Annotated in this window: 40 protein-coding genes; 33 read left to right on the top strand and 7 right to left on the bottom strand. The window is 70.5% G+C overall.

Annotated features, from left to right (window positions below; genetic code table 11):
* The first annotated feature begins 545 nt into the window (after positions 1-545).
* The 10 genes from gatC to ACWDA7_RS24160 all read left to right on the top strand — a co-directional run bounded on the left by gatC (position 546) and on the right by ACWDA7_RS24160 (position 12,237).
* Positions 546-842, top strand: coding sequence for an Asp-tRNA(Asn)/Glu-tRNA(Gln) amidotransferase subunit GatC (gene gatC / locus ACWDA7_RS24115; RefSeq protein WP_359394993.1), 297 nt, complete (start codon positions 546-548; stop codon positions 840-842).
* A gap of 6 nt (positions 843-848) precedes the next feature.
* Positions 849-2,351 carry an Asp-tRNA(Asn)/Glu-tRNA(Gln) amidotransferase subunit GatA gene (gene gatA, locus ACWDA7_RS24120; protein ID WP_359394990.1) on the top strand — a complete coding sequence of 501 codons (1,503 nt, stop codon included), beginning with the start codon at positions 849-851 and terminating at the stop codon, positions 2,349-2,351.
* Complete coding sequence (locus tag ACWDA7_RS24125) at positions 2,348-2,590, top strand: hypothetical protein (protein ID WP_359394987.1); 243 nt, start codon at positions 2,348-2,350, stop codon at positions 2,588-2,590. Before gatA ends, ACWDA7_RS24125 begins: the two co-directional genes overlap by 4 nt.
* A 15-nt stretch (positions 2,591-2,605) precedes the next feature.
* The gene (gene gatB, locus ACWDA7_RS24130; RefSeq protein WP_450606284.1) at positions 2,606-4,120 is read left to right on the top strand and encodes an Asp-tRNA(Asn)/Glu-tRNA(Gln) amidotransferase subunit GatB; all 1,515 of its coding nucleotides are present in this window, start codon (positions 2,606-2,608) and stop codon (positions 4,118-4,120) included.
* A gap of 289 nt (positions 4,121-4,409) precedes the next feature.
* Positions 4,410-6,650, top strand: a complete 2,241-nt coding sequence (locus ACWDA7_RS24135; RefSeq protein WP_450606285.1) for an MMPL family transporter — start codon at positions 4,410-4,412, stop codon at positions 6,648-6,650.
* Positions 6,628-7,203, top strand: coding sequence for a GNAT family N-acetyltransferase (locus ACWDA7_RS24140; protein ID WP_450606286.1), 576 nt, complete (start codon positions 6,628-6,630; stop codon positions 7,201-7,203). Before ACWDA7_RS24135 ends, ACWDA7_RS24140 begins: the two co-directional genes overlap by 23 nt.
* Before the next feature lie 35 nt (positions 7,204-7,238).
* Entirely contained in the window at positions 7,239-7,793 is a 555-nt protein-coding gene (locus ACWDA7_RS24145) for a hypothetical protein (protein ID WP_450606287.1), read from the top strand.
* 217 nt (positions 7,794-8,010) lie between these two features.
* Positions 8,011-8,196 (top strand): hypothetical protein, encoded by a 186-nt coding sequence (locus ACWDA7_RS24150; RefSeq protein ID WP_450606288.1) that lies wholly within the window; start codon positions 8,011-8,013, stop codon positions 8,194-8,196.
* 773 nt (positions 8,197-8,969) lie between these two features.
* The gene (locus ACWDA7_RS24155) at positions 8,970-12,014 is read left to right on the top strand and encodes a helix-turn-helix transcriptional regulator (protein WP_450606317.1); all 3,045 of its coding nucleotides are present in this window, start codon (positions 8,970-8,972) and stop codon (positions 12,012-12,014) included.
* 46 nt (positions 12,015-12,060) lie between these two features.
* Positions 12,061-12,237: a DUF6191 domain-containing protein gene (locus ACWDA7_RS24160; protein WP_450606289.1), complete on the top strand. Its 177-nt coding sequence runs from the start codon at positions 12,061-12,063 to the stop codon at positions 12,235-12,237.
* Between the two features lie 15 nt (positions 12,238-12,252).
* Here the strand turns inward: ACWDA7_RS24160 and ACWDA7_RS24165 are convergent, their stop codons facing one another.
* Positions 12,253-13,437, bottom strand: coding sequence for a PQQ-dependent sugar dehydrogenase (locus ACWDA7_RS24165; protein WP_450606290.1), 1,185 nt, complete (start codon positions 13,435-13,437; stop codon positions 12,253-12,255).
* 115 nt (positions 13,438-13,552) lie between these two features.
* The gene (locus ACWDA7_RS24170) at positions 13,553-14,551 is read right to left on the bottom strand and encodes an aldo/keto reductase (RefSeq protein ID WP_450606291.1); all 999 of its coding nucleotides are present in this window, start codon (positions 14,549-14,551) and stop codon (positions 13,553-13,555) included.
* Between the two features lie 75 nt (positions 14,552-14,626).
* Between ACWDA7_RS24170 and ACWDA7_RS24175 the strand changes: the two genes are divergently transcribed.
* From ACWDA7_RS24175 to serA, 6 genes are all read left to right on the top strand, one after another.
* A complete protein-coding gene (locus ACWDA7_RS24175; RefSeq protein WP_450606292.1) occupies positions 14,627-15,568 on the top strand; it encodes a 2-hydroxyacid dehydrogenase in 942 nt (313 codons plus the stop codon).
* A gap of 519 nt (positions 15,569-16,087) precedes the next feature.
* Positions 16,088-19,153 (top strand): putative bifunctional diguanylate cyclase/phosphodiesterase, encoded by a 3,066-nt coding sequence (locus ACWDA7_RS24180; protein ID WP_450606293.1) that lies wholly within the window; start codon positions 16,088-16,090, stop codon positions 19,151-19,153.
* 226 nt (positions 19,154-19,379) lie between these two features.
* Complete coding sequence (locus tag ACWDA7_RS24185) at positions 19,380-21,260, top strand: acetolactate synthase large subunit (protein WP_450606294.1); 1,881 nt, start codon at positions 19,380-19,382, stop codon at positions 21,258-21,260.
* Between the two features lie 18 nt (positions 21,261-21,278).
* Positions 21,279-21,803, top strand: a complete 525-nt coding sequence (gene ilvN / locus ACWDA7_RS24190; protein ID WP_059128941.1) for an acetolactate synthase small subunit — start codon at positions 21,279-21,281, stop codon at positions 21,801-21,803.
* Positions 21,804-21,945: 142 nt separating this feature from the next.
* Positions 21,946-22,944 (top strand): ketol-acid reductoisomerase, encoded by a 999-nt coding sequence (gene ilvC, locus ACWDA7_RS24195; RefSeq protein WP_450606295.1) that lies wholly within the window; start codon positions 21,946-21,948, stop codon positions 22,942-22,944.
* 267 nt (positions 22,945-23,211) lie between these two features.
* Entirely contained in the window at positions 23,212-24,813 is a 1,602-nt protein-coding gene (gene serA / locus ACWDA7_RS24200; protein WP_450606296.1) for a phosphoglycerate dehydrogenase, read from the top strand.
* Positions 24,814-24,882: 69 nt separating this feature from the next.
* On the opposite strand, the gene ACWDA7_RS24205 is transcribed toward serA, so the two are convergent.
* Positions 24,883-26,421 (bottom strand): MFS transporter, encoded by a 1,539-nt coding sequence (locus tag ACWDA7_RS24205; RefSeq protein WP_450606297.1) that lies wholly within the window; start codon positions 26,419-26,421, stop codon positions 24,883-24,885.
* A 95-nt stretch (positions 26,422-26,516) separates the two neighbouring features.
* Here ACWDA7_RS24205 and ACWDA7_RS24210 point away from each other — a divergent pair, with 95 nt between their 5' ends.
* Complete coding sequence (locus ACWDA7_RS24210) at positions 26,517-27,125, top strand: TetR/AcrR family transcriptional regulator (protein WP_359394955.1); 609 nt, start codon at positions 26,517-26,519, stop codon at positions 27,123-27,125.
* Here ACWDA7_RS24210 and ACWDA7_RS24215 read toward each other — a convergent pair.
* On the bottom strand, positions 27,122-28,330 hold the full coding sequence (locus ACWDA7_RS24215) for a PucR family transcriptional regulator (protein WP_450606298.1): 1,209 nt from the start codon (positions 28,328-28,330) through the stop codon (positions 27,122-27,124). The two genes, ACWDA7_RS24210 and ACWDA7_RS24215, sit on opposite strands and share 4 nt — an antisense overlap.
* Positions 28,331-28,491: 161 nt before the next feature.
* Here ACWDA7_RS24215 and ACWDA7_RS24220 point away from each other — a divergent pair, with 161 nt between their 5' ends.
* From ACWDA7_RS24220 to cimA, 12 genes are all read left to right on the top strand, one after another.
* On the top strand, positions 28,492-29,418 hold the full coding sequence (locus ACWDA7_RS24220; RefSeq protein ID WP_450606299.1) for a proline dehydrogenase family protein: 927 nt from the start codon (positions 28,492-28,494) through the stop codon (positions 29,416-29,418).
* A 38-nt stretch (positions 29,419-29,456) separates the two neighbouring features.
* The gene (gene pruA / locus ACWDA7_RS24225) at positions 29,457-31,088 is read left to right on the top strand and encodes an L-glutamate gamma-semialdehyde dehydrogenase (protein WP_450606300.1); all 1,632 of its coding nucleotides are present in this window, start codon (positions 29,457-29,459) and stop codon (positions 31,086-31,088) included.
* 573 nt (positions 31,089-31,661) lie between these two features.
* Positions 31,662-31,793, top strand: coding sequence for a hypothetical protein (locus ACWDA7_RS24230; RefSeq protein ID WP_359394943.1), 132 nt, complete (start codon positions 31,662-31,664; stop codon positions 31,791-31,793).
* Positions 31,794-32,065: 272 nt separating this feature from the next.
* On the top strand, positions 32,066-33,109 hold the full coding sequence (locus ACWDA7_RS24235) for a 3-isopropylmalate dehydrogenase (protein ID WP_450606301.1): 1,044 nt from the start codon (positions 32,066-32,068) through the stop codon (positions 33,107-33,109).
* A 267-nt stretch (positions 33,110-33,376) separates the two neighbouring features.
* The gene (locus ACWDA7_RS24240; protein ID WP_450606302.1) at positions 33,377-34,465 is read left to right on the top strand and encodes a branched-chain amino acid aminotransferase; all 1,089 of its coding nucleotides are present in this window, start codon (positions 33,377-33,379) and stop codon (positions 34,463-34,465) included.
* 383 nt (positions 34,466-34,848) lie between these two features.
* A complete protein-coding gene (gene ureA / locus ACWDA7_RS24245; protein ID WP_450606303.1) occupies positions 34,849-35,529 on the top strand; it encodes an urease subunit gamma in 681 nt (226 codons plus the stop codon).
* A complete protein-coding gene (locus ACWDA7_RS24250) occupies positions 35,526-37,208 on the top strand; it encodes an urease subunit alpha (RefSeq protein ID WP_450606304.1) in 1,683 nt (560 codons plus the stop codon). The genes ureA and ACWDA7_RS24250 overlap by 4 nt, the downstream gene beginning before the upstream one ends.
* A gap of 11 nt (positions 37,209-37,219) precedes the next feature.
* Positions 37,220-38,269, top strand: coding sequence for an agmatine deiminase family protein (locus ACWDA7_RS24255; protein WP_450606305.1), 1,050 nt, complete (start codon positions 37,220-37,222; stop codon positions 38,267-38,269).
* 9 nt (positions 38,270-38,278) lie between these two features.
* Positions 38,279-38,563, top strand: coding sequence for a hypothetical protein (locus ACWDA7_RS24260; protein WP_450606306.1), 285 nt, complete (start codon positions 38,279-38,281; stop codon positions 38,561-38,563).
* Complete coding sequence (locus tag ACWDA7_RS24265) at positions 38,560-39,171, top strand: TetR/AcrR family transcriptional regulator (protein ID WP_450606307.1); 612 nt, start codon at positions 38,560-38,562, stop codon at positions 39,169-39,171. The genes ACWDA7_RS24260 and ACWDA7_RS24265 overlap by 4 nt, the downstream gene beginning before the upstream one ends.
* Positions 39,172-39,309: 138 nt before the next feature.
* Positions 39,310-40,611 (top strand): MFS transporter, encoded by a 1,302-nt coding sequence (locus ACWDA7_RS24270; protein ID WP_450606308.1) that lies wholly within the window; start codon positions 39,310-39,312, stop codon positions 40,609-40,611.
* A gap of 280 nt (positions 40,612-40,891) precedes the next feature.
* The gene (gene cimA, locus ACWDA7_RS24275) at positions 40,892-42,496 is read left to right on the top strand and encodes a citramalate synthase (RefSeq protein WP_450606309.1); all 1,605 of its coding nucleotides are present in this window, start codon (positions 40,892-40,894) and stop codon (positions 42,494-42,496) included.
* A 195-nt stretch (positions 42,497-42,691) separates the two neighbouring features.
* Here the strand turns inward: cimA and ACWDA7_RS24280 are convergent, their stop codons facing one another.
* Complete coding sequence (locus ACWDA7_RS24280; RefSeq protein ID WP_450606310.1) at positions 42,692-44,560, bottom strand: ricin-type beta-trefoil lectin domain protein; 1,869 nt, start codon at positions 44,558-44,560, stop codon at positions 42,692-42,694.
* Positions 44,561-44,809: 249 nt separating this feature from the next.
* Between ACWDA7_RS24280 and ACWDA7_RS24285 the strand changes: the two genes are divergently transcribed.
* Positions 44,810-47,830, top strand: a complete 3,021-nt coding sequence (locus ACWDA7_RS24285) for a glycoside hydrolase family 3 protein (protein WP_450606311.1) — start codon at positions 44,810-44,812, stop codon at positions 47,828-47,830.
* A 192-nt stretch (positions 47,831-48,022) separates the two neighbouring features.
* On the top strand, positions 48,023-49,381 hold the full coding sequence (locus ACWDA7_RS24290; protein WP_450606312.1) for a hypothetical protein: 1,359 nt from the start codon (positions 48,023-48,025) through the stop codon (positions 49,379-49,381).
* A 368-nt stretch (positions 49,382-49,749) separates the two neighbouring features.
* Here the strand turns inward: ACWDA7_RS24290 and ACWDA7_RS24295 are convergent, their stop codons facing one another.
* Positions 49,750-50,343, bottom strand: a complete 594-nt coding sequence (locus ACWDA7_RS24295) for a YceI family protein (protein WP_450606313.1) — start codon at positions 50,341-50,343, stop codon at positions 49,750-49,752.
* A gap of 481 nt (positions 50,344-50,824) precedes the next feature.
* Here ACWDA7_RS24295 and ACWDA7_RS24300 point away from each other — a divergent pair, with 481 nt between their 5' ends.
* On the top strand, positions 50,825-52,417 hold the full coding sequence (locus ACWDA7_RS24300) for an acyl-CoA carboxylase subunit beta (protein WP_450606314.1): 1,593 nt from the start codon (positions 50,825-50,827) through the stop codon (positions 52,415-52,417).
* A 57-nt stretch (positions 52,418-52,474) separates the two neighbouring features.
* Positions 52,475-52,672, top strand: coding sequence for an acyl-CoA carboxylase subunit epsilon (locus ACWDA7_RS24305; protein ID WP_450606315.1), 198 nt, complete (start codon positions 52,475-52,477; stop codon positions 52,670-52,672).
* A 199-nt stretch (positions 52,673-52,871) separates the two neighbouring features.
* Here ACWDA7_RS24305 and ACWDA7_RS24310 read toward each other — a convergent pair.
* Positions 52,872-53,221, bottom strand: a 350-nt coding sequence (locus ACWDA7_RS24310) for a GTP-binding protein (RefSeq protein ID WP_450606316.1), incomplete at its 5' end; no start/stop codon positions are given.

Consider the following 53,221-nt stretch of genomic DNA (forward strand, 5'->3'; position numbering starts at 1 on the left):
GCGACCGCGAGGCCGTCTGTCCCCGTGCCTGCGGGCACGGGGCGCGTCCGTCTGTGGGCCTGCGGGCACGAGGTGCCGTCTGTCTGTGTGCCTGTGCGACCGCGAGGCCGTCTGTCCCCGTGCCTGCGGGCACGGGGCGCGTCCGTCTGTGGGCCTGCGGGCACGAGGTGCCGTCTGTCTGTGTGCCTGTACGACCGCGAGGCCGTCTGTCCCCGTGCCTGCGGGCACGTGGCGCGTCCGTCGCGGCCCGAGGTACCGAACGGCCCCCGAACACAAGCCCGCCCGCTCACCCCGTCCACAGGCCCGCAAGCCCGCCCTTCAGCCCCGGCCACAGGCCCGCAAGCCCGCGCAGCCACCCCGCCCACAGGCCCACACGACCGCGCCGTCACCCCGGCTGGCGGCCGTGTGCCCGAGGGCTCACCGGCCCGTACGTCCACTCGCCCGGCCGTGGGGCGCCGGGCCCGGGCAAACCCATGCGCGGGCATCGGGGCTCGCGCCATAGGATTGGGCCCAAACCACACACACTCACCCCAGAGGATCGCTGCATGCCTGGCATCACGCGCGAGGAGGTCGCCCACCTCGCCCGGCTGGCGCGTCTGGAGCTGAAGCCCGAAGAGCTCGACCACTTCGCAGGCCAGCTCGGCGACATCATCGGCGCGGTCGCCCGCGTCGCCGAGGTCGCCGACCAAGACGTACCGCCGACCTCCCACCCGCTGCCGCTGACCAATGTCATGCGAGCGGACGAGGTCCGTCCGTCGCTCACCCCCGAGCAGGCGCTGTCCGGTGCCCCGGCCCAGGAACAGCAGCGTTTCAAGGTGCCGCAGATCCTGGGGGAGGAGTAGCCCGTCATGACGGACAAGAACAGCATCATCCGGCTCACGGCAGCCGAGACCGCCGAGAAGATCGCCTCCGGTGAGCTCACCGCCGTAGAGGTCACCGAGGCCCACCTGGCCCGTATCGACGCCGTGGACGAGAAGGTGCACGCCTTCCTGCACGTCGACCGCGAGGGTGCGCTGGCGCAGGCCCGCGCCGTCGACGAGAAGCGGGAGCGCGGTGAGAAGCTCGGCCCGCTCGCGGGTGTGCCGCTCGCGCTCAAGGACATCTTCACCACCAAGGGCGTGCCCACTACCGTCGGATCCAAGATCCTCGAGGGCTGGATCCCGCCGTACGACGCGACGCTCACCAAGCGCCTCAAGGACGCCGACGTCGTCATCCTCGGCAAGACCAACATGGACGAGTTCGCCATGGGGTCGTCGACGGAGAACAGCGCCTACGGGCCCACCGGCAACCCGTGGGACCTCACGCGTATCCCCGGCGGCTCCGGCGGCGGGTCGAGCGCCGCGCTCGCCTCCTTCCAGGCCCCGCTCGCCATCGGCACGGACACTGGCGGCTCCATCCGCCAGCCCGCCTCCGTCACCGGCACGGTCGGCGTCAAGCCGACCTACGGCGGGGTGTCCCGTTACGGCATGGTCGCTTTCTCCAGCTCCCTCGACCAGGGCGGGCCCTGTGCCCGTACGGTCCTGGACGCGGCGCTGCTGCACGAGGTGATCGCCGGGCACGACCCGCTCGACTCCACGTCGATCGACGCGCCCGTCCCGCCGGTGGTCGAGGCCGCCCGCAACGGCAGCGTCGCCGGCATGCGCGTCGGCGTCGTCAAGCAGTTCCGCGGCGAGGGCTACCAGGCCGGTGTCATCCAGCGGTTCGACGAGTCCGTCGAGCTGCTGAAGGAGCTGGGCGCCGAGATCGTCGAGCTGGACTGCCCGTCCTTCGACCTCGCCCTGTCGGCGTACTACCTGATCGCGCCGTCCGAGTGCTCGTCCAACCTCGCCCGCTTCGACGGCCTGCGCTACGGCCTGCGGACCGGCGACGACGGCACGCGCTCCGCCGAGGACGTCACCTCCCTCACCCGTGAGGCGGGCTTCGGCGCCGAGGTGAAGCGTCGCGTCATGCTCGGCACGTACGCCCTGTCGAGCGGCTACTACGACGCGTACTACGGCTCCGCCCAGAAGGTCCGCACGCTCATCACCCGGGACTTCGAGAAGGCTTTCGAGCAGGTCGACGTGATCGTCTCCCCGACGACCCCGACGACCGCCTTCGCGATCGGTGAGCGCGCCGACGACCCGATGGCGATGTACCTGGCCGACCTGTGCACCATCCCGACCAACCTGGCGGGCAACGCCGCCATGTCGCTGCCCTGCGGTCTCGCGCCAGAGGACAACCTCCCGGTGGGTCTGCAGATCATCGCCCCGGCGATGAAGGACGAACGCCTCTACAAGGTCGGCGCCGCCGTCGAGGCCGCCTTCGTGGAAAAGTGGGGGCACCCGCTTCTCGAGGAGGCTCCGTCGCTGTGAGTAAGGCGCTGTCCAAGGCCAAGGGCTTCAAGAAGTCCAAGTCCGGTATGTACCTGTCCATGGCCACCACCGCGTTCGGCGCGTTCGGTGTCGCGAAGCAGGCCAAGAAGGCCCGCCTCGAGCACGACACGCTGCGCCTGATCGACGCGGCCGTGTCCGCCGCCGCCATCGTCACCGGCCTCGCGATCCTCTACCGCGAGCTGAAGCGGCTGGGCGACGACGACGTCCTGCTGGGCTGAGAGGGAAGTTTCACCGTGACCACCACGACCGACCTGGTGTCGTACGAGGACGCGTTGGCGTCGTACGACCCCGTCATGGGCCTCGAGGTCCATGTCGAACTCGGCACCAAGACCAAGATGTTCTGCGGCTGCTCCACGGCGCTCGGCGCCGAGCCGAACTCGCAGACCTGCCCCACCTGCCTCGGCCTGCCCGGCGCGCTCCCCGTCGTCAACACGATCGGCGTGGAGTCCGCGATCCGGATCGGTCTCGCGCTGAACTGCGAGATCGCCGAGTGGTGTCGCTTCGCCCGGAAGAACTACTTCTATCCGGATATGCCGAAGAACTTCCAGACCTCCCAGTACGACGAGCCCATCGCCTTCAACGGCTACCTCGACGTGCAGCTGGAGGACGGCGAGACCTTCCGCGTGGAGATCGAGCGCGCCCACATGGAGGAGGACACCGGCAAGTCGACTCACGTCGGCGGTGCCACCGGCCGCATCCACGGCGCGTCCCACTCCCTGCTGGACTACAACCGGGCCGGCATCCCGCTGATCGAGATCGTCACCAAGCCGATCGTCGGCGCCGGCGAGCGCGCCCCCGAAGTGGCGAAGGCGTACGTCCGCGAGCTGCGCGAACTCATCCGGGCGCTCGGCGTGTCCGAGGCCCGTATGGAGATGGGCCAGATGCGTTGCGACGTGAACCTGTCGCTGATGCCCAAGGACGCCGACAAGTTCGGCACCCGCTCGGAGACGAAGAATGTCAACTCGCTGCGGTCCGTGGAGCGCGCGGCCCGCTTCGAGATCCAGCGCCACGCCGCCGTCCTCAACAGTGGCGGCACGGTGATCCAGGAGACCCGCCACTTCCACGAGGACACCGGTTCGACGACCTCGGGCCGCACCAAGGAAGAGGCCGAGGACTACCGCTACTTCCCCGAGCCGGATCTGGTGCCCGTCGCACCTCCGCGCGAGTGGGTGGAGGAGCTGCGCGCCGCGCTGCCGGAGCTGCCCCTGGTGCGCCGCACCCGGCTGCTCGAGGAGTGGGGGATCTCCGCCACCGACATGCAGGCGATCCTGAACGCGGGTGCGCTGGACCCGATCGTCGCCACCATCGAGGCGGGCGCCGACTCGGCCTCCGCCCGCAAGTGGTGGATGGGCGAGCTCGCCCGGCACGCCAACGAGTCGGGCAAGGGCCTGGACGAGCTGTCCATCACACCGGAGCAGGTGGCCCGCGTCACCAAGCTCGTCTCCTCCGGTGACCTCAACGACAAGCTGGCCCGCCAGGTCATCGAGGGCGTCCTCGCGGGCGAGGGCACGCCGGACGAGGTCGTCGACAAGCGCGGTCTGAAGGTCGTCTCCGACGAGGGCGCCCTGACCACCGCCGTCGAGGAGGCCATCGCAGGCAACCCGGCCATCGCGGACAAGATCCGCGGCGGCAAGGTGGCCGCGGCCGGCGCGCTGGTCGGCGCCGTGATGAAGGCCACCCGTGGCCAGGCCGACGCCGCTCGCGTCAAGGAGCTGATCCTCGAGAAGCTGGGTGTCAGCGAGGGCTGAGAAACTGCCGCAGAACAATTGTCAGGGGCGGTCCATCGGGAGATGGGCCGCCTCTGTGCTGTTCAGCGAAATAAGCCGTTTAGCAAAACCTTATATAGCAACAGAATGGAAGAGTTTGTTCCTGTGAATTGGGTCGCATCCCTGTGACTAAACCCACGAAACCGGCAAACGATCTCTTCCGGCTGCGACAGTGGGGGTGTTGGTCATCGTTCTTTGCGGGCTGTTCAGTTCCCTTGGCGGCTGTTCCCGATCAAAGATCCACGAAACACCCCTCTCAGGGAGCTTGTCTGTGGCAGCCCTTGCCCGCTGGTGTGTGCGCAACCGTCTCGTCACCGTTCTGCTCTGGCTGATCGCCTTCTGCGGTGTCACCGCGGCCGCCGCCGCCACGGGTTCCGCGTACTCGAACGACTACGGCGTCCCCGGCACCGAGTCCAATCGCGCTGCCCGGCTGCTCGACCAGGGCTTCCCCGGTCTCAGCGGCGACAGCGACACCGTGGTCTGGCAGACCGGCCCCGGCGGCGTACGCGCCGCCGACGTCGAGCAGACGATGACCCGCACTCTGGACAAGATCGCCGACCTCCCCGGAGTCGTGGCCGTGACCAGCCCCTACCAGGGCGGCCACGACGGCCAGATCAGCCGCGACGGCCGCGTCGCCTACGCCGGCATCACCTTCGACAAGGCGGCCGAGGACATCGGCAAGGGCGAGGCCAAGGCCGTGGTGGACACGGCGCAATCCGCCGAGACCGACGGCCTGAAGGTCGCGCTCGGCGGCACGGCCGTCGGGTCCGCCGAGTCGCAGGGCGGGCACCTCGCCGAGATCGTCGGCGTGGCCGTCGCCGCCGTGGTCCTGTTCCTCGCCTTCGGTTCGCTGGCCGCGTCCCTGCTGCCCATCGCGACCGCGCTGATCGGCGTCGGTACCGCGTACTCCGGCATCGGACTGCTCGGGCACGCGATGACCGTCGCCGACTTCGCACCCATGCTCGGCATGCTCATCGGGCTCGGTGTCGGCATCGACTACGCGCTGTTCATCGTCACCCGGCACCGCCGCAGCCTGAAACGCGGCATCCCGGTGGCCGAGGCCGCCGAGGGCGCCGTCGCCACCACCGGAAGGGCAGTGGTCTTCGCGGGCGCGACCGTGTGCATCGCGCTGCTCGGCATGCTGATCCTGCGGCTCGGCTTCCTCAACGGCGTCGCCGTCGCCGCCTGTCTGACCGTCCTGCTCACCGTGGCCGCGTCGGTCACCCTGCTGCCCGCCCTGCTCTCCTTCATCGGCCCGCGCGCACTCAGCAGGCGCGAGCGGCGCAGGCTGTCCGAGCACGGGCCGGAACCCGAGGTGCCAACCGGGCTCTCCGCTCGCTGGTCCGCGTTCGTCGAACGCCACCCCAAGAAGCTCGGTGCCATCGCCCTGGCCGTGATGGCCCTGCTCGCGATACCCACGCTCTCCCTCCACCTGGGCACCTCCGACCAGGGCAACGACCCGAAGACGTCGACCACCCGGCAGGCGTACGACCTCATGGCCGAGGGCTTCGGGCCCGGCGTCAACGGTCCGCTCACCCTGGTGACACACGTGAACGGCGGCGAGGACAGACTCGCGCTCGACAACCTCGGCAGCACGCTCGCCTCCACCCGCGGCGTCGCCTCGGTGACCCCGGTGACCTACAACACAGGTGGGGACACGGCCTACCTCACCGTCGTACCGGACTCCGCCCCGCAGTCGCAGCAGACCAGTGACCTGGTGGAGCGGCTCCGCTCCGACGTGCTGCCGCGTGCGGAGCAGGGCACGACGCTCGATGTGCACGTCGGCGGGATCACGGCCGCCTACGACGACTTCGCGAAGGTGATCGTCGGCAAGCTGCCGCTGTTCGTGGGCGTGGTGATCGGCCTGGGCTGTGTGCTGCTCCTGCTGGCCTTCCGCTCCTTCGCCATCCCGCTGAAGGCCGCTGCGATGAACCTGGCCGCCGTCGCCGCCGCGTTCGGCGTGGTCGTCGCGATGTTCCAGTGGGGCTGGGGGAGCGAACTGATCGGCCTCGGCCGGGCCGGACCGATCGAGCCCTTCCTTCCCGTGATCATGGTTTCCGTGCTCTTCGGGCTCTCCATGGACTACCAGGTGTTCCTGGTCAGCCGCATGCACGAGGAGTGGCTGGAGACCGGCGACAACCGCCGGGCGGTGCGCGTCGGCCTCGCCGAGACCAGCCGGGTGATCAACTCGGCGGCCGTCATCATGATCTCCGTCTTCCTCGCCTTCGTGCTCAGCGGCGACCGCGTGATCGCGATGTTCGGCATCGCGCTCGCCTCTGCCGTCGCCCTCGACGCCTTCGTCCTGCGCACGCTCCTCGTCCCCGCCCTGATGCACCTCCTGGGCAGCGCCAACTGGTGGCTGCCGTCCTGGCTGGAGCGCAGGCTGCCGCGCATCTGCATCGAGCCGGCGCAGTGCCGTGAAACGATCCCGGGGCAGCGTGGCGACGAGGACGCGCTGGTGGACGTACTGGTGAAGGAGCGGCAGCGGGATGTACGCGATATCCCTGGATGACGACGGCGCCGAACTGCGGCCGCTGGAGCCGTGGCACGCCGAGGAGTTCCTGGCGCACCTGGACCGGGGGCGGGACTTCATCACCGAGCACATCCCGTTCGGGGCGAACGCCACGGACGTCGGCTCCGCCCGGGAGATCCTGCAGACGTACGCCGACAAGCGTGCCGCGGACAACGGAAGCCTGCACGGGCTGTGGCTGGACGGAAAGCTGGTCGGCGGCGTGCTCTTCCGCGTCTTCGACGCGGCGGGCGGGAACTGCGAGATCGGCTGCTGGCTGGAGCCCGCCGGGACCGGGCGGGGACTGATCACGCGCGCGGTGCGGGTGCTCATCGACTGGGCGGTTGACGAGCGTGGCATCCACCGTGTGGAGTGGTACGCGTCGTCCGCCAACACACCGAGCATCAATGTGGCGCGGCGGCTGGGCATGAGCCGCGACGGCGTGCTGCGGGAGAGCTACCTCTACCGGGGCGTACGTCAGGACACCGAGGTGTGGTCGGTGCTCGCGCCCGAGTGGCGGTCGGCACGCGCGAGCGGCGCCCGCGACGATTATTAAGAGACCTCTCAGACAGCGTCCGTACGGTGCGAGGCATGGGAACCAAGACAGTTGACGAGGTCGGGGCCGAAAGCGGCGCCGAGGCGACGAAGGACGAGGAAAAGGTGCAGGTCACCGAGGCAGGCGAGACGGCCGGGGAGACGGTCGAGGAGCCCCAGGCCGAGCAGACGTCCAGCGGGAGCGCACCGCAGGCGGCCACCGGCGCGGGCCAGGGAGCGGGAGCGGTGGTCTCCGTCGCACTCGGCATAGTCTCCCTCACCGGCAGCTGGGTCGGCACCGTGGCGGCAGCCCGCGAGACCCTCGTGGGCCAGCTCGGGACGTCGTCCCAGGCGACCGTCGCCAAGCAGATCAAGGAGGTGTACGGCGACGCCTGGCACGCCACCGCTCTGTGGGGCGGCCTGTTCGCGCTCGTCGCGCTCCTCGTGGGTGTCGCGGTCCTGGCCCGCCCGGCGTTCGGAGTGCCGGGGAAGCCGCAGGCTGTCTGGATCAAGTCGGTTGCCTGGGGCGGCGTGGCCCTCGGCGTCATCGGGCTGCTCCTGGCCGTCCTCAAGTACACCGATCTGCTTTTCGGACTGCCGTCCGCCGGCTGAGCCGGCCGCAGTTCTTCGGGGTCCTAGGCCTTCCGTCCGATCCTTACGGAGGGCCTGGGACCCCCTCCTGTTTCTAAGGCCCCGCGCTTACCGCTTCTGAGGCCCCACGAGTGCGGAAGATGCGGCAGCCTCCCGATGTGGCGAACCCCCCTGTGACAGCAAGGTTGAGGTGTCGCGGCGATCGACGCCGCACACCGGTATCTCCAGGGGAAAGCTCATGTTCGAGTACGAGATCCACAAGATGCGCTCCGCTCAGCTGATCCGCCAGGCGGCCGACCACCGGCTCGGCCTCGAGGCCCTGCGCGCGCGCCGGGCCTCCCGCCGAGTTCACCGGGAACAGGCGCGGGAGGGCCAGGACCACAGTCAGGACCAGCGCCGGTCCCGCATGACCTTCGCCGCGTGAGCGCGCGGCAGCGGGGGCACGGCGACGCGCCCCCGGAGGACGGCCGCACGGGGGTCGGCCGACCACAGCCGAGCCCGGCGACGACGAAGGCCACCCGTCCGGACTCCGTCCCGCGACGAGCCGGAGCGGCCACGCCCGCGCCCGCGCGGTCCGCGGCGCCCCACGCCTCCGATGAGCCGACCGACCCCGCCCGGGCCCCGAGCCCAGCGGGGCCGGCCGGCTTCCGGGCTGTGGCGAAGGGGGCGGTGGGGTCTGCGGACCCGATGCCGCAGACGAACGGCCTCCAGCCTCCCGTGCAGCGACTGGTCGGGCCCGCGGCATCGCGGACGGCCGGGATCGGGTCCGCGGCGTCGGCGTCGCAGTCGGCCGGCTTCGGGCCTGTGGTGCAGCGGCCGGTCGGGCCCGCGGCCCCGCCGTCGCAGGCGAATGGCCTCCAGCCTCCGATGCGGCGCCCGGTCGGGCCCGACGCCCCGGCGTCGCAGTCGGCCGGCTTCGGGCCTGTGGTGCAGCGGCCGGTCGGGCCCGCGGCCCCGCCGTCGCAGGCGAATGACCTCCAGCCTCCGATGCGGCGCCCGGTCGGGCCCGACGCCCCGGCGTCGCAGTCGGCCGGCATCCGGCCTCCGGTGCAGCCGCCCGGCGACCCCGACGCCGCGTCCGGCGCCGCGCACCCGCACCGAGGTCCGGCGAGCGCCGGCAGCATCCCGGTGTCGCGCTCCGGCGTGCACGGTTCACAACCCGCGATAATCGGTGCCGCGTTGTCACCGGCCCGTGTCATCCTCGGGAGCGTGGAGACCAGGTCCGTCAGCCCCGTGTTCGTCGGCCGCACCGACGAGTTGGGGATATTGCACGACGCGCTCGCCCGCGCGGCCGCCGGCGAGCCGAAGGCGCTGCTCGTCGCCGGCGAGGCAGGCGTCGGAAAGACCAGGCTGATAGAAGAGTTCGCGGCCGCGGCGATCCGCGCGGACGCGGTGGTGGCGCTCGGCGGCTGTGTCGAGATCGGCGCCGAAGGACTGCCCTTCGCCCCGTTCTCCGCCGCCCTGCGCTCCCTACGCCGGCAGCTGCCCGAGGAACTCGCCGCGGCGGCCCATGGGCAGGAGGAGGAACTGGCCAGGCTGCTGCCCGAGTTGGGTGAGGCGCGCCGTGCTTCCCGGGACGACGAGGAGGGCATGGCCCGCCTCTTCGAGCTCACCGCCCGCCTTCTCGAGCGGGTCGCCGCCCGCCGTACGGTCGTACTCGCGCTCGAGGACCTGCACTGGGCCGACGCCTCCACCCGCCACCTGCTCGCCTATCTGGTCCGGACCCTGCGCAGCGGCCGTCTGGTCGTCGTCGCCAGCTACCGCTCCGACGACATCCACCGCCGCCACCCCCTGCGCCCCCTCCTCGCCGAACTCGACCGCCTGCGCACGGTCCGCCGTATCGAGCTCGGCCGCTTCAACCGTGCCGAGGTCGAACGTCAGATCGCCGGCATCCTGGCCGCCGAGCCCGACCCCGGCCAGGTCGACGAGATCTTCGCCCGCTCCGACGGCAACGCCTTCTTCGTGGAGGAACTGGCGGTGGCCGCCTGCGAGGGCTGCTGCACCGGCCTGACCGACTCCCTGCGCGACCTTCTCCTCGTCCGCGTCGAAAAGCTGCCCGAGGCCGCGCAGCGCGTCGCCCGGATCGTCGCCGAAGGCGGCTCCACCGTGGAGTACCGCCTCCTCGCGGCCGTCACCCGGCTCGCCGAGGACGACCTCATCGAAGCCCTGCGCGCCGCCGTCGGCGCCAACATCCTGCTCGCCACGCCGGACGGCGACGGCTACCGCTTCCGCCACTCCCTGGTCCGCGAGGCCGTCAGCGACGACCTGCTGCCCGGCGAGCGCTCCCGGCTCAACCGGCGGTACGCCGAGGCCCTCGAGGCCGACCCCACGCTCGTACCGGCCGACCAGCGCGCCCCCCGCCTGGCCAGCTACTGGTACCACGCGCACGACGCGGCCAAGGCCCTGCCCGCCGTCCTCGACGCGGCCGTCGTGGCCCGCCGCCGGCACGCGCACGCCGAGCAACTGGGGCTGTTGGAGCGTGCCATGGAGCTGTGGGACATGGCCCCCGACGCCGTACGGGCCGCTCTGCGCCCCCTCGACCACGCCGAGGTCTACCCTCCCTGCGGCTGCGACCCGGCGACCACGCCGCTGCGCTATCTCGATCTGATGGCCGAGGCGGCCGTCGCGGGCCGGCTGTGCGGGGAGCGCGAGCGCGCACTGAAGATCACCAGGCGGGCGCTGCGACTGCTGGAGCCTGAGAAGGACCCCCTTCGCACCGCGTGGTTCTGGGTGCAGCGCTCACGGCTGGTGCAGAACACGGCCCGGGGCGACGGCCGGGAGGAACTGGCCACCGCCCAGGAACTGGTGCGCGGACTGCCCCCGTCGGAGGTGCACGCCGAGGTGCTTGCCGCGGTCGCCAACTGGTCGATGGTGCACGTGCCCGGCGCGGAGGCGCTCTCGGCCGCCGAACGGGCCGTCGAGTACGCGCACATTGTGGGTGCCCGCGACATCGAGCTGGGCGCCCGCCTCACCCTGGGCGGCCTTCTCGTCGACGCGGGTGACATCGACGCCGGACTCGCGCAGATGTACGAGGTCAAGGAGCAGGCCGCGGACCTCGGCAACACCTCCCTTGCGGGCCGCGTCCATGTGAACCTGCCCTCCCACCTGGAGGGCATCGGCCGCTCCCGCGAGGCCGTCGAGATCCTGCGCGAAGGGCTTGACCTCACCCGGAAGCTGGGGCTGACCGATTCCGAGGCCTGGGCGTGGGCCAACCTCGGTGAGTCCCTCTACTCGGTGGGCCGCTGGGACGAGGCCGCCGAAGCCGCGCTCGCCTCGGAGCGCATCGGCCAGAGCGCGATACCCCGCGGATTCCGCGCCGCCATCCACACGCATCTCGCGGTCGCCCGGGGTGACCTGGCCGAGGCGGAACGCCAACTGTCCGCGGCCCGCGCGTTCTTCGGCAACCGCGACAGACTGCCGCAGCACGAACTGCCGTTGCTGCGCGCCGCCATCGGGATCGCCGCCGGTGAGGGCCGCCTCGACGAAGCCCGTGCCGTACTCGACGACGCCCTGAGAGCCGGCTTCCCTCCGGGCACCCAGCGCCATGCCTGGCCGCTGCTGCTCGCCGCCGCCACCGCCGAGGCCGACGCCCTCGGGCTGCCCTCGGCCGAACCGGGTCGCGCCGCCGTCCTGGCACGGATCCGCGACGCCGCCAAGGCGCTCACCACGAACGTGCCGCTGTGGCGTGCCCACGAACGCTGGGTCCGCGCCGAGCTGTTGCGCGCCGAGAGCCGCGCCCAGCCGCACGACTGGTCCGAAGCGGTGACCGCGTTCGAGGCCCTGGGCCGCCCGTACGAACTGGCCCGTGTCCGGCACCGCCTGGCGGAGTCCTTGCTGGCCTCGGGCGACGGCGAGGACGGGCGCGCGCGGGCCGCCGAGCTGCTGCGGCTGGCCGGCGCGGTGGCCGAGCACCTCGGTGCCCGTCCGCTCGCCGAGGAGGTCGCCCTGCTCAGCCGGCGTGCCCGCCTGACCCTGACGGGCGCCGACCGGCCTGCCGCGCTCCATCCGGCCGAGTCCCTGGGGCTCACGAACCGGGAGCGTGACGTGCTCCGGCTGGTCGCGGCCGGCCGCAGCAACCGCCAGATAGCCGAGCAGTTGTTCATCTCCCCGAAGACGGCCAGCGTCCACGTCTCGAACATCCTGGCCAAACTGGGCGTCTCGGGCCGCGGCGAGGCGGCGGCGGTGGCCCACCGGCTGCGGCTGTTCCCGCCCGAGACATCCGCTGTCCAGGCGGCAGGCTGAGGTCTACGCTGTCCGGGACCGGGCCGAGGGAGGCGCCGTGTTCAACATGTTCGAGGAACTGTTCGCGCCGGGCCGCAAGCACACCCACGACGAGCGCCAGCGCCTGGAACTGACCAGGGTGGATGTCACGGACGGCGATCCGGGCCAGGGCCCGATCGATCTGGCGTCGGGCCGGGTGGTCATCCGCCTGAGACGCGCCTCCGCAGATGAGGATTCCGACTGAGCGGGGCTGCCCGCCCTACGACACCTCCAGCTCGAGGATCCGGTCGTCGGTCTTCGAGGGCTCCCCGCGGCCGTCCGTGTTGCTCGTCGTCAGCCACAGTTTGTTGCCGCCGGCCGAGACCACCGTGCGCAGTCGGCCGTAGCTGCCCTTCAGGAAGGCCTGCGGCGGCGCGGAGGCCTCCGTGCCCTTCAGCGGGATACGCCACAGCCGCTGCCCGCGCAGGCCCGCCATCCAGAGCGAGCCCTCGGCGTAGGCGATCCCGCTCGGGGAGGCCTCGTCGGTGTGCCACTGGGCGATCGGGTTGTGGAACCTGGTGTCGGAGGGCTTGCCCTCGGCGACCGGCCAGCCGTAGTTGTCGCCCGGCTTGATCGCGTTCACCTCGTCCCAGGTGTCCTGACCGAACTCGGAGGCGAACAGCCGCTGCTTGTCGTCCCAGGCGAGCCCCTGGACGTTGCGGTGGCCGTAGGAGTAGACGACCGAGTTCCCGAAGGGGTTGCCGGGTGCCGGTTCGCCTTCCGGCGTCATGCGCAGGATCTTGCCGCCCAGCGACTTCCGGTCCTGGGACAGGCCCCGGTCGCCCGACTCGCCCGTGCCCGCGTACAGCATCCTGTCCGGACCGAACGCGACCCGCCCGCCGTTGTGGATCATCCCCTTCGGGATGCCCTTGAAGACCGTGTTCGGCGCCGCCAGTTGCTCACCGGCCGGCTTCTTCGTGTCGTACAGCATGCGTGCGATGCGGTTGTCCGAGTCCGTCGTGAAGTACGCGTAGACCAGGTGGTCGGAGGCGTAGTCGGGGGAGAGGGCGATGCCCAGCAGCCCGCCCTCGCCCGCGGCCGAGACACCAGGCACCGTGCCCAGCAGCGTCTTCCGGCCGGTCTTGTCGTCGATCCGCGTGATCGTCCCGTCGTCCCGGTCGGAGACCAGCAGTCCGCCGTCGGGCAGAGGGGCCAGGCCCCAGGGGGACTTGAGGTCCGCGGCCACCGTACGTACGACCCGGACCGATCCGGTGGCCGACGGGGTCTGCTCGGCTCCTTGCCCCGACGCCGAGGACCCGGGCGCCGAAGCCCCGGGCGTCGAACCGCTCGAGGAGACGCTGTTCCCGCTACCCGGGGTGTTCCCGCCCCCGGCGGAGCAACCGGCGGCCAGCAGCAGCGCGGACACGGCCGACACGGCCGTCACAGCTCGACGTCGCACGATCAAGGTCCCTTCGACGCGGTGCCCTCGTCCCTTTCCTACACCGCTCGCTCCCGAACGGTTCCCGGTACCGATCGAGAGTCCACCGGTCGGTCGCATCCGGGCCGCCTCCGGCCCGGGCTCAGTCCCACGATCCCTGGGCCGCCGGCAGCCCCGCCAGCTCGGTCAGGTCCTCCGTGGACAAGTCCAGCCTTGGCGCGGCCGCGTTCTCCGCGACCCAGCGCTCCTGCTTGGCCCCGGGCACCGGGACCACATGGCGGCCCTGCGCCAGCACCCAGGCCAGCGCTACCTGCGCGGGGGTGACCTCCTCGCCGTGCCGGTGGGCCACCCGCCTCAGGCCGGCCACGATCGGCTGGTTCTCCGCCATCATCTCGGCCGTGAAACGCGGGTGCCGGGCCCGCAGATCGTCGGGTTCGAAGCCCTCGCCCGGCGTCAGCGTGCCGGTCAGGAAGCCGTTGCCGAGGGGCATGGCGGCCAGGAAGCCGACCCCGCGTGTCGCGCACCACGGCAGCAGGGCGTCCAGCGCCTCCGTCGACCACACCGACAGCTCCGCCTCCACCGCGCTCACCGGGAACACCTGCTGCATCCGCTCCAGCTGGCGGACGGTGCCGTCGTACAGCCGCGACCCGTTCTGCCGCCCGCCCCGCACGCCCACCGCACACAGTCCGAGCGCCCGCACCTTGCCCGCCCCCACCAGCTCGGCCATGGCGCCCCAGGTCTCCTCGACGGGGACCTCGGGGTCCGCACGGTGCAGCTGGTAGAGGTCGATCACGTCCGTCTGCAACCGCCGCAGCGAGGCGTCGCAGGCACGCTTCACATAGCCCGGGCGGCCGTCGGCGACGATGTGCTGCTCGCCCACCAGCAGGCCCACCTTGGTCGACACGAACGCGTCCGTGCGCCGCTTCTTCAGGACCCGGCCCACCAGCAGCTCGTTGGTGAACGGGCCGTACATGTCGGCCGTGTCGAGCAGCGTCACGCCCAGGTCGAGTGCCCGGTGCACTGTCCGCAGGGACTCCTCGCTGCGTCTGTGCGAGCCGGAGTACGCCCAGCTCATCGGCATGCACCCGAGTCCCACGGCCCCCACTTCGAGCGTTGCCGCGCCGATCGTCCTGCGCTCCACCTGCCCGCGCCCTCCCTTTCCCGCCACCCCAAACTAACCAATGCGGCAAGGGATCCTTCGCATAGCCTCCTGACCATGACTGCCGACGTTTGGCTTCCGTTCCGCACCGAAGAGATAGAGGGGCTCCCCGAGGGCCTCACCTACCGGTTCTGGGACGGCGATCCGGAGTTTCCCTCAGACCCCGCCGAGTGTGCCTTCTACGCCGTGCCCTATATGAAGGGCAGCGAGGTCGCCGTGCGGCCCATGGCGGCGATGAAGTCCGTCCGCGTGGTGCAGACGCTGTCCGCAGGCGTCGACCACGTCGAGCCGGGACTCTCCCTGCTGCCCGGGGGAGTGCGGCTGTGCAACGCCCGCGGGGTGCACGACGCCAGTACCGCCGAACTCGCGCTGACCCTGATCCTCGCCTCGCTGCGCGGGATCCCCGACTTCGTCCGGGGTCAGGACCGGGAGGAGTGGCGTGCCGGGTTCCGCCCGGCGCTCGCCGACAAGTCGGTCCTCATCGTCGGGTACGGGGCCGTGGGTGCCGCCATCGAGGAGCGGCTCGTGCCGTTCGAGGTGGCGCGGGTGACGCGCGTCGCGCGCCGTGAGCGCACAACGGCGCGCGGCCTCGTGCATCCCTTCACCCGATTGTCGGACCTTCTGCCCAAGGCGGATGTCGTGGTGATCGCCACGCCTCTCACGGAGGAGACGAGACGCCTGGTCGACGCGGACTTCCTGGCCCGGATGAAGGACGGGGCGCTGCTCGTGAACGTGGCGCGCGGAGGCGTGGTCGACACCGAGGACCTGCTTGCCGAGCTGGAGGCCGGCCGCATCACGGCGGCCCTCGATGTCACGGACCCGGAACCGCTGCCGAACGGCCATCCCCTCTGGCACGCGCCCGGTGTGCTCATCAGCCCTCATGTCGGCGGTCCCACTTCGGCGTTCTGGCCCCGCGTCAAGCGGCTCCTCAGCTCCCAGCTGAACCGTTTCGCACAGGGGGAACCCCTGGAGAACGTCGTCCTGACGACCGGCGCGTAGCGAAGCGAGCGGCGGGCGACGGGGTGGTTCGAGCCGTGCGCGCGGGCCGAACGGCGCATGATTCGAGCCAACTCCGGCGCCCGCGCGCGCGGTGACCAGGGGTCGCACGACCGGCGCACACGTCGCTCTCCGTTCGCTCCCCGTCTGCTTCCGGCACACTCCGCAGTCCTCCGTGTACGCAACGTACGGGTATTTTCCCTGGTCGTCACGGAGCGTAGAGGCGCTATGTCCCTGAGTGACGATGCTGGTGTATCGTCCCGACAGGGGCAGCGCCGCGCACCGTTCGGCGCCGGGGACGGAACTTTCAGACATGCGAGGGGGGCGACAGGCGATGCACGGCCTATGGACGAACGATCCGACGCGGCGGGGCCGCGGGCGGCGACCCTGGCGAGCGACGACGCGCAGACGGGGTCACGGAGGTCATCACCACCCGCGCAGGCACGGCGGCCGCAAAAGGCACTCCCATCCAACGCACCGGGCACAGCGGGATCCGGCGGCGCCCCGGACCTGGAGGACCCGGTGAGCTCCCCCGGAGCACTGCTGGCCCGCCGTCCGGTGTCCGAAGGCCGGACGCGCGTGGTTCCGCAACTCGTCCTGGCCCTGGTCTGCGCGGGATACGCCGTCGGTGCCATGGTCGGCTGGGGCTCCCGGAGCGTCGCACTGTTCATGGGCGACTTCGGGCTGAGCGCCGCGGCCGGCGGCGCGTCGGTCTCCTGCCTCCTCTACGCCCGCCGCAGCCGCAGCAGATTCCGCCCCGCTTGGCTGCTGTTCGCCCTCTCCTCCCTCATGGCGGCGCTCGGCAACGGGGTATGGGGCTGGTACGAAGTCGTCCTCGGCCGTCCCGTCCCCTCGCCGAGCTGCGCCGACCTGTTCTTCCTCTGCTTCGCTCCGCCCGCCATCGTAGGACTGCTCGTGCTCGCCAAAAGGCCCGTCACCAAGGCGGGTTGGGTATGCCTCGCGCTCGACGCGTGGCTCATCGGCGGCTCGCTGCTCACACTGGCCTGGAGCCTCGCGCTCGCCCAGGCGGCGAAGTTCGACGGGCCGAGCGTCGCGCACACGGCGCTGTCGCTCGCCTACCCGCTGCTGGACATCGCCCTGATCAGCATGGTGGTCGCCCTCCACCTCCGGCGGTCGGCGGTCAACCGCTCCGCGGTCAACACCGCCATCGGCGCACTCGCGCTGACCGTGATGTGCGACGCGCTGTTCACCTCACCGCTGCTGCACAACAGCTACCACTCCGGCCAGCTGCTGGACGCGGGCTGGTTCTCCGGCTCGCTGCTGCTCGCGTACGCGCCCTGGGTCGGTGCCCGGCCCGGACAGCCCGAGGAAGACGGCCACGCGCGCGACGCGCACGAGCACGTACCGCAGCAGCGGCAGCCGGAACAGGCGAGAACGCCCCGCCGGGCGGAGTACACGTACGGGGTAACCGAGGAGCACCGCCCCGGACTCCCGCAGGACCCCGGGTCCGGCGGGCACCCGGCCGGGCCTCCGCAGGACCCCGGGCCCGGCGGGCACCCGGCCGGGCCTCCGCAGGACCCCGACCGCTACCCGGCCACGCGCCCGATCTCCGGATCACTGGCCGCGCTCATGCCGTACCTGGCCGCCGCCGTCTGCACGCTGGGGATCCTCTACAACATCCTCAACGGCCACCGGGTCGACCGCGTGGTGCTCGTCACCGCGGGCGCCGTCGTCCTCGCGCTCGTCGTCCGCCAGGGCATCATGCTGCTGGACAACATCACCCTCGCCCAGGAACTCGCGCAGAAGGAGAACCACTTCCGCTCCCTGGTGCAGGGCTCCAGCGACGTCATCATGATCGCCGCGCCCAGCGGCATCCTCAGGTATGTCTCCCCGGCCGCGGCCGGCGTCTACGGCCGGTCCGCCGACGACCTAGTCGGCACCGAGCTCGCCGCCCTCATCCACCCCGAGGACCTGGGCTGCGTGGTGCACGAAGTGCGCCGCTTCCTCGCCGCCAGCCACATCGAGGAGCCCACCACCCGCATCGAGTGCCGCTTCAGGTCCGGCACCGGCGGCTGGCTCAACGTCGAGTCCACCGTCAACCGCCACGAGGGCGGACTGATCTTCAACAGCCGGGACGTGACCGAGCGAGTCCGCCTCCAGGCGCAGCTGCAGCACAACGCCGAGCACGACCCGCTCACCGACCTGCCCAACCGCGCCCTGTTCACCAAGCGCGTCCAGCAGGCACTGTCCGGCCGCCGCGCATCCGACCGCGGCCCCGCCCTCCGCAATACGGCGGTTCTCTTCATCGACCTCGACGGTTTCAAGGCCGTCAACGACACGATCGGGCACCAGGCCGGGGACGAGCTGCTCGTCCAGGCCGCCCGCAGGCTCCAGGACGCGGTACGGCAGGGCGACACCGCCGCCCGGCTGGGTGGCGACGAGTTCGCAGCCCTGATCGTCGGCGACGGCAGCCGGGACCGCGCCGCGCGCGAACGCCACATCGTCGAGCTCGCCGACCGGCTCCGGGTCACCCTCTCGCAGCCGTACGACATCGACGGCAACGATGTCCGGGTGGCCGCGTCCATCGGTGTGGCCTTCGCTGAACCAGGCCTCGGCGCGGGCGAGCTGCTGCGCAACGCCGACCTCGCCATGTATCGGGCCAAGGCCGCGGGCAAGGGCCGTGTGCAGCTCTACGCGCCCCAGATGCAGCAGGACGTCGTACGCAAGGCCGAGCTGGCCACCCGGCTGCGGGCCGCGCTGCACGGCGGCGAGTTCACTCTGCTGCACCAGCCGGTGGTGTCGCTCGAGCATGGCCGAATCGCGACGGTCAGTGCCCAGGCGCGCTGGCGCTCCTCCCAGGGCGTGCTCTTCACCCCGATGGAGTTCCTGCGGGTCCCCGAGGACAGCGACAAGACCGCCGAGCTGGGCCGCTGGGTGCTGGAGGAGGCCGTCGAGCAGGCCGCCGAGCGCACCGCGGCGGGCCTGGCGGTGCCCGTAGCCGTCCGGGTGAACGCCCGCCGGCTCCTCGACCGCTCGCTGCCACTCGGCTCCGTCGAGGCCCTGCTCACCCGGCACGGACTGGCCTCGGGCGCCCTGGTGATCGAGCTGTCCGACCCCGACCCCCGGGTCTGCCTGGACGAGCTGGAACGCAGACTCGGCGCGCTGCGAAGAATCGGCGTCCGTATCGCCCTGGACGGCTTCGGCAACGGCTACGCGGCCATCACGGCGCTGCGCAGGCTCCCCGTGGACGTACTGAAACTCGACCGCAGCCTGGTAGAGGGGGTCGTCGAGTCCGCGCGGCTGCACAAGATCACCAGCGGGCTGCTGCGCATCGCCACCGACCTGGGCCTGCAGTCGATCGCCGACGGCGTGGACCTGCCCGAGCAAGTCGTCGCGCTGCGCGCGATGGGCTGCACACACGGTCAGGGCATGGCATTCTCCGGACCGCTGGACGAGTACCGGCTGCGCCGGGCGCTGACTTCCGGCCACTACCCGGTTCCGCACGGCCCCGCGGAGCCGGCCTTCGCCGGAGGGGCACCCGAGGTGTACACCAGTGGTGTGCCTGCCGTTTTCGGAGGCGGGACGGGCCTACGCTCACATAATGAGACTCCTGTCCCACCCGCTTGACAGTGACGGTGTGCCGGGGGGAGGGTCAGTGCCATGCGCTCCCGAATTCTCGTACTTGGACAGCGCGTCGGCTGAGCTGGGACCCACCGGAAATGAACCGGAACACCCAGCGACCACACCCGGCGCGCTCCCCTCGCTTGCCCAACGGCACGAGGGGTTTTTTGTTGCACACGCACCAGTCGAACAACGCCCAAACCTCGCAAAAACCCTCAGCATCGAGAAGAGAATGCCGATGACCGAGCAGGCCACCGGGGCCCATCACCCGCAGCCCCGGCCCCGATCCGGAGGCCATCCGTCTGCCCCCGAGCACGTCACGGGTGCGCAGTCCCTCATCCGCTCGCTCGAGGAGGTCGGCGCCGAGACGGTATTCGGCATTCCCGGCGGTGCGATCCTTCCGGCGTACGACCCGCTGATGGACTCCAAGCGGGTGCGGCACGTGCTGGTGCGGCACGAGCAGGGCGCGGGCCACGCGGCCACCGGTTACGCGCAGGCCACCGGCAGGGTCGGCGTCTGCATGGCGACCTCGGGACCCGGCGCCACCAACCTGGTCACCCCGATCGCGGACGCCCACATGGACTCGGTGCCGCTGGTCGCGATCACCGGGCAGGTCGCCTCCAAGGCGATCGGCACGGACGCGTTCCAGGAGGCCGACATCGTCGGCATCACGATGCCGATCACCAAGCACAACTTCCTGGTGACCAAGGCCGAGGAGATCCCCCGGACCATCGCGGAGGCCTTCCACATCGCCTCCACCGGCCGCCCGGGACCGGTCCTGGTCGACATCGCCAAGGACGCCCTGCAGGCGCAGACGACCTTCAGCTGGCCGCCCGTCATGGACCTGCCCGGCTACCGCCCGGTCACCAAGCCGCACGCCAAGCAGATCCGCGAGGCCGCCAAGCTGATCACCTCCGCCAAGCGGCCCGTCCTCTACGTCGGCGGCGGCGTCCTCAAAGCCGGGGCCACCGCCGAGCTGAAGGTCCTCGCCGAGCTCACCGGAGCGCCCGTCACCACCACCCTGATGGCGCTCGGCGCATTCCCCGACAGCCACCCGCTGCACGTGGGGATGCCGGGCATGCACGGTGCGGTCACCGCCGTCACCGCGCTGCAGAAGGCCGACCTGATCGTCGCCCTCGGAGCCCGTTTCGACGACCGCGTCACCGGCAAGCTGGACAGCTTCGCCCCGCACGCCAAGATCGTCCACGCCGATATCGACCCCGCTGAGATCGGCAAGAACCGTGCCGCGGACGTGCCGATCGTTGGTGACGCCCGCGAGGTCATCGCGGACCTGATCCAGGCCGTGCAGCGGGAGCACAGTGAAGGCCACAAGGGCGACTTCACCGCCTGGTGGACCGACCTGGACCGCTGGCGCCGCACGTATCCGCTCGGCTACGACCTGCCCGAGGACGGCTCGCTGTCCCCGCAGCAGGTCATCGAGCGCATCGGACAGCTCGCGCCCGAGGGGACGATCTTCGCGGCGGGCGTCGGCCAGCACCAGATGTGGGCCGCGCACTTCATCCAGTACGAGAAGCCCGCCACCTGGCTGAACTCCGGCGGCGCCGGAACGATGGGCTACGCGGTGCCGGCCGCGATGGGGGCGAAGGCCGGCGCCCCGGACCGCGCGGTCTGGGCGATCGACGGCGACGGCTGCTTCCAGATGACCAACCAGGAGCTGACCACCTGCGCCCTGAACAACATCCCGATCAAGGTCGCCATCATCAACAACGGCGCCCTCGGGATGGTCCGCCAGTGGCAGACCCTCTTCTACAACCAGCGGTACTCCAACACGGTGCTGCACTCGGGCCCGGCCGGGCTGAACGGCAGCTCCGCCGAGGGCCCCGCCAAGCAGCCGAGCGCGGGCACCCGCGTCCCCGACTTCGTGAAGCTGTCGGAGGCCATGGGATGCTACGCGATCCGCTGCGAGTCCCCGGCGGACCTCGACAAGGTCATCGAAGAGGCGAACTCCGTCAACGACCGTCCGGTCGTCGTCGACTTCATCGTCCACGAGGACGCGATGGTCTGGCCGATGGTCGCGGCCGGCACCTCCAACGACGAGATCATGGCCGCGCGGGACGTCCGTCCCGACTTCGGCGACAACGCGGACGACTGAGAGAGCTGAGTGAGAACCATGTCCAAGCACACCCTCTCGGTCCTGGTCGAGAACACGCCCGGCATCCTCGCCCGGATCGCCGCCCTGTTCTCCCGTCGCGGCTTCAACATCGACTCGCTCGCGGTCGGCGTGACCGAGCACCCCGACATCTCCCGGATCACCATCGTGGTGAACGTCGAGGACCTGCCGCTCGAGCAGGTCACCAAGCAGCTCAACAAGCTCGTCAACGTCCTGAAGATCGTTGAACTGGAGCCGGCGCAGGCCGTCCAGCGTGAACTCGTTCTGGTGAAGGTGCGCGCCGACAACGAGACGCGCTCCCAGATCGTCGAGATCGTCCAGCTGTTCCGCGCCAAGACTGTGGACGTCTCCCCGGAGGCCGTCACCATCGAGGCCACCGGCAGCAGCGACAAGCTGTCCGCCATGCTCAAGATGCTGGAGCCGTACGGCATCAAGGAGCTGGTCCAGTCCGGCACGATCGCGATCGGCCGCGGCGCGCGCTCGATCACGGACCGTTCCCTGCGCGCCCTCGACCGGTCGGCCTAGCGGTCGCGGAGGATTCCCGTACGACCGGATACGGGCGGGCCGGCGACCCGCCGCCCGCCCGTATTCCGAGACCCCGAAACGTCACTTCCCCCCACCGGCATACGGTGGACGCAACACCTGCACACCAAGGAGAGAACCCAAAGTGGCCGAGCTGTTCTACGACGCTGACGCCGACCTGTCCATCATCCAGGGCCGCAAGGTCGCGGTCATCGGCTACGGCAGCCAGGGCCACGCCCACGCGCTGTCGCTGCGTGACTCGGGCGTCGACGTGCGCGTCGGTCTGCACGAGGGCTCCAAGTCCAAGGAGAAGGCCGAGGAGCAGGGCCTGCGCGTGGTGACCCCGTCGGAGGCCGTCGCGGAGGCCGACGTCATCATGATCCTGGTGCCGGACCCGATCCAGGCCCAGGTCTACGAGGAGTCCATCGCCCCGAACCTGAAGGACGGCGACGCGCTGTTCTTCGGCCACGGCTTCAACATCCGCTTCGGCTTCATCAAGCCCCCGGCCGGTGTGGACGTGTGCATGGTCGCCCCGAAGGGCCCGGGCCACCTGGTGCGCCGCCAGTACGAGGAGGGCCGTGGCGTGCCCTGCATCGTCGCCGTCGAGCAGGACGCCTCGGGCAACGCCTTCGCGCTTGCCCTGTCCTACGCCAAGGGCATCGGCGGCACCCGTGCCGGCGTCATCAAGACGACCTTCACCGAGGAGACCGAGACCGACCTGTTCGGTGAGCAGGCCGTCCTGTGTGGTGGCACCACGGCGCTGGTCAAGGCGGGCTTCGAGACGCTGACCGAGGCGGGCTACCAGCCGGAGATCGCGTACTTCGAGTGCCTGCACGAGCTGAAGCTGATCGTCGACCTCATGTACGAGGGCGGCCTGGAGAAGATGCGCTGGTCGATCTCCGAGACCGCCGAGTGGGGCGACTACGTCACCGGTCCGCGCATCATCACCGACGCGACCAAGGCCGAGATGAAGAAGGTCCTCGCGGAGATCCAGGACGGCTCGTTCGCCCAGAACTGGATGGACGAGTACCACGGCGGTCTGAAGAAGTACAACGAGTACAAGCGGCAGGACTCCGAGCACCTGCTGGAGACCACCGGCAAGCAGCTGCGCAAGCTGATGAGCTGGGTCGACGAGGAGGCCTGAGCCTCATGCCCGAGGGGCCGGAGCCGTTCGCTCCGGCCCCTTCGGCGAACCAGGGGTAATCTCTGGAACCAGACGTTGTCCAGCCCGTCCAGCCACGGACGAGTGATCCTTCCGCAGCGGCGCAATATGTCACACGCAGCGCCACTAGACTGCTGCACAACAATCGCGTTCAGGCCCACAGCGTCGTGCGTCTTCCACGCGGCTAGCACCCCTCCACCGCCTGCGGCCGTCGGGACGGCCGTCCGCATTGGACTTGTGAGGACTCACGTGAGCTCGTACCCCAGTCGAAAAGCCACGGTACTCATCGCTGAAGAGCTGTCGCCCGCGACCGTCGATGCCCTCGGCCCTGACTTCGAGATCCGTCACTGCAACGGGGCGGACCGCGCCGAGTTGCTGCCGGCGATCGCCGACGTCGACGCCATCCTGATCCGCTCCGCGACGAAGGTCGACGCCGAGGCCATCGCCGCCGCCGGCAAGCTGAAGGTCGTCGCACGAGCCGGCGTCGGCCTCGACAACGTGGACGTCTCCGCCGCCACCAAGGCCGGCGTGATGGTCGTCAACGCCCCCACCTCGAACATCGTGACCGCCGCGGAACTCGCCTGCGGTCTGATCCTCTCCAGCGCCCGCAACATCCCGCAGGCCAACGCCGCGCTGAAGAACGCCGAGTGGAAGCGCAGCAAGTACACGGGCGTCGAGTTGGCCGAGAAGACGCTGGGCGTGGTCGGCCTCGGCCGGATCGGCGCGCTCGTCGCGCAACGCATGTCGGCGTTCGGCATGAAGGTCGTCGCCTACGACCCCTACGTCCAGCCGGCCCGGGCCGCGCAGATGGGCGTCAAGGTGCTGTCCCTGGACGAGCTGCTCGAGGTCTCCGACTTCATCACCGTCCACCTGCCGAAGACCCCCGAGACCCTCGGTCTGATCGGCGACGAGGCGCTGCACAAGGTCAAGCCGTCGGTCCGTATCGTCAACGCCGCCCGCGGCGGGATCGTGGACGAGGAGGCGCTGTACTCGGCGCTGAAGGAGGGCCGGGTCGCCGGCGCGGGCCTCGACGTGTACGCGAAGGAGCCGTGCACGGACTCGCCGCTGTTCGAGCTCGACCAGGTCGTCTGCACCCCGCACCTTGGGGCGTCCACCGACGAGGCGCAGGAGAAGGCCGGTATCGCGGTCGCCAAGTCGGTGCGCCTCGCGCTCGCCGGCGAGCTGGTGCCCGACGCGGTGAACGTGCAGGGCGGTGTCATCGCCGAGGACGTCAAGCCGGGTCTGCCGCTCGCCGAGAAGCTCGGCCGTATCTTCACCGCGCTCGCGGGCGAGGTGGCCGTCCGGCTCGACATCGAGGTCTACGGCGAGATCACCCAGCACGATGTGAAGGTGCTCGAACTGTCCGCGATCAAGGGTGTGTTCGAGGACGTGGTGGCCGAGACGGTCTCGTACGTCAACGCGCCGCTGTTCGCCCAGGAGCGCGGTGTCGAGGTGCGCCTGACCACCAGCTCGGAGGCCACCGACCACCGCAATGTGGTGACTGTGCGCGGCACGCTCGCCGACGGCGAGGAGGTCGCGGTGTCCGGCACGCTGACCGGCCCGAAGAACCACCAGAAGATCGTGGCGGTGGGCGACTACGACGTGGACCTGGCGCTCGCGGACCACATGGTCGTGCTCCGCTACTCCGACCGCCCCGGCGTAGTCGGGACCCTGGGCCGCATCCTCGGCGAGGCGGGTATCAACATCGCCGGCATGCAGGTGGCTCGTGACATCGCCGGCGGCGAGGCACTGGCGGTTCTCACGGTCGACACCACGGTTCCGCAGAGCGTGCTGACGGAGGTCGCGGAAGAGATCGGCGCCACGTCGGCGCGCTCGGTGAACCTCGTCTGACGCCCACGCGATCAGTGACGGGGCCCGGGCCACCTGAGGTGGCCCGGGCCCCGTCGTGTCGTCCGTCGTCTACTCCTGGGCGTCCCGCACCCGGATGCCCCGCAGGGTCGCCGTGGCCAGTGCGGCCGCGGCCAGCAGCAGGACGGCTCCGGTGATCGCCGCCGACTGCATACCGCTGGTGAACGCCTCACGCGCCGTGCCCAGCAGTTCGGCTCCCGCCCGGCCCGGCATCGAGTGGGCCGCCGCGAGCGCTCCGCCCAGCGTCTCGTGGGCGGGTGAGGGGGCCGAAGCCGGGATGCGGTGGCGGTAGACCGCGGTACCGATGGAGCCGAGGACCGCCATGCCCAGTGCACCGCCGAACTCGGCGCCCGTCTCCATCAGGGAGGACGCCGTGCCCGCCCGCTCCGCCGGCGCGGCGCCCATGGCCAGGTCCATCATCTGCGAGATCACGGTGACGATTCCGGCGGCCAGCACGCCCGCCCCGGCCAGCACCAGCCACATCGAGTCGGTGCCGGCGAGTGCCAGCATCCCGTAGCCGCAGGCTGCGGCGGCGAATCCGGCCGTGACGACATGGGCCTGGTCCACGCCCTTCTGCACCAGCTGGGTGGTCACGGGGGCCGCGAAGCCGATCAGCACGGAGGGGAGCAATGCCCACAGCGCGGCCTCCAGGGCGCTCTTGCCCAGGACCGACTGCAGGTACTGAGTGGTGAAGTACGCCGAGCCCAGCATGGCGAAGGACGAGATCAGGTTGAGGGCGAGGGCGGGAGCGAAGCCGCGCGAGCGGAAGAGGGCCGGAGGGACGAGCGGGGACGCCGCCGTGCGCTGGCGGTGCACGAACAGCGCCGCGAACAGCAGGCCCACCGTCAGCGACAGCACGTACTGGACGTGCCATCCGTTGGCCGGGATCTCTTTGAGGCCGTAGATCAAGGGCAGCACCGCGGCCATCGAAAGCGGCACACCGAGCAGGTCGAAGCGGCCGGGCCGGGGGTCCTTCGACTCGGGGAGCAGGACGGGGCCGAGGACCAGGAGCAGGGCCATCGCGGGCAGGTTGACCAGGAAGACGGAACCCCACCAGAAGTACTGGACGAGCACTCCGCTCATCACCGAGCCGAGCGCGATACCGGCCGTCATCACGCCGGACCACAGGCCGATCGCCTTGGCACGCTGACCGGGGTCGGTGAACATTGTGCGGATCAGCGCCATCGTCGACGGCATCAGGGTGGCGCCGCCGATGCCGAGGACCGCGCGGGCCGCGATCAGGGTCTCGGCGCTGTTCGCGTACGCCGCCACCAGTGAGGCGGTGCCGAAGGCCGCCGCGCCGAGCAGCAGCAGCCGACGCCGTCCGATGCGGTCGCCCAGGGACCCCATCGTCATCAGCAGTCCGGCGAGGACGAAGGCGTAGATGTCGAAGATCCACAGCTGCTGCGTGCTGCTCGGCTCCAGGTCCGCGGTGATCGCCGGGATCGCGAAGTAGAGGACGGAGACGTCCATCGAGACCAGTAGCAGCGGAAGCATCAGGACGCCGAGCGCGGTCCATTCGCGGCGGCCGGCCCGGGCCGGGGTGCTCGGGGCGGCGAGGTTGTTGCTCGTGCTCGTCGAGTTCGTCATGCCGAGGACTGTACGGACGTCTTAAACGCTTGTCTAGTACGAGCGTATAAATCGCTCGTCTAGGACGGTTGTCTGAATCGGAGTAGGGTGACCGCATGGGACACCGTGAGGATCTGCTCGAGGGCGCCAAGCGCTGCCTGCTGGAGAAGGGCTTCATGCGCACCACGGCGCGCGACATCGTCAAGGAGTCGGGGACCAACCTGGCGTCCATCGGCTACCACTACGGCTCCAAGGACGCGCTGCTGGTGAAGGCGTACGTCTCGCTGGTCGAGGGGATGGGCGACCGTTTCGACCCCGGCTGGGGCGCAGGCGGCGAGACGAGGACGCCGCCGGGTTCGCTGGAGCGCTTCCAGGAGGTGTGGAGCAACATCATCCGGTCGCTGCCCGAGTCGCGGGCCGTCCTGCTGCTGAGCCTGGAGCTCATCCTCCAGGGCGACCGGCTGCCGGAGGTGCGCAAACTGCTGGCCGAGGCGCAGGAGGAAGGCCGCTCAGGACTGCTGCCCCTGTTCCACGACCTGCCCGAGGCGGAGTTCGGCAAGGAGACCGTCGACACCGAGGGCCGGTTCTACCAGACCCTCCTCCAGGGGCTCATGGTGCAGTGGATCTTCGACCCGGACACGGCGACCAGTGGCGATCAGCTCGCCGAGGGCCTGCGCCGGGTGGTCGAGTCGGCCACCGGGGACCGCACGCCCGAAGGCGCCTAGAGTCGCGCCCCTTTCAGCGCCATGTGCAGCAGCAGGCGGTCCTCGCCGTCGTCCAGATCCAGGCCGGTGAGCTGCTCGACGCGGGACAGCCGGTAGTACAGCGTCTGGCGGTGGATCCCCAGTTCGGCGGCGGTGCGTCCCGCCTGGCCCGCACAGTCCAGGAACACCTCGGCCGTGCGGGCGAGTTCGCGGTGGGCGGGGGCGAGCAGCACGCGTACCGCAGGGTCGTGGGCGGTCTCGGGCGGGAGCGAGGTCAGCAGGCGGTAGGGGCCGATGGCCGGCCACTGTGCGACCGGGCCGAGCCGGGACTCCGCCAGTGCCGCACGGGCCGCCCCCGACGCCTCCTGCCAGGTGGTGCCCAACTCGCCGAGGCCGTGCCGGACTGCGGCGACCCCCGCAGCCGCCCGCCCGGCGCCCGCGCCCTGCGCGTCCCGCAGCAGCCGGGCCGCGGCCGTCAGCGCCGGCGTGAGCACATCGGCCGAGCGCAACCGCACCAGCAGGGCCAGGCTCTGGCCCGAGTTGCCCCACGGCACCGTGCACAGCGCGGTCGCGGCCGGGATCGTACGGGCCGACGGGGCATCGTCCGGGTCGGCAGAGGGCCAGGGGGCGACACAGACCAGCGTGTGCAGGCCCTCCGCCCGCGCTCCCAGCGCCGCACGCAGTTCGGCCACCGCCGCCTCCTGCTGCCAGCCGCGCTCCGCGGTGAGCACCGCCCGCAGTTCCCGCGTCAGATCCGCGCCCGCCTGCGCCTCGTCGGCGAGCAGACCCCCGATACGGGCGGCGACCTCCATCGCCGCCGACAGCTGCGCCTCCGATGGGCCCGGTTCGTCGGCGAGCAGCCACACATAGCCGAGGACGACACCCCGATGGCGTACCGGCAGACAGATCCTTCCGCGGTAGACGCCCGCCTCCGGGCTCGGCGGAATGCGGACCGGTCCGGTGGCGCGGGCGATGCCGAAGCCCTCGAACCACCGGCGCACGGCAGCCGTGGAGCGGCGCGTGAGGATCGAGCGGGTGCGGACCGGGTCGAGGGACGCCTCGTCGAACTCGCCGTCGCTGTCGTACGCGGCGAAGGCGATCAGCTCGAAGTCACGGTTCTCCAGGGTCGCGGGGGCACCGAGCAGCGCCGAGATCTCGTCGACGAGCTCCTGGTAGTCGCCACGGCCGGCCTTGAAGACATCCGCCACACGGGCATTCTCCCGCATTTTCCAAGCCGCCTCATACAAACGTCTGAGATCCAGGGCACGGATGCGTGACAGCTGTCGATGGCCGACGATCGGAGGAATCCTTAGGTTTCACGGTGGTTCTCTGTGCCGTACCCGAGTCGTCGGGATTCGGCCTCCTGTTGCCCCTGTGGAGGTGCCCCGTGCTGGGTCCCGTGATTCTCGCCGCGTCGCGCAGCGACCGGATGCGCCGTCTGATCTCGGCGGCCCCGGTGACCAAGCAGGTCGTCGACCGCTTCATCCCCGGCGAGACCGTGGACCAGATCGTCCCCGTCATCGAGGAGCTCACCGGCAGGGGCCTGGAGCTCACCATGGACGTCGTCGGCGAGGACATCACGTCCCCGGCGCAGGCCACGGCCGCGCGGGACGCCTACCTGCTGCTGATCGACCGGCTGAGGGACCTGGAGCTCGGTACGAAGGCCGAGATGTCCGTCAAGCTCTCCATGTTCGGCCAGGCGCTGCCCGGCGGTCACGAGCTGGCCCTGGCCAACGTGCGCCCCGTGGTGGAGGCCGCCGCGGCGATCGGCACCACCGTCACCCTGGACGCCGAGGATCACACCACCCTCGACTCGATGTTCGCCATCCACGAGGAGCTGCGGAAGGACTTCCCGCAGACCGGCTGTGTGATCCAGGCCTACCTCTTCCGCACCGAGGAGGACGCCCGCCGCCTCGCCGCGAGCGGCAGCCGGGTGCGTATCGTGAAGGGGGCGTACAAGGAGCCCGCGTCGGTCGCGTACCAGCAGAAGCACGAGATCGACAAGGCGTACGTCCGCATCCTGAAGACGCTGATGGACGGCGAGGGGTACCCGATGATCGGCTCCCACGACCCGCGGATCATCTCCATCGCGCAGGAACTCGCCCGGCGCGCCGGGCGCAAGCTGGACGAGTACGAGTTCCAGATGCTGTACGGCATCCGCAGCGAGGAGCACCTGCGCCTGGCCGCCGAGGGCCACCGTATGCGCGTCTACACCGCGTACGGCACCGACTGGTACGGCTACTTCATGCGCCGTCTCGCCGAGAAGCCCGCGAACCTGCGCTTCTTCGTCCGCTCGATGGTCAGCAAGGGCTGAGCCCGAACACCCGCTCACGTCAAGGAGTTACGGAACCCATGGACGCTGTGACCCAGGTCCCCACCCCCGTCAACGAGCCGGTGCACGGCTACGCCCCCGGCTCTCCCGAGCGCGCCCGGCTGGAGGCCAAGCTCAAGGAGCTGGCCGAGAACCCGGTCGACCTGCCGATGACGATCGGCGGCGAGAAGCGGATGGGCGGCGGCGAGCCGTTCCAGGTCGTGCAGCCGCACAACCACAAGGCGGTCCTCGGCACGCTCCGCAACGCCACCCAGCAGGACGCCAAGGACGCCATCGACGCGGCTCTGGCCGCCGCGCCCGCCTGGCGCGCGATGTCCTTCGACGACCGCGCGGCGGTCATCCTGCGCGCCGCCGAGCTGCTCGCCGGCCCCTGGCGCGAGACCATCGCCGCCTCCACCATGCTCGGCCAGTCCAAGACCGCCCAGCAGGCCGAGATCGACAGCCCGTGCGAGCTGGTCGACTTCTGGCGCTTCAATGTCCACTACGCCCGCCAGATCCTGGCCGAGCAGCCCCCGGCCAACTCCCCGGGCGTGTGGAACCGTCTCGACCACCGCCCGCTGGAGGGCTTCGTCTACGCGATCACGCCGTTCAACTTCTCGGCGATCGCGGGCAACCTGCCCACCGCGCCCGCGCTGATGGGCAACGTCGTGGTCTGGAAGCCGTCCCCGACCCAGACCCACGCCGCCGTGCTGCTGATGCAGCTGCTGGAGGAGGCGGGCCTGCCCAAGGGCGTCATCAACCTCGTCACCGGCGACGGCATCGCGGTCTCCGAGGTCGCGCTCGAGCACCGGGACCTGGCGGGCATCCACTTCACCGGCTCGACCAAGACCTTCCAGTACCTGTGGAAGACGATCGGCAACAACATCGAGAAGTACCGTTCGTACCCGCGTCTGGTCGGCGAGACCGGCGGCAAGGACTTCCTCGTCGCGCACCCGAGCGCCGACCGCGCGGTCCTGAAGACGGCGCTGACCCGCGGTTCCTTCGAGTACCAGGGCCAGAAGTGCTCGGCGACCTCCCGCGCGTACGTTCCGGCGTCCATCTGGAACTCCGGCTTCAAGGAGGAGTTCGCGGCCGAGGTCGACCACCTGACCATGGGTGACGTCACCGACCTGTCGAACTTCATCGGCGCCGTGATCGACGAGCGTGCGTTCGCCAAGAACAAGGCCGCCATCGACCGGGCGAAGGAGGACCCGACCTGCACGATCGTCGCGGGCGGCAGCTACGACGACTCGGTCGGCTACTTCGTGCGCCCGACCGTCATCGAGTGCACCGACCCGGAGAACGAGGTCTTCCGCACCGAGTACTTCGGCCCGGTCCTCGCCGTGCACGTCTACGAGGACGAGAAGTACGACGAGATGCTCGCCCAGATGGAGTCGGTCTCCGACTACGCGCTGACGGGTTCGGTCGTCGCCAACGACCGCGCCGCGGCTGCGTACACGATGGAGAAGCTGCGCTACGCGGCCGGCAACTTCTACATCAACGACAAGTCGACCGGCGCCGTGGTCGGTCAGCAGCCCTTCGGCGGCGGCCGCGCCTCCGGCACCAACGACAAGGCCGGTGCTCCGCAGAACCTGCTGCGCTGGACCCTGACCCGCGCCATCAAGGAGGCGCTGGTTCCGCCGACCGACTACACCTACCCGCACATGGGCTGATTGCCCCTGACCACCGCCCCCGCCCCGGTTGCGAAGAACTCGGGACGGGGGCGGTTCTCATTGCGCGAAAGGTCATCCTGGTCCAGTGGCCACCCGATCCCGCACGGTCCACACCGCGGACCTCACTCCAGGTCGCCCTTGCGGCCTCGGCCCCCGCGGCGTGGTGCGGCTGCGCGGCGAGGAGGGCTGCACCTTCGTGCGCCCCGCGGTCGCGGGCCCCTCGACCCGAAGCACAAGCCGGTCTTCGACTGGCGGGACGGCGACGTGCTCTGACGTCCGTCGTCGGACGCGGCTGGGCCAGGCAGGGGACCGGCATCCGGGTGGCTGACAGACGTGCAGGTCAGGGGCGTGTGACCCGAGTGGCGTCTCAGATAGTAGGAAGTCCGAGTAATTGTGGAGACAGACGCGCGCTCCTCGCTTAGCTTTGTAGGAGCCGAACGTCTCGCTCGATCAAGCGAATGGCGGTCGTGAGCCGGGCCCCGTGCAGGCAACCCCTGCGGCACCGCTCCCCGCCCCTCCGGCGTCTCGTTACCCCTTTTCCGCACTCCCGGATGTCGAAGGAGTCGATTTCCCATGGCCGAGACGACCGCCCGCCGCCGAGTCCGTCACCTTTCCCGTACGAGCGAGTCCGACCGCAAGAAGGCCGCCGCCGCGCTTCAGCGTGCGCTCGACCGCCGGGACAACGGCGGCGAGACCGGCCACTGAGCCGCGGCCCTCACTCCGAGGACCGCTGATCCCCGGTCGGGCCGGGAGACCACCCACCTGCCGGGAGCCGCACCCGCACGAGGTGCGGCGCGGCCGGGCGCTCAGCGTCATGTGCCGCGCCGCACCTCGAGGTGTTCGCTCCGCATCCGCACGTCACACCGCGCGCGGGTGCCCGGCACCAGGAGCAGTGAGCCGCGAGCGACCGGCGCCGACGAGTGTCCGTATCCCGGACGCTCCGTGTCATTGGATGGGACAAGGAGTACGGTGCCGTCATGTCTCGCAGCATCAATCTCGCAGTGATTCCCGGTGACGGCATCGGCCAGGAGGTCGTGGCCCAAGGGCTGAGAGTCCTCTCCGCCGTCCTTCCGCAGGATGTGAAGCTGGAGACCAAGGAGTACGACTTCGGCGCCCGGCGCTATCACGCCACCGGTGAGACCCTCACCGACGCCGACTTGGAGCAGCTCAAGCAGCACGACGCGATCCTGCTCGGCGCGATCGGCGACCCGTCGGTGCCGTCCGGGGTCCTGGAGCGAGGCTTCCTGCTCAAGCTCCGCTTCGCCTTCGACCACCACGTCAACCTGCGGCCCTCCAAGCTGCTCCCGGGTGTCGCCACGCCGCTCGCGGGCCAGCCCGAGATCGACTTCGTCGTGGTCCGCGAGGGCACCGAGGGCCCGTACACGGGCAACGGCGGCACGATCCGCACCGGCACCCCGCACGCGGTCGCCACCGAGGTCTCGCTGAACACCGCCTTCGGTATCGAGCGCGTCGTGCGCGACGCCTACGCCCGCGCGCAGGCCCGCCCCCGCAAGAAGCTGGCCCTCGTCCACAAGAACAACGTGCTGGTGCACGCCGGTCACCTGTGGACGGACATCTTCACCCAGGTGGGCGAGGAGTTCCCCGAGGTCACCACCGAGTACATGCACGTGGACGCGGCGACGATCTACCTCGTCACGCAGCCCGAGCGCTTCGACGTGATCGTCACCGACAACCTCTTCGGCGACATCATCACCGACCTGGCCGCCGCCATCTCCGGCGGTATCGGAGTGGCCGCCTCCGGCAACATCAACCCGTCCGGCGAGTTCCCGTCGATGTTCGAGCCCGTGCACGGCTCGGCGCCCGACATCGCGGGCCAGGGCAAGGCAGACCCGTCTGCCACCGTCCTGTCGGTCGCCCTCCTGCTGCGTCACCTCGGCTACGAGTCCGAGGCGACCCGCATCGAGGAGGCCGTCTCCGCCGACCTCGCGGAGCGCGCGGGCCGGCCCGCCCGCACCACCGACGAGATCGGCGACGCGCTCGCCGTACGAGTAGCCGGCTGACCCGCCGCGCTTCTCACACCTCTGAGAAAGGCCGTCGGGTCGCCTTTGCGCCCGGCGGCTTTCCCATGTCGTCGCCGGGTGTCACCATCGACGCACCCCTGGGCTACCCCTTGGGCCGCATTCACACCGTTTCGGCGGCGACTCTTCGCTTGCGATAATCGAACCAGGAGCCGCGGAATGAGGGAATGCTCGGACGTCCTACGACCGCCGATGGCGGGACGGGCGTGAGCGCGGCCCGTCAACACAACCGGTGAAGGACAACCACACATGACGACGCCCACGATCGAGCTCAAGCCCTCCGCCAGTCCGCTCTCCGACGCGGAGCGGGAGGCGATCCTGGCCAACCCCGGGTTCGGCCGCCACTTCACCGACCATATGGTGACGATCAAGTGGACCGAGGGTCGGGGCTGGCACGACGGTCAGCTCGTCCCGTACGCCCCGATCTCCCTCGACCCCGCCACCAACGTCCTGCACTACGCGCAGGAGATCTTCGAGGGCCTCAAGGCGTACCGCCGCCCCGACGGCTCGGTCGCCACCTTCCGCCCGGAGATGAACGCCCGGCGCTTCCAGCGCTCCGCCCGGCGCCTGGCCATGCCCGAGCTGCCGGTCGAGACGTTCATCGAGGCCTGCGACGCGCTCGTCCAGCAGGACAAGGCGTGGGTGCCCGCGCACGGCGGCGAGGAGTCGCTCTACCTGCGCCCGTTCATGATCGCCACCGAGGTCGGGCTGGGCGTGAAGCCCGCCAACGAGTACCTGTTCCTTGTGATCGCCTCCCCGGCCGGCGCCTACTTCGCCGGCGGCGTCAAGCCGGTCTCCATCTGGGTCTCCGAGGACCGGGTCCGCGCCGTCCCCGGCGGCATGGGCGACGCCAAGACGGGCGGCAACTACGCGGCCTCCCTGCTCGCCCAGGCCGAGGCCGCCGCCAAGGGCTGCGACCAGGTCTGCTACCTCGACGCCGTAGAGCACAAGTGGGTCGAGGAGCTCGGCGGCATGAACCTGTACTTCGTGTACGGGGACAGGATCGTCACCCCCTCGCTGACCGGCTCGATCCTCGAGGGTGTCACCCGCGACTCCCTTCTCACCGTCGCCCGCGACCTCGGCTACGAGGCCGAGGAGGGCCGCGTCTCCATCGACCAGTGGCAGGCCGACTCCGAGAACGGCACCCTCACCGAGGTCTTCGCCTGCGGCACCGCAGCGGTGATCACCCCGGTGGGTACGGTCAAGCGCGCGAGTGCCGAGTGGAAGCAGCAGGACGGCGAGCCGGGCAAGGTCACCCTCGCCCTCCGCGATGCCCTGCTGGACCTCCAGCGCGGCACCCGCGAGGACACACACGGCTGGATGCACCAGCTCGGCTGAGCGTCTAAAGAACCGCCGGGCCCGCCCATTACATTGCGTCTGGGCGGCCCGGCGGTTCGTTCGAGGCGTAACGACCTCACCGCGTCACACGCGCCGCGTCGGCCGCAGAGCCTCGCGCTGCTCGCCGCATGTACCCCTCTGCTGCTGTTCGCCGCGTCCGCCATGCCCCCCCGCGTCTCGGGCCTTGCCCGCACCGGGTGCAGTCGGGTGATGTCGCGGGACGAACATGGTCACCCTCGGCTGCGCCTGACTTAGAGCACCGCTCAAAGCAGTGTGATCTGTGTCGGCCATCGCAGGAGTTCCGTTCCCTGATACCAGCGTCTAGAGTGAGAGCGCGCTTAGAGCAACGCTCTAAAGTCTGGGAATCAAGGAGGTGCCGCTGCGTGAGACTCACCCCCACGGAACGTGACCGGCTGCTGCTGTTCGGAGCCGCCGAGCTCGCTCGCGCGCGGCGGGCCCGGGGTCTGAGGCTGAACGTGCCGGAGGCCACCGCGCTGATCGCCGACACCGTCTGCGAGGCCGCCCGGGACGGGAAGCGGCTCGCCGAGGCCATCGAGGCGGCGCGGTCCGTACTCGGTCCGGACGATGTGCTGCCGGGTGTCGCGGACGTCGTCACCGAGGTGCACGTCGAGGCGGTCTTCGACGACGGGTCACGGCTCGCGGTGGTCTCCGACCCCATCGGACAAGGGCTCGGGGAACAGGCCCCCGGAGCGCTGCTCCCGGGGCCCGTGCACGCCGAGCCGGAGGCGGTCGTGCGGGTGCCCGTGACCAACACCGCCACGGTCCCGGTCTCCGTCACCTCCCACTTCCACTTCTTCGAGGCCAACCCAAGACTCGACTTCGCGCGTGCCGACGCCTACGGCATGCGGCTCGCCGTGCCCGCCGGGTCGTCCGTCCGGTTCGGGCCGGGGGAGACCGTCGAGGTCGGGCTCGTGCCGATCGGCGGCGGCCGGGTCGCGATCGGTTTCGCGGGTCTCGTCGACGGCCCGCTGGACGAGCCCGGAGCGAAGGAAGAGGCCCTGCGGCGGGCCGCCGCCTGCGGATATCTGGGAGCCGGCCGATGAACCCCTACGCCTACGCGGCCACCCACGGCCCCCGGGTCGGCGACCGTGTCCGTCTCGGCGACTCGGGTCTGGTGGTCCGTGTCGAGTCCGACGCGCAGAAGTACGGCGACGAGTTCCTCGCCGGCTTCGGCAAGACCGCCCGTGACGGGCTGCACCTCAAGGCCACGGCCGTACGCGACACCTGTGACATCGTCATCAGCAACGTGCTGGTGATCGACGCGACGCAGGGAATCCGGAAGGTCTCCATAGGCATCCGGGAGGGCCGGATCCACGCGATCGGCCGGGCCGGGAACCCGGACACCCTCGACGGGGTCGACGTCGTGGTCGGCACGGGTACCTCGATCGTCTCCGGCGAGGGGCTGGTCGCCACCGCCGGGGCCATCGACACGCACGTCCACCTGTTGTCGCCGCGCATCATGGAGGCCTCGCTGGCCTCCGGCGTGACCACGATCATCGGGCAGGAGTTCGGCCCGGTGTGGGGCGTCGGCGTCAACTCGCCGTGGGCGCTGCGGCACGCGTTCAACGCCTTCGACGCCTGGCCGGTCAACATCGGCTTCCTCGGCCGGGGCTCGTCGTCCGACCCCGCGCCCCTGACCGAGGCGCTGGCCGAGGGCGGCGCCTGCGGTTTCAAGGTGCACGAGGACATGGGCGCCCACACCCGCGCCCTCGACACCGCGCTGCGCGTGGCCGAGGAACACGACGTCCAGGTCGCCCTGCACAGTGACGGCCTCAACGAATGCCTGTCCGTCGAGGACACGCTCAAGGTCCTCGAGGGGCGGACCATCCACGCCTTCCACATAGAGGGCTGCGGCGGCGGTCATGTGCCCAACGTCCTGAAGATGGCCGGTGTCCCAAACGTCATCGGCTCCTCGACCAACCCGACGCTGCCCTTCGGCCGGGACGCCGTCGCCGAGCACTACGGCATGATCGTCTCCGTCCACGACCTCAAGACCGACCTGCCCGGCGACGCGGCCATGGCCCGCGACCGCATCCGTGCCGGAACCATGGGGGCGGAGGACGTGCTGCACGATCTCGGCGCGATCGGCATCACCTCGTCCGATGCGCAGGGCATGGGCCGCGCCGGCGAGACCGTGCGCCGCACCTTCGCCATGGCCGGGAAGATGAAGGCCGAGCTGGGTCCCCTGGAGGGCGACGGCCCGGACGACGACAACGCCCGCGTCCTGCGCTACATCGCGAAGCTGACGATCAACCCCGCGATCGCGCACGGCCTTTCGCACGAGGTGGGCTCGATCGAGGTGGGCAAGCTGGCCGACATCGTGCTGTGGCGACCGGAGTACTTCGGGGCCAAACCGCAGCTCGTGCTGAAGGCTGGCTTCCCGGCGTACGGAGTGGTCGGCGACCCCAACGCGGCCACCGACACCTGCGAACCCCTCGTGCTGGGACCCCAGTTCGGGGCGCACGGAGCGACCCCCGCCGACCTCTCCGTGGCCTTCGTCGCCCGAGCGGCCGCCGAGCAGGAGGGCGACCGGATGCCGACCCGAAGGCGACGGGTCGCCGTCCGGGGCACCCGTGGGATCGGCCCCGCCGACCTGCGCCTCAACGCCCGTACCGGAACGGTCGACGTCGACCAGCGCTCCGGCCTGGTGACTCTCGACGGCGATCCGCTGCGCTCCGAGCCGGTCGAGTCCGTCTCCCTCAACCGCCTGTACTTCCTGTGAGGACGTCAGACATGACCACCCCCGCCGCCGACGGCTTCCGCATGCCTGCCGAGTGGGCCCCGCACGAGCGCACCTGGATGGCGTGGCCGGGCCCCAACCCGACCTTCGACGACCCCGAGGCCCTGGCGGCATCCGAGAGCGCCTGGGCGGCGGTGGCCCGCGCCGTGCGCCGCTTCGAGCCGGTCACCGTGGTCTGCGGTCCGGGCCGCTCGGCTGAGGCCCGTACCCTCCTCGGCCCGGGGATCGACACCGTCGAACGCGACCTCGACGACGCCTGGATGCGTGACATCGGCCCGACCTTCCTCACCGACGGGAAGGGCGGACTGGCCGCCGTGGACTGGACGTTCAACGGCTGGGGCGCCCAGAGCTGGGCCCGCTGGGAGCACGACGCCAAGATCGCCGCGTATGTGTCGGACCTTGCGGGCGCCCGGACGTACGCCTCGAAGCTGGTCAACGAGGGCGGCGCGATCCACGTCGACGGCGAGGGGACGGTCCTGCTCACCGAGACGGTCCAGCTCGGCCCCGAACGCAACCCGCACTGGACGAAGGAGCAGGTGGAGGCGGAGATCCACGCCCACCTCGGCACCCGCAAGGCGATCTGGCTGCCGCGCGGCCTGATCGCCGACTACCCTCCGCACGGCTTCGGCACCCTCGGCCATGTCGACATCGTCGCCGCGTTCGCCCGCCCCGGCGTGGTCGTCGCCCACCACCAGCCGGACCCGGCCCACCCCGACCACGAGGTGACGAAAGAGGTGATCGGGATCCTGAGGTCCGCCACCGACGCCCGGGGCCGCCGCCTGGAGGTCGTCGAGGTCCCCGCCCCCACCGTCCTGGAGGCCGACGGCCACTGGGCCGACTACTCCTACATCAACCACTACCTCTGCAACGGCGGAGTGGTGCTGTGCGGCTTCGACGACCCTCGGGACGAGATCGCCGCCGGGATCTTCCGCCGGCTGTTCCCCGAGCGGACGGTGACGCTCGTCGACGCCCGGACGATCTTCGCGGCCGGGGGCGGCATCCACTGCATCACCCAGCAGCAGCCGAAGACGGCCCTCGGATAGAACGTTCCGGTGAATGTGATGCTCCGCGCCACCCGCGGAAGACGGCTGACCGCGCCGGTTCGCCGGCCCGACGAGATGCCGGGGCGCCCCGAACGGCCGGCGATCGACGACCTCGGCGTCTCCCGCCTCGGCGGCTGCCGCGCCGCCTGCCCCGACCATGGGGTCACCAGCGTCTGTTCCTGCGCGGCAGAGGCCGCCGTAGCGGCCTCCGTCTGCTCGGGCGGACACGAGACCCGGCTCGTCCCGGACGCCTTCCGGGTGCACGCAGCACAGGACGTGGAGGCGACCGGATGACCCGCAGCCGGCAGTCCGCCCCGCCCCGCGAGGACGTCCTCGCCGCCGCCATGGAGATGATCGCCGAGCGCGGTCTGGAAAAGCTCACCATGGCCGCGCTCGGGCGCGAGGTCGGGATGAGCAGCGGCCATCTGCTCTACTACTTCCGTTCCAAGGACGAACTGCTGTTGCGGGCCCTCGAGTGGAGCGAGGGCCGGCTCGGCGCCGAGCGCGGACGGCTGCTCAGCCGCGGGGTGACTGCCCGCGAGCGCCTCGACGCCTACGTTGACCTCTACGTCCCGGACGGCCACCGCGACCCGCACTGGACGCTCTGGCTGGAGGTGTGGAACCGCTCGCAGAACGCCGACGACGACGCCCGCGACCGGCAGGCCGCCATCGAGCGCGCCTGGCACCGCGACCTGGTCGCCCTGATCGCGGAGGGCGTCTCGCGCGGCGAGTTCCGGCCCGTCGACGCCGACCGCTTCGCCGCCCGGCTGCGCGCCCTGCTCGACGGCTTCTCCATCCACGTGGCGATCGGCCTGCGCGGCACCGACCGGGAGCAGATCCTCGGCCATGTACGGGAGTTCCTGGACGAGTTCCTGGGGCGGCCGGGGAATCCGGACACCTGAGACGAGTCCCTGGGGCGGCCGGAAAATCCGGACACCTGATCGGCCGCCGGAGGCCGGCACCCCCCGGTGGCGTGAACGCGATGGACAACACCCGACGCGCTCTTGTCGCATTCGCGAACGACGGGCACGTTACGGGCCATGGGACGAGAGCACTGGAAGAGGATCTGGATCGGCTCGGCCGGCAACATGGTGGAGTGGTACGACTGGTTCGTCTACGCGAGCTTCGCCACCTACTTCGCCGGGACCTTCTTCCCGGACGGGAACCCCACGGCCCAGCTGATGAACACGGCGGGCATCTTCGCGGTCGGTTTCTTCATGCGTCCGGTCGGCGGCTGGCTGCTCGGCCGGATCGGTGACCGCAGAGGGCGCAAGGCCGCCCTGACCCTCACGGTCACGCTGATGTCCGCCTCGGCGATCCTCATCGCCGTCGCGCCGACCTACGCCGTCGCGGGGTACGGCGGCGCGCTCGTGCTGCTCGTCGCCCGCCTGCTGCAGGGCCTGTCGGTGGGCGGCGAGTACGCGGCCAGCGCCACCTACCTCACCGAGGCGTCCGACCCGGCGCGGCGCGGGTTCGCCTCCAGCTTCCAGTACGTGTCGATGACCGCGGGCCAGATCGTCGGTCTCGGCCTCCAGATCGTCCTCCAGCGCACGATGTCCGACGACGCACTGCACAGCTACGGCTGGCGTATCCCGTTCGTGGTGGGTGCGCTGGGCGCGGCGGTCGTCTTCTATCTGCGCCGGAACATGCTGGAGACCGAGGTCTACGAGGCCGGCGAGACCGGCGGCGCGGAGCGCGGCTCGCTGCGCGCGCTGTGGCGGCACCGGCGCGAGGCCCTGCTGGTGATCGCTCTGACCATGGGCGGCACGGTCGCGTACTACACGTACACCACCTATCTGACCAAGTACCTGTCCAACTCGGCGGGTCTGTCCAAGGAGACGGCGACCCTCGTCTCCTTCACCGCGCTGATCGTCTTCGCCTGCCTCCAACCGCCGGCCGGCCGACTCGCCGACCGGATCGGCCGCCGTCCGCTACTGATCACCTTCGCGGTCGGCTCCACCTTCCTGACGGTCCCGATCATGACGCTGCTGAAGCGCGCGAGCAGTTTCTGGCCGGCGCTGGGCCTGTCCCTGCTCGCCCTGGTCGTGGTCACGGGGTACACCTCGATCAACGCCTGTGTGAAGGCGGAACTGTTCCCCACGGGCGTCCGGACCCTGGGCGTCGCCCTGCCGTACGCCCTCGCCAACGCGCTCTTCGGAGGGACGGCGGAATACGTGGCGCTGTGGTTCAAGGACGCGGGCGTGGAGTCCGGCTTCTCCTGGTACGTGGCGGGCTGTGCGGCGGTGTCCCTTGTGGTCTATGTCACCATGAGGGAGACGCGGGACCTGGATTTGACCCGGGTGAGCACCTCCGAGTCGTCCTCGTTGACGACCGCATCCTGAGACAGCGGTGAGCGCGAGGGTGGATTGTGCCAGACTGCCGCCGTGCTCTCGTTCGCCATGATTATTGGCAGCAGGCGCGCCGGTCCGCAGTGACCGCTACGTACGACCAGGTACGGGCGGCCACCGTCGTCCTCGACCCGCGCGCAGACCTCTCGCACCCGCGAGAGGTTTTTCGTTTTCCTGGCCCACCTTCAGCTGGGAGGCACGCGCGAGGGACTATGGGGGGACGGTGGAACCGGTCATTCCGGTAGACCGAGATCAAATCAGGAGCCTTGAGACCATGACGGAAACCAGCGAGCTCGACGACTCGTTCCACGTCTTCGACACGACGCTGCGCGACGGTGCGCAGCGCGAGGGCATCAACCTCACCGTCGCGGACAAGCTGGCCATCGCACGGCACCTGGACGACTTCGGCGTGGGCTTCATCGAGGGCGGCTGGCCCGGCGCCAACCCGCGGGACACGGAGTTCTTCGCGCGGGCCCAGGAGGAGATCGACTTCCGGCACGCCCAGCTCGTCGCCTTCGGCGCGACGCGCCGGGCCGGCGGCAAGGCGGCACAGGACCCGCAGGTCAAGGCACTGCTGGACTCGGGTGCACAGGTGATCACCCTGGTCGCGAAGTCCCATGACCGCCATGTCGAACTGGCCCTGCGCACGACGCTCGACGAGAACCTGGAGATGATCCGCGACACGGTCTCTCATCTGCGGGCCGAGGGCCGCCGGGTCTTCGTCGACTGCGAGCACTTCTTCGACGGCTACCGGGCCAACCCGGAGTACGCGAAGTCGGTGGTCCGCGCGGCGTCGGAGGCGGGCGCGGACGTGGTGATCCTCTGCGACACCAACGGCGGGATGCTGCCGGCCCAGGTCCAGGCGGTGGTGTCGACGGTCCTCGCGGACACGGGCGCCCGGCTCGGCATCCACGCGCAGGACGACACGGGGTGCGCCGTCGCCAACACCCTGGCGGCGGTGGACGCGGGCGCCACGCACGTGCAGTGCACGGCCAACGGCTACGGCGAGCGGGTGGGCAACGCGAACCTCTTCCCGGTGGTGGCGGCCCTGGAACTGAAGTACGGCAAGAAGGTGCTGCCCGTGGGCAGGCTGCGCGAGATGACGCGCATCTCGCACACGATCGCCGAGGTGGTCAACCTCACGCCGTCCACGCACCAGCCCTATGTGGGTGTCTCCGCCTTCGCCCACAAGGCCGGACTGCACGCGTCCGCGATCAAGGTGGACCCCGACCTGTATCAGCACATCGACCCCGAGCTCGTGGGCAACACCATGCGGATGCTGGTCTCCGACATGGCGGGCCGCGCGTCGGTGGAGCTCAAGGGCAAGGAGCTGGGGGTCGACCTGGGCGGCGACCGGGAACTGGTCGGCCGGGTCGTGGAGCGGGTGAAGGAGCGGGAGCTCAAGGGCTACTCGTACGAAGCGGCGGACGCCTCGTTCGAGCTGCTGCTGCGCGAGGAGGTGGCGGGCGCGCCGCTGCGCTACTTCCGCACCGAGTCCTGGCGGGCCATCGTCGAGGACCGCCCCGACGGCACCCACGCCAACGAGGGCACGGTCAAGCTCTGGGCGAAGGGCGAGCGCATCGTCGCGACGGCGGAGGGCAACGGCCCGGTCAACGCCCTGGACCGCGCCCTGCGGGTCGCCCTGGAGAAGATCTACCCCCAGCTCGCCGCGTTCGAGCTGGTCGACTACAAGGTCCGCATCCTGGAGGGCAAGCACGGCACGCAGTCCACGACCCGTGTGCTGATCTCCACCTCGGACGGCAAGGGCGAGTGGTCCACGGTCGGCGTCGCGGACAACGTGATCGCGGCCTCCTGGCAGGCGCTGGAGGACGCCTACACCTACGGCCTGCTGCGGGCCGGTGTGGAGCCGGCGGAGTAGCGGCCCGGCGGGCCTCAGCAGGAGTCCGCGGCGAGCTTCTCGAACTCGCCGCGGCTCACGACACGGTCGTCGGCCCAGATCTGGCCGGCCCGCGACCGGTCGAGACTGGCCCGACGGAAGGGGACGGCGCCGGATCGTCCGTCGTATGCGCGCCGCCCCCGTCCACGAGGGGCGGCGCGCACCGTCACCCCTCGGCTACTGCAGTCGCCACTTCTGGTTGGCCGCACCCGTGCACGACCAGATCTGCGCCCGGGCCCCGTTCGCCGACGAGTTGTCCGTCACGTCGAGGCACTTGTTCGCCGCCGAATTGACCACATCACCCGTCGACGAGTTGTACGACCACCGCTGGGCTCCGGTGCCATTGCAGTCGTACAACTGCACCTTGGCCCCGTCGGCCGTCGAACCGCCGGACACGTCAAGGCACTTCCCGAGCGCCTGGATCGACCCGTCGGCCTTCACCGTCCATTGCTGGGCGCTCGTCCCGTTGCAGTCGTACAGCTGAACGGCCGTGCCATTGGCGCTCGACGCGCCCGCCACGTCCAGGCACTTGCCGGCCAGGCCCACGAACGCCCCCGACTGCTCGCCGCTGCCCGACTGCGTCCCCGACCAGGTGAACGTCGCCGACGTCTTGCCCGGCAGGGAGTACGTCGCGTGCTGCCCACCCCAGTTGATCGTCACTGTCTTCGCCGAGGAGGCGTCGTTGTACGCGATCAGCGCCTTGGAACCGTCGGGGTTGCGCCAGGCCACGTTCGGCACCGCCGAGCTCGCCGTCGAGGCGATGCGCTGCGCGCCCGGCCGTACGAACTTCGTCAGGTGGCCCATCGTGTAGTACTCGACCGTGTAGTCGACCGTCCCGCTCGCACCGTCCCCGTTGTGGACCGTGATCAGGCCGGTGCAGGTGCCGCAACCGCCGTTGTGCGGGCCCATGTTCTGGTCCACCGCGAGCGACCACTTCGTCACGGACTTCGCCCAGTTGCGCGTGTAGTCGACGATGTTGAGCATGTCCTCGCGCTGCTGGTTGGCGATCCAGGTGCCACCCGAGTGCTCCGTGCCGAACGCGTCCAGCTGCGGGTACTGGTTGTGGACGGTCGTCTGTTTCGTGACGTCACCGCCGTACCCGTGCCAGGCGATGCCGCCGAAGTTCGGGTGCGAGCGGACCGCCGCGTCGTCCACCGTCTGCGCGGCGTACGAGTCGTACACGTCCCAGTTCCAGTCGTGCGCGAGCACCTTCGTGGACAGGCTCGCCGCCTGCAGCTTGGGCAGCAGTTCGCTCTTCGTGAAGTACGCGAGCCCGGACGCGTTCCAGCTCATCGACGGATAGCCCGAGCAGCACGTCGGCTCGTTCTGGGCCGTGACGTAGGAGACGGGAACGCCCTGGTCGCGGTAGGCCTGGAGGTACTTCGCGAAGTACGAGGCGTAGGCTCCGTAGTCCTCCGCCTTCAGCCAGCCCCCGTTGAGCTGCCCGCTGTCCTTCATCCAGGCGGGCGCCGTCCACGGCGTGGCCATGACCGTCAGCGAGGGGTTGAGCTGGAGCGCCTGCTTCGTCAGCGGAACCACGTCCGCCAGGTCGTGCGCGATCGAGAACTTGGTGAGGTTCGGGTCCGTCTGCCCGGCCGGTACGTCGTCGTAGGTGTAGCCGAAGCGCGCCAGGTCGGAGGCGCCCATCGGATTGCGCAGGAAGGACAGCCCGATGCCGTCCGTCGGCGAGAACAGCTTCCGCATCGTGGCGTCCCGCGTCGCCTGCGAGAGCGCCCCGCTGCTGTTCATGAGCCAGGCCGCGGTGTCCGTGAAGGACGCCCCGCCGCCGGTGAACGTCTGGTAGCGGGTGTTCTCGTCGACCGTGATGTTCTCGCCGCCGCCCCCGGCACCCGACTGGAAGGCGAACGGGGTCTGCGCCTGGAGCCCGCGCACCACATGGCGTCCGCCGGAGTCGTCGGTCGTGGTCAGCCAGGCCGTGATCTGTTCCCCGGCGGCATGCGCGGGGGCGGTGCCCGCCGCGGACAGGCCCGCGGTGGTGAGGAGTCCGGCGAGGAGCAGATGAACCGCGCGCAGCGGTGGTCTCATGGTGCGCCGCCCTTTCGGTGTGGGGGACTAGGGGGCGTGCGAGGCGTGAGTAAATGACGGCGCCGCGGCCGCGTCAAGAGGGTGCGCGTTCAGTTTCCGAAGGAACAACGTCCCTGATCCGGCCGGGACTTAGGTCTGTACCTGTTCTGACGTGAAGTCTTGACGGTTTCCCGGTGCACCAGTTAACTCACGCCCTGATCTAAGTCGTAAGCTCACGCCTGCGGACTACCAGAGCCAAGGGGAAGGTCCATGCGAAGAACCGCCCTGATCGCCTCCGCCACCCTGCTCACCGCCCTGTTCCCGCTCACCACCGCCGGGCCGGCGTCCGGCGCCGACGACCCGGCCCCCGTTCCCGTCGACCGCTTCGAGGGCGAGGTGCCCTTCGCGAGCCAGCCCGCCGACGGCATCTTCACCTGGGGCAGCGACGCCGACGACCCGCCGGCGCTGCAGTTCGCCGGCCGTACGGACGCCCCCGAGGGCGCCAAGGTCCTCGCCGGCACCTACGACATCAGCGGCTACGGCGGCTTCACCCACGACTTCGCGGCCGACCAACCGGCCCACGACTGGTCCGCCCACAAGGGCATACGCTTCTGGTGGGACGGCCAGAACAACGGCAAGAAGATCGCCTTCGAGATCAAGGACGGCGGTGCGAACGGCGAGGCCTCGGAGCTGTGGACCACCTCGTTCAACGATGACTTCACCGGCTGGAAACAGATCGAGATCCCCTTCACCGCCTTCACTTATCGCACGGACTACCAGCCTGTCGGCGGCATCGACCACGTCCTCGGGCTGACCCAGATGTGGGGCTACGCCCTCACGCTCCCGGTAGGCGTCAAGGGGCAGTTCGCCATGGACGACGTCGAGCTGTACGGCAAGGCCGACCAGTCCCTGCGGGCCTCCGTCACCACGGACTCCGCCGTCTACCCGGTCAGGGCGGGCGGCACGGCGCGGGTGACGGTCTCCGTCGGCACCACCGGTACCGCACCCCTCGACGAGCCCGTCACCGTCGCGTACGAGACGGCCGGCGGGTCCGCCGCGCCGGGCACCGACTACGCCCCCGTCGCGGGCACCGTGACCTTCCCGGCCGGGACGGTCTCCGGGACCTCGCGCACCATCGAGGTCGCCACCCGCAAGGACAAGAGCGCCGCGGCCGCCAAGACGATCCCGCTCAAGCTGACCGTCACGGGTGCCAAGGCCCCCACCGAGACCCCCCAGGTCGTCATCGACGCCCACGGCCTGCCGTACCTGGACAGCAAACTGCCGGTGCGCAAGCGGGTCGCGGACCTGGTCTCGCGCATGTCCCTGGAGGAGAAGGCCGGCCAGATGACCCAGGCCGAGCGCGCCGGCCTCACCTCACAGGGCGACATCGCCGCGTACGCCCTGGGCTCGCTGCTGTCCGGCGGCGGCTCGACCCCGACGCCCAACACCCCCGAGGCGTGGGCGAAGATGATCGACTCCTTCCAGCTGAGGGCGCAGGCGACCCGGTTCCAGATCCCGCTGATCTACGGAGTCGACGCGGTCCACGGCCACAACAACCTGGCCGGCGCCACGATCATGCCGCACAACATCGGCATCGGAGCCACGAGGGACCCGAAACTGGCCGAGAAGGCCGGTGCGGTGACGGCCAGTGAGGTACGTGCCACCGGTATCCCCTGGGACTTCGCGCCCTGCCTGTGCGTCACGCGCGACGAGCGCTGGGGCCGCTCCTACGAGTCCTTCGGTGAGGACCCGGCCCTCGTCGAGTCCATGGAGACGGTCATCCAGGGCCTCCAGGGGCGCGCCGACGGCAAGGACCTGAGCCGCGACGACAAGGTCCTGGCCACCGCCAAGCACTTCGTCGGCGACGGCGGCACCGAGTACGGCTCCTCGACGACGGGGTCGTACAAGATCGACCAGGGTGTCACCAAGGTCACCCGCCAGCAGCTGGAGGACATCCACCTGGCGCCCTACCAGACGGCGGTCGACCGCGGCATCGGCTCGGTCATGCCGTCGTACTCCTCGCTGGACATCCTCGGCGACGGCCAGGGCCCGGTGAAGATGCACGCCCGCGGCGACATGATCAACGGCGTGCTCAAGAACCGGATGGGCTTCGACGGCTTCGTCATCAGCGACTGGAACGCCATCGACCAGCTCCCCGGCGACTACGGGTCCCACGTCCGCACCGCGGTCAACGCGGGCGTCGACATGATGATGGTGCCGTACACGTACAAGGACTTCCGTACGGCTCTGATCAGCGAGGTGCAAGCGGGCCGCGTCAGCGAGAAGCGGATCGACGACGCCGTCTCGCGCATCCTGACGCAGAAGTTCAAGCTGGGCCTGTTCGAGCACCCGTACGCCGACACGAGCGGCGCCGCTCGGATCGGCTCCGCCGAGCACCGGGCCGTGGCCCGACAGGCGGCCGCCGAGTCCCAGGTGCTGCTCAAGAACGCGAACGGCGTGCTGCCGCTGAAGCAGAGCCAGAAGGTGTACGTCGCCGGCTCCAACGCCGACGACCTCGGCAACCAGACCGGCGGCTGGACCATCACCTGGCAGGGCGCCTCCGGCAACCACACCCAGGGCACGACCATCCTGCAGGCGATGCGCAAGGCCGGGGGAGACGTCACCTACTCCAAGGACGCCTCGGCACCGCTGAACGGCTACGACGTCGGCGTGGTCGTCGTCGGTGAGACCCCGTACGCCGAGGGCGTCGGCGACGTCGGCAACGGACACTCCCTGGAGCTGTCCGCCGCCGACAAGGCCGCCGTGGACAAGGTGTGCGGCGCCATGAAGTGCGCTGTGCTGATCGTCTCCGGACGGCCGCAGCTGATCGGCGACCAGCTGGGCAAGATCGACGCCCTGGTGGCCTCCTGGCTGCCGGGCACCGAGGGCGACGGCGTCGCCGACGTGCTCTACGGCAAGCGCCCGTTCACCGGCCGGCTCCCGGTCACCTGGCCGAAGTCCGAGGCACAGCTGCCGATCAACGTCGGCGACTCCTCGTACGACCCGCAGTTCCCCTACGGCTGGGGACTGACCACGCTCACCAAGACCCCGGCCGGCGGTACGGCGACCCTGAAGGCGCTGGAACACGCCGCCGCCGTGGCCGAGAAGTCAGGGTCCGCGCGGGCGGGCCAGGAGATCGTGGCCAAGGCGCGGCTGCTCGTCCAGCAGAAGGTCGGATCCGGGATCACGGCGGCGGTCTCCGGGCCGTTCGCGGACGCGGACCATCTGCTGCTGACGGGTAAGTACCGGGCCGCGGTCATGAAGCTGACCGAGGCATACCGGGCGGCGTGACGGCACGGTGGCTCCCCCGGCGGGCGGCACAGCGCGCATGTGCCGCCCGCCGGGCACACCAGTCTCCGGGGCCGACGGCGCCGGTCTCCCCGCCACGGGCCGCCGGCCGCCGGTTCGCCCCGCACGTGCCGCACCGGGGCACACCCCCGGGCCCGGCGTCCGGTTCCGGGTGCCGTCGGGTAGCGTCGAAGTATGAAGACCGCGCTGGTCCGAGGACTCGCCGTCCCCCTGGTCGCCCTGGTCATGGCCGCCCTGACGATCCTGTCCACCGGAGCCGCCCATGCGTACGCGGCCACCGACATCTCGGCCATTGCCGCCTCGCTGCGCCACGGCCCGGTGTATGTCGATCCGGCGGCCTCCGGGCAGCTGTCCACCGCCGACACCGACGCGCTCGCGAAGAAGATCGAGGACGCCGGCAAGCCCGTCTTCGTCGTGGTCCTGCCGGCCGGCTACCCCACCCAGAACCTCTTCTCCGATCTGCGCACGGCCACCGGCATCACCGGTGTGTACGCGATCCGGCTCGGCGACCGCTTCGACGCCAGGGCTGACTCCTCGGTGCTGCCCCGCACCGCCGTGCAGAACCTGGTCACCAGCGTCCAGGGCGAGAGCGCCAAGGCCCAGCTGACCGACTTCACCGACCGGGCCCTGGTCAGCGTCCGGGGCCACGCACCGTCGTCCTGGGGCACTTCGAGCGGCCGGAGCGAGGTCTCGTCCACCGCGCTGATCACCGTCGGCGCGGTACTGGTGGCCGGTGGCGTGGGCGCCTACGCGCTCGTACGGCGCAGCCGGCGCCGCCGGGAGGAGGAGCAGCGCGCCGCGCTGGAGAAGCTGCGGGTCGTGGTCGACGAGGACATCACCGCCTTCGGTGAGGAACTGGACCGCCTCGACTTCCACCCGGCGCAGCCCGGCGCGGACGACGCGATGCGCGCGGACTACGAGCGGGCGCTGGACGCCTACGAGCAGGCGAAGTCGTTCATGGCCGCGGCCCAGCGCCCGGAGGACGTGAAGCCGGTGACGGAGGCGCTGGCGGACGGCCGCTTCTCGCTGGCTCTGCTCGCCGCCCGGCGGACCGGCCGTCCCCTGCCCGAGCGCAGGCCGCCGTGCTTCTTCGACCCCCGCCACGGCCCGTCCGTGGCCGACGCGACCTGGACCCCCGCCGGTGGCGCGCCCCGCGAGGTTCCGGTCTGCGCCGCGGACCAGGCCAGGCTGGCCGACGGCCGCGACCCCGCGGTCCGCGAGGTGGACACCGAGTACGGCCGCCGTCCGTACTGGGACGCGGGCCCCGCCTACGGCCCCTGGGCGGGTGGCTACTTCGGCGGCGGCATCCTGCCGGGGCTGCTGGTGGGCACCCTGCTCGGCAACATGATGGCCACCCCCTCGTACGCGGCCGACTACGGCGCCGGATACGGCGACTTCGGTGGCTATGACGGCGGTTACGAGGGCGGCGACATGTCGGGCGCGAACTTCGACCCCGGCGATTTCGGCGGCGGCTTCGGCGACGGTGGGGGAGGGGACTTCGGCGGGGGCGGCGGCGACTTCGGCGGAGGCTAACCAGTTGGATTAGCGAAGCGTAGTGAACCTGTGGCAGAGTGCTACGCGCACGCCCGGCGCCCAGGCGACGTCGGGCACCCTCCTCGGTCGGGTCTTGCGGCCCGGTCGACCGGCGTCCGGAGGGACGTGCCACGCGGGCTGGCGGCTCCTGTCGTTCAGTACCAGGGCACGAAGGCGATTGGCTCCCAAGGCTGAGCAACGCTCAGGCTCGCTAAGCCAATCAGAGACGCTTCTGAACCGGCCGGCCCACCCGTCCGGTCCGGGTCGGACAGCGAGCCGCACAAACGGCGCGCCCGCCTTCCACAGACGGGGAGTGGAAGGCGGGCGCGTTCGCGTGCGCCTGGGTGGGCGCTCGATGGACCTGCGGGTCAGGCCTGCTTGATCGCCGAGAGGTCGAAGACCAGCTTGATCTTGTCGGAGATCAGCACACCGCCCGTCTCCAGGGCCGCGTTCCAGGTCAGGCCCCACTCCGAGCGCAGGATCTCCGCCTTGCCCTCGAAGCCGACGCGCTCGTTGCCGAACGGGTCCTTGGCGGCGCCGTTGAACTCGAGGTCGATGGTGATCTGCTTGGTGGTGCCGAGGATGCTGAGGTCGCCGGTGATCCGGTAGTCGTCGCCGCCCAGCGCTTCCGCCTTGGTGGAGCGGAACGTCATCTGCGGGTGGTCCTCGATCTTGAAGAAGTCCGCGCTCTTGAGGTGGTTGTCGCGGTCGGCGGAGCCCGTCTCGATGCTGTCCATCTTGACGTCGATCGAGGCGGTGGACTTCGACGGGTCCGAGCCGTCCAGGTGCAGCGTGCCCTCGAAGTCCTGGAAGCCGCCCTTGACGTTCGTGACCATGGCGTGGCGGGCCACGAAGCCGATCGTCGAGTGGGACGGGTCCAGGGTGTAGGTGCCGGTCAGCGCGGCGAGGTCGGCGTTGCTCGCGGCGGGGGTGTCGGTGCTCTTACGGCCGAAGATGCCCATGACGTGTTTGCTCCTTTGGGGGACGGTTCGCGATCTTGGACAGTCCGCGAAGCCAAAGCTGTTTAACGTTCAACGATGCGAACAGATTCGACCGTAAACTTATTCCGTTCAATTTTCAACGTCATCGGTGCGTGTCGCCGATGACGTCGCGTCGTCGGGGGTGGCGGCGCGGCGCACTCCCGGCGGGCGGGTACGGTGGACCGTCCGACGGTCGTGTGCGGCCGCTCCGGCGGTCGGGACGGGTGGTCCCAGGGCAGCCGTTCGGGGTCCCGTGTCACTCCGAGGATGGCATGCGGGAGCCCGCGATGTGAGGTTGCTCTCGGTCGAGCCTGTTGTGCGACCTCTACAACGCCCACGCCCTCTGAGCAGTCGGATGGGCTGCATCCGATGGGGATTCTGTTCAGTGCTACCAGGAAAACGGGCTGGAGACTGTACAGAGTGGACGGCTCGCTTTGCTTGGTGGACTTCATAAGGTCGCTACATGACCGTTTTGGAAGAGGCTGTAGGTTCCGGGAGCGAGCCCACGGATGCGCGCGGCCGGGTCGCCGAGCTGCACGAGATCCGTGCGCAGGCCGTGGCCGGGCCCAGCGAGAAGGCGACCGAGGCGCAGCACGCCAAGGGCAAGCTGACCGCCCGGGAGCGGATCGAACTGCTCCTGGACGCAGGGTCCTTCCAGGAGGTCGAGCAGCTGCGTCGGCACCGGGCGTCCGGGTTCGGCCTGGAGGCCAAGAAGCCGTACACCGACGGTGTGATCACCGGTTGGGGCACGGTGGAGGGCCGGACAGTGTTCGTCTACGCCCATGACTTCCGTATCTTCGGCGGCGCGCTGGGCGAGGCCCACGCCACGAAGATCCACAAGATCATGGACATGGCCATCGCGGCCGGTGCGCCGCTGGTCTCGCTGAACGACGGCGCGGGCGCCCGTATCCAGGAGGGTGTGAGCGCGCTCGCGGGCTACGGCGGCATCTTCCAGCGCAACACCAAGGCGTCCGGCGTCATCCCGCAGATCTCCGTGATGCTGGGCCCGTGCGCGGGCGGCGCGGCCTACAGCCCCGCCCTGACGGACTTCGTCTTCATGGTCCGTGAGACCTCGCAGATGTTCATCACGGGCCCTGACGTGGTCAAGGCCGTGACCGGCGAGGAGATCTCCCAGAACGGCCTGGGCGGCGCCGACGTGCACGCCGAGACCTCCGGCGTGTGCCACTTCGCTTACGACGACGAGGAGACGTGCATCGCCGAGGTGCGCTACCTCCTGTCGCTGCTGCCGCAGAACAACCGGGAGAACCCGCCGCGGGTGGAGGCCGCCGACGCGGTGGAGCGCCGCAGCGACGTCCTGCTGGACCTTGTGCCCGCGGACGGGAACCGCCCGTACGACATGGCGAAGGTCATCGAGGAGATCGTCGACGACGGCGAGTACCTGGAGGTCCACGAGCGGTGGGCGCGCAACATCATCTGCGCGCTGGCCCGGCTGGACGGCCAGGTGGTGGGCATCATCGCCAACCAGCCGCAGACCCTCGCCGGGGTTCTGGACATCGAGGCATCGGAGAAGGCCGCGCGCTTTGTCCAGATGTGTGACGCCTTCAACATCCCGCTGGTGACCCTGCTGGACGTTCCGGGTTTCCTGCCCGGTGTCGACCAGGAGCACGGCGGGATCATCCGCCATGGCGCGAAGCTGCTGTACGCCTACTGCAACGCGACCGTGCCCCGGATCTCGCTGATCCTGCGCAAGGCCTACGGAGGCGCCTACATCGTGATGGACAGCCAGTCCATCGGGGCGGACCTCACCTACGCATGGCCGACCAACGAGATCGCCGTGATGGGCGCGGAGGGCGCGGCCAACGTGATCTTCCGCCGCCAGATCGCGGGCGCCGAGGACCCGGAGGCCATGCGGGCGCGGATGGTCAAGGAGTACAAGTCCGAGCTGATGCACCCGTACTACGCGGCCGAGCGCGGGCTGGTGGACGACGTCATCGACCCCGCGGAGACGCGAGAGGTTCTCATCAAGTCGCTGGCGATGCTGCAGTCCAAGCACGCGGACCTGCCCTCCCGCAAGCACGGCAACCCCCCGCAGTAACCGAGCGGACCCTCCGCGGCAACCCCGCGGACCTCTCTCTCACGGAGACTGACATCCATGAACACCCCTGACATCCGCGTCGAGAAGGGCTATGCCGAGCCTGAGGAAGTGGCCGCCATCACGGCCATCCTGCTGGCCCGTGCAGCTGCCCAGCCGTCCCTGACGACCCCGGCCCATCGCGGCCGCGCGAAGGCCGGGTGGCGCCGCCTGGAGCGCGAGCCCGGCTTCCGGGCGCCGCACAGCTGGCACGGCTAGGCCTTGCCCTCAGCAGTCCGAGAAGGGCCCCTCCGCCACGGAGGGGCCCTTCTCGGTGCACAGGCGCACACGGAGGCGCCCGGGAAAAAGAATTCCCCGCGCCCCATGAAAGGGGGCGCGGGGAATGACACGATCAGCCACGGACAGTCCGCAGGCGTCCTGCGATCCGCCGGGCCGGCCCGGCGGCCGCGATCTGCGCCTACCGCAGACGTGCCATGAGCGCATGCTCGACCAGGGTGATCAGGGCACTCTTGGCATCCGCGCGATGGCGGGCGTCCGTCGTGATGATCGGGGCGTCCGGGCCGATCTGCAGTGCCTCGCGGACCTCTTCGGGGTTGTAGGGCTGATGCCCGTCGAAGCCGTTGAGGGCGATGACGAAGGGCAGGCCCGAGTTCTCGAAGTAGTCGACCGCGGGGAAGCAGTCGGCGAGGCGGCGGGTGTCGACCAGGACGATGGCGCCGATGGCACCGCGGACCAGGTCGTCCCACATGAACCAGAAGCGGTCCTGGCCGGGTGTACCGAAGAGGTACAGGATCAGGTCCTGGTCCA

The organism is Streptomyces sp. NPDC001156, from assembly GCF_053598275.1.

Bases quoted from the DNA above. Each gene is read 5' to 3' on its own strand.
- gatC (WP_359394993.1), top strand. From the start codon at position 546: ATGCCTGGCATCACGCGCGAGGAGGTCGCCCACCTCGCCCGGCTGGCG.
- gatA (WP_359394990.1), top strand. From the start codon at position 849: ATGACGGACAAGAACAGCATCATCCGGCTCACGGCAGCCGAGACCGCC.
- ACWDA7_RS24140 (WP_450606286.1), top strand. From the start codon at position 6,628: ATGTACGCGATATCCCTGGATGACGACGGCGCCGAACTGCGGCCGCTG.
- ACWDA7_RS24145 (WP_450606287.1), top strand. From the start codon at position 7,239: ATGGGAACCAAGACAGTTGACGAGGTCGGGGCCGAAAGCGGCGCCGAG.
- ACWDA7_RS24150 (WP_450606288.1), top strand. From the start codon at position 8,011: ATGTTCGAGTACGAGATCCACAAGATGCGCTCCGCTCAGCTGATCCGC.
- ACWDA7_RS24160 (WP_450606289.1), top strand. From the start codon at position 12,061: ATGTTCGAGGAACTGTTCGCGCCGGGCCGCAAGCACACCCACGACGAG.
- ACWDA7_RS24175 (WP_450606292.1), top strand. From the start codon at position 14,627: ATGACTGCCGACGTTTGGCTTCCGTTCCGCACCGAAGAGATAGAGGGG.
- ACWDA7_RS24185 (WP_450606294.1), top strand. From the start codon at position 19,380: ATGCCGATGACCGAGCAGGCCACCGGGGCCCATCACCCGCAGCCCCGG.
- ilvN (WP_059128941.1), top strand. From the start codon at position 21,279: ATGTCCAAGCACACCCTCTCGGTCCTGGTCGAGAACACGCCCGGCATC.
- ACWDA7_RS24205 (WP_450606297.1), bottom strand. From the start codon at position 26,421: ATGACGAACTCGACGAGCACGAGCAACAACCTCGCCGCCCCGAGCACC.
- ACWDA7_RS24210 (WP_359394955.1), top strand. From the start codon at position 26,517: ATGGGACACCGTGAGGATCTGCTCGAGGGCGCCAAGCGCTGCCTGCTG.
- ACWDA7_RS24215 (WP_450606298.1), bottom strand. From the start codon at position 28,330: ATGCGGGAGAATGCCCGTGTGGCGGATGTCTTCAAGGCCGGCCGTGGC.
- pruA (WP_450606300.1), top strand. From the start codon at position 29,457: ATGGACGCTGTGACCCAGGTCCCCACCCCCGTCAACGAGCCGGTGCAC.
- ACWDA7_RS24230 (WP_359394943.1), top strand. From the start codon at position 31,662: ATGGCCGAGACGACCGCCCGCCGCCGAGTCCGTCACCTTTCCCGTACG.
- ACWDA7_RS24235 (WP_450606301.1), top strand. From the start codon at position 32,066: ATGTCTCGCAGCATCAATCTCGCAGTGATTCCCGGTGACGGCATCGGC.
- ACWDA7_RS24240 (WP_450606302.1), top strand. From the start codon at position 33,377: ATGACGACGCCCACGATCGAGCTCAAGCCCTCCGCCAGTCCGCTCTCC.
- ACWDA7_RS24250 (WP_450606304.1), top strand. From the start codon at position 35,526: ATGAACCCCTACGCCTACGCGGCCACCCACGGCCCCCGGGTCGGCGAC.
- ACWDA7_RS24255 (WP_450606305.1), top strand. From the start codon at position 37,220: ATGACCACCCCCGCCGCCGACGGCTTCCGCATGCCTGCCGAGTGGGCC.
- ACWDA7_RS24265 (WP_450606307.1), top strand. From the start codon at position 38,560: ATGACCCGCAGCCGGCAGTCCGCCCCGCCCCGCGAGGACGTCCTCGCC.
- ACWDA7_RS24270 (WP_450606308.1), top strand. From the start codon at position 39,310: ATGGGACGAGAGCACTGGAAGAGGATCTGGATCGGCTCGGCCGGCAAC.
- cimA (WP_450606309.1), top strand. From the start codon at position 40,892: ATGACGGAAACCAGCGAGCTCGACGACTCGTTCCACGTCTTCGACACG.
- ACWDA7_RS24280 (WP_450606310.1), bottom strand. From the start codon at position 44,560: ATGAGACCACCGCTGCGCGCGGTTCATCTGCTCCTCGCCGGACTCCTC.
- ACWDA7_RS24285 (WP_450606311.1), top strand. From the start codon at position 44,810: ATGCGAAGAACCGCCCTGATCGCCTCCGCCACCCTGCTCACCGCCCTG.
- ACWDA7_RS24290 (WP_450606312.1), top strand. From the start codon at position 48,023: ATGAAGACCGCGCTGGTCCGAGGACTCGCCGTCCCCCTGGTCGCCCTG.
- ACWDA7_RS24295 (WP_450606313.1), bottom strand. From the start codon at position 50,343: ATGGGCATCTTCGGCCGTAAGAGCACCGACACCCCCGCCGCGAGCAAC.
- ACWDA7_RS24300 (WP_450606314.1), top strand. From the start codon at position 50,825: ATGACCGTTTTGGAAGAGGCTGTAGGTTCCGGGAGCGAGCCCACGGAT.
- ACWDA7_RS24305 (WP_450606315.1), top strand. From the start codon at position 52,475: ATGAACACCCCTGACATCCGCGTCGAGAAGGGCTATGCCGAGCCTGAG.